The following is a 57,671-nucleotide window of genomic DNA, read 5'->3' as shown; positions in this document are numbered from 1 at the left end:
GAGCACGGAGACGCCGCCGGGCCCCGGGCGCTCGACGACGCACTGGTCAATCTCGTGCGCGGCATCGTCCACGAGCATCCCCGCGCCGCCGCACCGCAGTCGCGAGAGGCGTCGCTCGCCGTCCGCATCGAGGCGCTGATCGAGGCGCGACACACCGATCCGCGTCTGGATGTCGTGCAGCTCGCCCGCGAGCTCCACACGAGCAGGCGCCAGCTCTACCGGCAGGCGGGCGAGGGCGGGGTCGCGACGATGCTGGCCCAGCGACGCGTGGCCACGGCTCGCGAGCTGCTCGAGTCCCGGCCGGATCTCACCGTCGCCGACATCTCCGTGAGGTCGGGCTTCACGAGCCCCTCCCGACTGCGGGCGCAGTTCTTGCGCTGGACCGGTTCGACTCCGACAGAATATCGACGGAGGGGCACGACCTCCGTCGACGAATGAGGCGCCCGCGGTGCAGAAGGAACGACGAGTGGTGCCCGAGGACCCGTCGAGCGGGAGATCCTGGCGCTGCAGCGCCGGGGAGTCGGCAGTGCGGCCATCGCAGCCACGCACGGCGTCTCGCACAACACGATCCGCACGCAGATCCGGCCGCTGTACCGCAAGCTCGGCGTCACGAGCCGCGCAGAGGCCGTGGCGGTCGCCGAGCGTCTCTCCCTCCTCGACGACGCAGCGCTCTGAGCGTCAGCCGCGGAAGAACGCCAGACCGAGATCGGGCTGATCGACGAAGACGCCATCGACTCCGGCATCCCGGATGATGGACCACTCCGACTCGTAGTCGCCGAACGCGCCGGCGCCGCCCTTCGTGCGGAACTGCGCGACGAGGAACGCGTTCTCGGGGCGGCACGTCCACGTGAACACCCGCAGCCCGCGCGCGTGCGCGTCGGCGACGACCGGGCTCGGACCCGTCGCCCGGCCCAGCCGATCCGGCGAGAGGATCATGCGCTTGTCGACGCTGATGCCGTCGACCGCGCCGACGAGCGCATCCAGTCCGGCCGGCGCGGCGGTCTGCCGATAGGTCAGCGCCGCCTTCCCGTGCGCCGACAGCAGGTCGAACGGTCGACCCGCTGCTTCGAGCAGGTAGATGTACGTCGCGGGGATGCCCCTTGCCTTCAGACGCGCGAGCACGGTGGACTCGAAGGACTCGACGACGAGCGGCAGCTCGCCCCGGCTCCAGCCGGCGTCCGCCAGCTCCTCGGCCACGAGTGCCGAGATGTCGAACCCGAGTCCCGCGAAGTACGTCGCGTGCTTGATCTCGAGGACCACGCCGATCTCGCGGCCCTGTTCGAGCGACGCCCCGCGGATCAGGTCGAGGACGTCGCGCAGTCGCAGCACCGGCTGCTCGTCGTCGAACGATGCGCTCGTCGGGCGCAGCTGCGGCAGCCGCTCACGGCAGCGCAGCGTCGCCAGCTCGTCCCACGTGAAGTCCTCCGTGAACCATCCCGTGAGCTCCGCGCCGTCGATCGTCTTCGTCGTGCGACGATCCGCGAACTCCGGACGCGTGGAGACATCCGTCGTCGATCCGATCTCGTTCTCGTGGCGCACGACCAGCACGCCGTCGCGCGACACGACGACGTCGGGCTCGACCGCATCGACCCCCATCGCCACGGCGAGGTCGTACGACGACCGCGAATGCTCCGGCCGATACCCGGGCGCCCCGCGGTGACCGATCACGAGAGGACGAGGACGCGGCACGTGAGCCAGGCTACCCGGGGGCACGGAGACCGGATGCCGCGGCATCCGTTCAAAGAGGATCCACAGCGCCGGCATTCCTGCGTGGGCAGGGGGTCGGATAGCCTGTATTCCAGCAGCACAGCGCTGCTGACCCCTCGATTCAGGAGTGTGAGAGCACGTGGCCCTCAACAACCCCGCATTCAACAACCCGGCGTTCCAGGACCCGAAGGCCGTGAAGACCTACCCGGGCGGCCCGCAGGCGGCGAACCTCGGCGGCAACGCGCAGTTCGCCGCGGCCTCGCGCGCCGGCGTCGACGTCGCCGCGCAGGCGCAGATGGAGGGCGCGTTCGCCGCTCCGCCTGCGAACGCGATCGACACCGGTCGCATGACGGTCGAGGACACGGTCCTCAAGACCCTCGCGTTGTTCGCTGTTCTGATCGCTACGGCCGCCGTAGGCTGGCTGTGGTCGCTGGGCGGCTCGTTGACGATCACCGGCGACCCGAACCAGGCCGTGACGATGGCTCCCTGGATCATCGGCATGCTCGGCGGCTTCGTGCTGTCGATGGTTATCATCTTCACGTCGCGCAAGAAGGTCCGCCCCGCGCTGATCTTCGCCTACGCGGCGTTCGAGGGCCTGTTCGTCGGCGGCATCTCGGCGTTCTTCGAGGTGCGTTGGCCCGGCATCGTCATGCAGGCCACGCTCGCCACCCTCGCCGTCGTCGGCGTGACGCTGGCGCTGTTCGCGAGCGGCAAGATCCGCGCGTCGAAGAAGGCCACCAAGGTCTTCATGATCGCGCTCATCGGTTACGGGGTGTTCGCTCTCCTTAACCTCGTCCTCATGTGGACGGGAGTCCTTCCCGCGGATCAGACTTTCGGCCTTTACAGCGCATCGATCGGCATCGGCGGGTTCAGCATCCCGCTCGGCCTCATCATCGGCGTGCTCGTGGTCATCATGGCCGCGTACTCGCTCGTGCTCGACTTCGACTCGATCCAGCAGGGCGTCCGCAACGGCGCACCGCGCAAGTTCGCGTGGCTCGGAGCGTTCGGCATCATGGTGACGGTCGTCTGGCTGTACATCGAGATCCTCCGCATCATCGCGATCGTCCGCGGCAACAACTGACACCGGATGCCGCGGCATCCGCCGCCGCATCCTCCGCACGAAGGGCCGTCCCCCAGGGGCGGCCCTTCGTCGTCGTCGACCCTCCGTGTGAACACGAGGTCACGATGAGATGAACCTCATCCGCGACCGCCGGGAAAAGGTTGATCGGCCCGGATGCCGCGGATAGCGTCAAGAGCACCCCCGCGTGCGTCGACGTCGTCGCACGCGTTCCCCGAGTCGCCGCCTAAAAGGATGGTCACATGAATCACGCAGCTCCTGTCCGCCATCGACACACGGGGAGGATCGTCGCTGCATCCGCGACCATCGCCGCGCTGTCGGTCTTCGGACTCGTCGTCCCCGCCGCCCAGGCCGCGACGGTCGACCTCCAGATCCTGACGTTCAACGACTTCCACGGCCGCATCAACGCGTCCACGGCGTCGTTCGCGACGTCGGTCGAGAAGCTGCGCGCCACCGACGGCGCCAATGGAGCGAACACGCTCCTCGTGAGCACCGGTGACATCATCGGCGCCTCGGAGTTCGCCTCCTCGTCGGCCGACGACCAGCCGACGATCGATGTCTTCAACGCCCTCGAACTCGACGCCTCGGCGGTCGGCAACCACGAGTTCGACCAGGGCTACTCCGACCTCGTCGACGACGTCATCGCCGGCGGCGCGAACGCCCAGTGGGACTACCTGGGCGCGAACGTCTACCAGGCCGGCACCCAGACTCCGGCCCTCCCCGAGTACGCGACCTTCGAGCGCGCCGGCGTCACGATCGCGGTCGTGGGCGCCGTGACCCAGGAGACCCCCACCCTCGTCTCCCCCGGCGGCGTGGACACGCTGAGCTTCGGCGACCCCGTCGAAGCGGTCAACCGTGTCGCCGCCCAGCTCACCGACGGCGACGCCGCCAACGGCGAGGCCGACGTCATCCTCGCGGCCTACCACGAGGGCGCCCCGCGGTCGCAGTCCGCGGCGACCCTCGACCAGCAGATCGCCGACAGCGCGGTCTTCGCCGAGATGGTGAACGACACGTCGGCGGCCGTCGACGTCATCCTGAACGGGCACACGCACCAGGCCTACGCCTACGCCGCCCCCGTCCCCGGTGACGCGAGCCGGACCCGGGCCGTCGTCCAGACCGGCAGCTACGGCGCCAACATCGGGCAGATCTCCCTCGCCTACGACACCGAGACCGATGTGGCCACGATCGTCACGAACGCGGTCGTGCCCGCCACCACGCCGGTCGACACCGTGACCTACCCGCGCGTGGCTGCCGTCAAGACGATCGTCGATGCGGCCCTCGCAGCCGCCGCGGTCATCGGCAACCAGCCGGTCGGCACGCTGACGGCATCTGTCACCACGGCCTTCACCGACCCGGCGGGTCCTCCCGTCGCGCCCAACCGTGACGACCGGGGCAAGGAGTCCACGCTCGGCACCCTCGTCGCCGACGCGGTGCTGTCGTCACTGACGTCGCCCGAGCGGGGTGGCGCCGAGATCGCCTTCGTGAACCCCGGCGGACTGCGCAACGAGCTCCTCTACCCGGCCAACGCCCAGAACCCGGCGGACTCCGACGGGACGATCCTGTTCTCCGAGGCCAACGCGGTCCTGCCGTTCCTGAACAACCTGGCCACCGTCGACATGACGGGAGCGCAGGTCAAGACCCTGCTCGAGCAGCAGTGGCAGCGCGACGCGAACGGCAACGTGCCGTCGCGCTCGTACCTGGCGCTGGGCACCTCGACGGGCTTCAGCTACACGTTCGACGCGGCGCTGCCCGAGGGAAGCCGCATCACCTCGATGATGCTGAACGGAGCTCCGGTCGATCCGGCCGAGACGTACCGGGTGGGCACGTTCACGTTCCTCGCCGGAACGGGAACCCCCGCCAGCGCCGGCGGCGACAACTTCTGGGTGTTCCGCGAGGCGACGAACTTCCGCGACTCCGGTCTCATCGACCGCGACGCGTGGATCTCGTACCTCGGCGCGAACCAGCCCGTGAGCCCGAGCTTCGAGAAGCACTCGGTGTCGGTGAGCGGCCTGAACACCGCTCCCGTCGCAGGTGAGACCCAGACGCTGTCGGTCGGATCGTTCGACCTCAAGAGCGCCGGTTCGCCGGTCAACACGGCTCTCACGGCGTCCTTCGCCGCCACCGCCGATGGGGCGGGCGCCGTCGAGGTGGGCTCGGCCGCCATCACGGCCAACGCCGCCACGATCGACGTCACCTTCCCGCTGTCGGTCGCCGGCACGTCGGGCTACCTGCTGCTCACGGCGGCGCCGTCGGGCACGCAGGCCGTCATCCCCGTGACGGTCGCGGCTCCCGCGGCCACGGTCACGGCCACCGCCAAGACGGTCCAGTACGGCACCGCGCCGAAGGTCGTCGTGACGGTCGCCGCTGCGGGTCAGACGCCGACGGGTGCCGTCACGGTGACGGATGCGGCAGGCACGGCGCTCGGCACCGCGAACCTCGCGAACGGCACGGCCACGGTCTCGCTCGGCAAGACCGCCCTCCAGCCCGGGACGCACACCCTCACGGTGTCGTACGCGGGCTCGGCGACGGCGGGAGCGGCGAGCACGACCGTCGACGTCGTCGTCAACAAGGCCTCGTCGTCGACGCTCGGACTCTCGACGAGCATCGTCGTGTCGAAGGGCAAGACCTCGAAGGTCTTCGTCCTCACGACGGCGAACGGCGGCGTCCCCGTCGACGGACCGGTCACGATCTCGTCCGGCGGCAAGGTCATCGGAACGGGCGTCGTGAAGAACGGCACCGCGACGGTCTCCATCGCCCCGTTCACGAGCCGCGGGATCAAGATCCTGACGGTCTCGTACGGCGGATCGGCGACGGTCGCTCCGTCGAACGGCCCCGGGCTCGTGATCGTGCTCTGACGCGCACCCGCTCACGCGAATGCCGTCCCCGTCTCGGGGGCGGCATTCGCCGTTCCCGCGGCGCACACCCCTGGCCGCGGCATCCGCCGTCGCGTTAGCGTGGCCCGTATGAGCCCGAAATCAGCCGAGACGTTCCTGGAGATCGGAGGCCACGACGTGCGGGTGTCGAGCCCCGACCGCGTCGTGTTCGCCGACCCCGGGCTCACCAAGCTCGACCTGGTGAAGTACTACCTGGCCGTGGCCGATGGCGCCCTCCGGGGTGCGGGCGGACGGCCGATGGTGCTCAAGCGCTTCGTGAAGGGCATCGGCGCCGAACCCTTCTTCCAGAAGCGCGTGCCGGAGAACCACCCCGACTACATCGACACGGCGACGCTGCACTACGCCCGGGGAACCTCCGCCGAGGAGACCGTCCTCCGCGACGCCGCGGGCCTCGCGTGGGTGGTGAACCTCGGATGCCTCGACCTCAATCCGCATCCGGTGCGCGCCGACGACCTCGATCATCCGGATGAGCTCCGCGTCGATCTCGATCCGATGCCGGGCGTCGACTGGTCGCAGATCGTCGACGTGGCCTTCGTCGTGCGCGACGTGCTCGCCGACCACGGGCTGGTGGGCTGGCCCAAGACGAGCGGATCGCGCGGACTCCACATCCTCGTGCGCATCTCGCCGGAGTGGTCGTTCGCCGACGTCCGGCTCGCGGCGGAGACGCTCGCGCGCGAGGTCGAGAACCGCGCACCCGGTCTGGCGACCGCGCGGTGGTGGAAGGAGGAGCGCGGCGAGAGCGTCTTCGTCGACTTCAACCAGAACGCCAAAGACCGCACCGTCGCCTCGGCCTACTCGATCCGCTCGCTGCCGGATGCCCGGGTGTCGACTCCGCTCGCGTGGGACGAGGTGCGCTCACGGCGCCCGGAGGAGTTCACCGTGCTCACGGTGCCCGGGCGGTTCGCCGAGATCGGCGACCCGCACGAGGGCATCGACGACGCGGCGGGAGCGCTGGACGGCCTCCTCGCCCTGGCGACGGAGATGGGGCCCGCCGAGAAGCCGCCGCGCGCCGCCGACGGATCGGGGAGGCGGGTGTCGACGATGCCGCTCATCGAGATCGCCCGCACGAAGACCAAGCCCGAAGCCGAAGCCGCCCTCGTGCAGTGGCGCTCCGCGAATCCCGCGGCGGCGTCGCTCCTGCATCCCGCCGACGAGCTCATCGACGGCATGCGCGGATCGAGCTCGCTGTGGTACCGCGTGCGCGTCAACCTGCAGCACGTGCCGGAGCCCGACCGACCCCCTCAGGGCCCGCTGCTGGTCGACTACGACCCGTGGGCGGGCAAGGAGTGGCCGGGACGCTGATCCGCCCCGTGCATCCGCGTTCTTCAGACCTGTGCGGGCGCGTCGTCGAGAACATGCGCACCCTCAGATCGCCGATGAACTTCGCGCTCACATACGTTCCCGCCGAGCCCGCGCCACCCGTCGCGTCCATCTCCGGAATACGTGTGTGTGTGAGCGCGAAGTTCACTGGAGAATCGGGGGGGTTCGATCTCTCCGCGACACGCCCGGACTGGCTCGGCGCCCGTCACGTCCACGCGGAGCGCAGGTGTGAGCGCCAAGTTCAATGGAGAAAATCGGAGCGTCCCGTTCTTTCGCGACACGCCCGGACTGGCGCGGCACGCGGACGGCCTGGCGGTCAGCGCGCCACAGCTCCCGCGAGCGCGGCGGCAACGGCGTCGCCGAGCGCCCGCATCGACGCGTCGGCAGTCATCGCTGCGGCCGCCGCCTGCCCCTCGGCCGCCAGCCGGTCGCGCACGGGGCGGTCGCCGAGCACCTCGATGAGGGCCGCTGCCAGGGCGTCGACGTCGCCGTCGGAGACCAGCATCCCGCCGCCGAGAGCGAGGGTGTCGCGTGGACCGTACGGCATGTCGTACGACACGACCGGCACGCCGTGTCCGAGCGCCTCGAGCACGACGAGCGGCTGGCCCTCGTTCGTGCTCGCGAGAACGAATGCGTCGGCCTCCGCCCAGACGCGCGCGGGGTCGGCGACCTGTCCGGCGAACTCCACCGCGTCCGCGACGCCGAGCGATGCGGCCAGGGCCTCGAGCTCCGCGCGCTGACCTCCGTCGCCGCACACGAGCAGATGAGCGTCACGCACGGCGTCGCGCACGGCGGGAAGCGCGCGGATCGCGTGGTCGACCCGCTTGCGCGGGATGAGCGAGTTGAGCATCACGACGCGCCCCGGCACGGGGGTCGCGCTTCCGGAGGGCGCGGCCGCCGGGTGGGGCACGACGAAGGATCGGATGCCGTCGCCGAGGCGCCGTTCGACATCCCGCCGCTGGCTCGGAGTGAGCCACAGCACGGCGTCGAAGCGATCGGCGATGCCGAACCACCGCTTCCACGCGGCATCCATCGGCGAGTCCCACGCGAACGGCGCGACGACGTGGCACGCGTGGGTGGTGTGCACGATGCGGATGTCGGGCCCCAGCACGGGCGCGCCGGGGGCCACGAGCGTCTCCCCCACCTGACGCGCCTCGCACACGACCACGACCGGGCGATCCTCCTCCGCGGCGAGCGCATCGATCCAGGCGCGGTAGAGACCGCCGAACCCGGGCAGCCATCCGATCGGGCCGGAGGCATCCCAGATCCGCACCGGCGCATCGCTGAGGTGCCACGCGGGGTCGCCGCTCACGACCGGGATCTCGAGCACCGTGCGGCCCTCGGCATCCGTGATCGCCCGATACGGCCACTCCGTGTCGGGCACGGGGGTCGTGAGCGCGGCGGCACGCAGCCACGCGGCGTCCGTCCGGGCATCGTCGAAGAGGTTGCGCAGCCGGTCGGGGGCAGGGAGGGCGCCGCGGCGCACCCACTCGGCGCGGTCGGCGTCGTGGTCGGCCTGCTCGCCGGGATCGATCGTGAGCAGCAGGACGTCGGCGCCGGCCGCCGTCATGTCGAGCGCGCGGCGCAGCACCGAGATCGTGAATCCGCCGTCGCGATCGGGCACGAGCCGCGAGGCGAGCACGAGGTAGGCGGCGTCGGGAAGCACGCTCCCGCCTACTCCCACTCGATCGTCCCCGGAGGCTTGCTCGTGACGTCGAGCACGACGCGGTTGATGTCGCGCACCTCGTTGGTGATGCGGTTCGAGATGCGGGCGAGCGCGTCGTACGGCAGCCGCGTCCAATCGGCGGTCATCGCGTCTTCCGACGAGACCGGCCGCAGCACGATCGGATGCCCGTACGTGCGGCCGTCGCCCTGCACGCCGACCGAGCGCACGTCGGCGAGGAGCACCACCGGGCACTGCCAGATCTCGTCGTCGAGGCCGGCACGGGTCAGCTCTTCGCGCGCGATGGCGTCGGCGTCACGCAGAATCTCGAGACGGTCAGCGGTGACCTCGCCGACGATCCGGATGCCGAGGCCGGGGCCCGGAAACGGCTGGCGGCCGACGATCACCTCGGGGAGGCCGAGCTCGCGGCCGATCGCGCGGACCTCGTCCTTGAAGAGGGTGCGGAGGGGCTCGACGAGCTCGAACTGCAGGTCTTCGGGGAGGCCGCCGACGTTGTGGTGCGACTTGATGTTCGCGGTGCCGGTTCCGCCACCCGACTCGACCACGTCGGGGTAGAGCGTGCCCTGCACGAGGAACCGGATCGGCTCGCCGTCGGCGGCGGCCTCGGCGACGAGCGCCTTCTCGGCCGCCTCGAACGAGCGGATGAACTCGCGTCCGATGATCTTGCGCTTCTGCTCGGGGTCGCTGACGCCGGCGAGCGCGTTCAGGAACTGCTCGCGCGCATCGATCGTGACCAGACGCACGCCCGTCGAAGCGACGTAGTCCTGCTCGACCTGCTCGCGCTCGTTCTTGCGCAGCAGACCGTGGTCGACGAAGATGCACACGAGCTGGTCGCCCACGGCCTTGTGCACGATCGCCGCCGCGACGGCGGAGTCGACACCGCCGGAGAGACCGCAGATGACGCGACCTTCGCCGACCTGGGCGCGGATCTTCTCGACCTGCTCGGCGATGACGTTGCCGCTGTTCCAGTCGGCAGGCAGACCCGCGGCCTTGTGCAGGAAGTTCTCGATGACCTGCTGACCATGATCGGTGTGCTTGACCTCGGGGTGCCACTGCACGCCGTACATGCGCTTGTCGTCGCTGCCGAACGCGGCGACGGGCGTGGCCGCCGTCGAGGCGAGCACGTCGAAGCCCTCGGGAGCGCGGGCGACCTGGTCGCCGTGGCTCATCCACACGTTCTGCTCGGCGGGCTGGCCGCCCAGCAGCACGCCCCCGTCGTTCGCGACGACGGCATCCGTCGCCCCGTACTCGCGAAGGCCCGTGTTGGCGACCTCGCCGCCGAGGGCCTGCGCCATGACCTGGAATCCGTAGCAGATGCCGAGCGTCGGAACGCCGAGCTCGAACACCCCGGAGTCCAGCGCAGGAGCGCCCGGCTCGTACACCGACGACGGTCCGCCGGACAGGATGATGCCCACGGGGTTCTTCGCGGCGATGTCGGCGGCGGATGCCGTGTGCGGCACGATCTCGCTGTACACCCCCGCTTCGCGCACGCGTCGCGCGATGAGCTGCGCGTACTGCGCGCCGAAGTCGACGACCAGGACGGGTCGCTGTTCGGTCGAGGTCTGTTCGGTCACAGCAGGCCCTCCGGCGGGTTCTGGGTGGGGACGGTCTGGGTCAGCGAGGAGTGGGCGGCGAGCTCGTGCGTCTGCGACGCCCCGGATGCCTCGTCGGCCTCGCGCTGCGCGAGATAGGTCTTGATCTCCCGTGCGACACGCGCCTCCATGAAGAAGGACAGCAGCGGCACGATGCCGCCGAGGGCGAGGACGACGAAGCGCAGGAACGGCCACCGCATGAGGCTCCAGATGCGGAAGCACGAGAACAGGTAGACGACGTAGAACCAGCCGTGCGCGACAAGGATGAACAGCGACACGTTGAAGCCGTCGCCGACGGACGTCATCTCGCAGTCGTTCGTCATCGGCAGGAACAGCGACCACCACTCGCATCCGGGGCCGGCGATCACGGGGGCGAACCACACGAACCCGCCCGATCCGCCGACGAAGAGCTCGACGTGCAGCGGGGTGTACTTGAGGATCATCTCCGCCACGAGGAGCAGCAGACCCACACCGGTGATGACGGAGCAGATCTGGTAGAACCGGAGCGAGCCTCGGATCGCAGGGAAAGACGCGAGTCTCGGGGCGCGGGGCATGCCCCCAGTCTAGTCGCGGCGCCGGAGGCCGTTCCGGCCTGCCGCAGGGCTCAGGATGCCTCGGCCGCCGCGTCTTCGAGGTCTTCGACCTCGCGCTCCCAGGCATCCTTCGCCAGGCGGTACCAGAGGTAGAACGCGAAGCCGGCGAAGACGGCCCACTCGGCCGCGTAGAAGATGTTCAGCCAGTTCACGCCGGACGCGTCCTCCGGGGGACGCGCGGAGATCTCGGCGAGACCTCCCGAGGCGTCCTCGGAGACGAGGTACGGGCGGTAGACGGCGAGACCCTCGGTGTCGCTCCACTGGGCCAGGAGCGCGGCCGACGACATCCGCGTCATGGTGAACGGATCGGCGCCGCGCGGGGGAAGTGCCGGGCCCTCGTCGGAGATGATGCGGCCCACCACGTCGACGGCGGCACCGGATGCCTCCGCCTCGAGCGCCTCCGAGGCGGCTCGGGCTTCGTCGGCCGTGGCCGCCCAGCCGATCGCCACTGCGATCGACGTCGGCACCGTGGTCTCCTCGGTTCCCGAACCAGCCGAAGGATCGACGCGCAGCTGGCCCGTGACCCAATAGCCCTCGACCCCGTCGTTGAAGCGTCCGGCCACGGGGAGGAAGTCGCCCGGCACCCACGTCCCGGTCACCTCGACCCGCTGGCCGACGAACGGCTCGGGGAGGTAGCGTCCGGGCTCGACGACCTCGCCGAGCGGCTCGACCTGCTCGGTGGCGCCGGGCGGGAGGGGATCGGTGTCGATCGCGCGACCGAGCTGCCACTGCCCGAGCCACGCGAACACTCCGGCGACCACGAGGCAGAGCAGGAGGAGCGCGATCCACCGCGGACGCAGCATGACCTCGCGCAGCGTCGGCGGAAAGACCTCGACCGTGGCGTCAGGGTCGGGGCGCGTCGCGCTGCTGCTCTCGCTCAACGACCGGTCAACCGCCGTTGTACGGCGCGACGACGACCTCGACGCGCTGGAACTCCTTGAGGTCGGAGTATCCCGTCGTCGCCATCGACTTCTTGAGCGCGCCGATGAGGTTGGCGGTGCCGTCCGCGACCGGAGCGGGCCCGTAGAGCACCGATTCGAGGGTCGTCACGCGATCGACCTTCACTCGGCGGCCGCGGGGCAGCTTGGCGTGATGCGCCTCCGGCCCCCAGTGGAAGCCGAGTCCGGGAGCATCGGTCGCCCGTGCGAGCGCGACACCGAGCATGACGGCATCCGCCCCCATCGCGAGCGCCTTGACGATGTCGCCCGACGTTCCCACGCCGCCGTCGGCGATGACGTGCACGTAGCGCCCGCCCGACTCGTCGAGGTAGTCGCGGCGGGCACCGGCGACGTCGGCCACGGCGGTGGCCATGGGCGCGTGGATGCCGAGGGTCGCACGGGTGGTGGAGGCCGCTCCCCCGCCGAACCCGACGAGCACGCCCGCGGCGCCGGTGCGCATGAGGTGCAGCGCCGCCGTGTAGGTGGAGGCGCCGCCCACGATGACGGGGACGTCGAGGTCGTAGATGAACTTCTTGAGGTTCAGCGGCTGATCGGCCGACGACACGTGCTCCGCCGAGACCGTGGTGCCGCGGATGACGAAGAGGTCGACCCCGGCGGCGACGACGGTCTCGTACAGCTCCTGCGTGCGCTGCGGGGTGAGGGCGCCGGCGACGGTGACGCCGGCCTCGCGGATCTCCGCCAGACGGTCGCGCACGAGCTCGGGCCGGATGGGCTGAGAGTACAGCTCCTGCATGCGCTGGGTGGCCTCGACGTCGGCCAGCGACGCGATCTCGGCCAGAAGCGGAGCGGGGTCGTCGTACCGCGTCCACAGCCCTTCGAGGTCGAGCACGCCGAGTCCGCCGAGCTGTCCGAGCATGATCGCGGTCTGCGGGCTCATAACGGAGTCCATCGGAGCGCCGAGCACGGGGATCGCGAACGAGTAGGCGTCGATCGACCACGTCGTGGAGACGTCTTCGGGGTTGCGCGTGCGGCGCGACGGCACGACGGCGATGTCATCGAACGCGTAGGCCCGGCGGGCGCGCTTGGCGCGGCCGAGCTCGATCTCCATGCTCACATCCCCAGCCTACCCGCGGGGCACCGACGACAACGATGTGCACGGATGCGGAGCCCCGCCCGGACTCGCCGGAAACCGGCATCCGCCGCCGGCGCGCCGCGCATCGTCTCCGCACCCGTGCCCGCCCCGCGCCTCAGCGGCTGCGCACCACCCGGGTCTCGTCCCAGACGGCGTCGTCCGACTCGTAGACCGTGCCGTCGGCGCCGAACACGAGGAAGCGGTCGAACGAGCGCGCGAACCAGCGATCGTGGGTCACGGCGAGCACGGTGCCCTCGAACCGCGCGATCGCGTCTTCGAGCGCCTCCGCGGAGACCAGGTCGAGGTTGTCGGTCGGCTCGTCGAGCAGGAGCAGCGTCGCCCCCGACAGCTCGAGCAGCAGGATCTGGAACCGCGCCTGCTGACCCCCCGACAGACTGTCGAACACCTGCTCTGCCTGACGGATGAGTCCGTACCGGTCGAGGGCCGAGCTCGCGGCATCCCGCGGCATCCCGCTCCTCGCATCGTCACCGCGGTGCAGGATGTCGAGCAGCGTCCGGCCGGTGAACTCGGGGTGCGTGTGGGTCTGGGCGAACCATCCGGGCGTGACGCGGGCACCGAGGATCGCCCGCCCCTCGTGGGCGACGGGATCGAGCGCCGCTCCGACATCGGTGAGATGGCCCAGCGTCCCGTCGGGATCGGTGCCGCCACGGGCGAGGAGGCGCAGGAAGTGCGACTTCCCCGATCCGTTCGAGCCCAGCACCGCCACCCGGTCGCCGAACCAGACCTCGAGGTCGAACGGCTTCATGAGGCCCGTGAGCTCGAGACGCTCGGCGATCACGGCGCGCTTGCCCGTGCGGGCGCCCCTCAACCGCAGTCGCAGATTCTGCTCGGGCGGGCGCTCCTGCGGAGGCCCCGCCTCTTCGAAGCGCCGCAGCCGGGTCTGGGCCGCACGGTAGCGCGAGGCGAACTCGTCGCTGGATGTCGCCTTCACCTTCATGTCGGCGACCAGCCGCGTGATCTTCGCGTGCTCCTCGTCCCAGCGGCGCCGCAGCTCGTCGAGCCGCGCCATCCGGTTCTCGCGGGCGTCGCGATAGGTGGAGAAGCCTCCGCCGTGCACCCATGCCGTGCTGCCCGCGGGGCTCGCCTCCAGCGTCACGATGCGATCGGCCGCCCGCGCGAGCAGTTCGCGGTCGTGCGACACGAGCAGCACCGTCTTCGCGGTCTCGCGCAGGCGCTCCTCCAGCCACCGCTTCCCCGGCACGTCGAGGTAGTTGTCGGGCTCGTCGAGCAGCAGCACCTCGTCGGGACCGCGCAGCAGGGCCTCCAGCGCCAGCCTCTTCTGCTCGCCGCCGGAGAGCGTGGCCAGATCGCGGAAGCGGGCACGCGCATACGGGATGCCGAGGGCCGTCGTGGTGCAGGCATCCCACACGGTCTCGTGCTCGTACCCGCCTGCTTCGGCGTAGTCGGCGAGGGCCTGGGCGTAGGCGAGCTGCGTGTCGATGTCGTCGCGCTCGATGATGGCGAGCTCGGCCGCGTCGAGGGCGCGCGCTGCGGCCGACACCCGCGTCGGCGCGACGGCGACGAGCAGATCGTGCACGGTCTCACCGGACTCGCCGTGTCCGATGAACTGGTCCATGACGCCCAGGCCGCCGGCGATCACGACCGCTCCCTCGTGCGCGGGGAGCTCGCCCCGGATGACGCGCAGGAGCGTGGACTTGCCGGCGCCGTTGGCGCCGATCAGCGCGGTCGTCGAGCCGGCCGGGACGCGGAACGTCACGGCGTCGAGCAGCGGCGACCCGTCGGACAGCACGAAGGAGACGCTTCCGACATCGATGTGGCCCACGTTCCGACTCCGTCCGCCCGGCCGGACGGCGCAGAGCCGATCAGCCTATCGCGATCGACGCGCGCGCGACGACGTCGTCACGCAGCGGCGTATCTGCCCGACTTCACCGCGCGGGCACGGGCCTTCTCGGCCTCCTCCTCGCGGTTCTTCGGAGGCACGACCGCCACGAGGTCTTCGAGGAGGTGCTGGGTGATGTGCGTGATCTCGTGCACCGCGCGGTCGAACGCCTCCTGATTGGCCTTCGACGGCTTCGTCGTGCCCGCGATCTTGCGCACGTACTGGAGAGCGGCCGCGTGGACCTCCTCGGACGTCGCGGCCGGCTCGAAGTTGTGGAGAGTGTGGATGCTGCGGCACATGCCCCACAAGATACGCCCCGCGGCGGCGCCCGTCACCCCTCGCGTCAGTCGTTCTTTCCGCGGAAGAGGCGCGTGCCGACGGGGTCGAGCAGGAAGAGGGCGAAGGCGATCGAGCCGACGAAGGGCGCGAGGGCGACCACGGCCGCGGCGATCACGAGGGCGCTCAGCGCCGCACGACCGTAGGCCCGGGCATCGCCGTCGGTGAGGTCGGGCAGCATCGTCGCACGGTGGCGGACGGCCCACATCCACTGCAGGTAGCTGCACAGGATCGCTCCGAAGAACGCCAGGGGCATCAGCATCCGTCCCGCGAGCCAGCTCGAGTACTCGGTGGTGAGATTGGTCGCGAACGGGACGAGCACGATGAACAGCAGACGCACGCTGTTGAGCCACACGATCGTCGCGTCGACGCGGGCGACGTGCTCGAACTGCTGGACGTGGGTCATCCAGAGCAGGCACAGCAGCAGGAAGCTGAGCGCGAAATTGAAGAACAGTTCCCACATGCCCGCGAGCGCCGACCACATCTGCCCGTCGGAGGAGACCGTGCCGATGTTGTACGCCGTCAGATCGAGCACCAGGAGGGTGGCGGCGATCGCGAACACCCCGTCGGTGAACGCCTCGAGGCGGGTCGTGCTCTGCGTCGCCGCCGCGTGCCGCCGCTGTCGGATCATGCCGCCATCGTAGCGACGCCGATCACGGCCCTACCGCTTGTAGTTGGGCGCCTCGACGACGATCTGCACGTCGTGCGGGTGCGACTCCTTGAGACCCGCCGCCGTGATGCGCACGAAGCGACCCTTCTCCTTGAGCTCGTCGACCGTCCGGGCGCCGACGTAGAACATCGACTGGCGGAGCCCGCCGACGAGCTGGTAGGCGACGGCGGAGACGGGGCCGCGGTACGCGACCTGACCCTCGATGCCCTCGGGGATGAGCTTGTCGTCGCTGGGGACGTCGGCCTGGAAGTAGCGGTCCTTCGAGTACGACGTCTTCTTGCCCCGGGTCTGCAGCGCGCCGAGCGAGCCCATGCCCCGGTAGAGCTTGAACTGCTTGCCGCCCTGGAAGACGATCTCGCCCGGTGACTCGTCGGTGCCCGCGAGGAGCGAGCCGAGCATGACGGTGTCGGCGCCGGCGACGAGCGCCTTGGCGATGTCGCCCGAGTACTGCAGTCCACCGTCGGCGATCACCGGGATGCCGGCTTCGCGCGCCGCGAGGGATGCCTCGTAGATCGCGGTGACCTGGGGGACGCCGACGCCCGCGACGATGCGCGTGGTGCAGATGGATCCGGGTCCGACGCCGACCTTGACGGCATCCACACCCGCGTCGATGAGCGCCTGAGCGCCCTCGCGGGTGGCGACGTTGCCGCCGATGACGTCGATGTGGTCGAACGACGCGTCGGCCTTGAGGCGCTTCACGATGTCGATGACGCCCGCCGACTGGCCGTTCGCGGTGTCGACGACGAGCACGTCGACCCCGGCGTCGCGCAGCGCCTCGGCACGCTGCCACGCGTCGCCGAAGAATCCGATGGCGGCGCCGACGCGGAGTCGCCCGTGCTCGTCCTTCGTGGCGAGGGGGTACTTCTCGCTCTTGTCGAAGTCCTTGATTGTGATGAGGCCCGCGAGGCGTCCGTCGTCGTCGATGAGCGGGAGCTTCTCGACCCGGTGCTGCGCGAACAGCGCGATGACTTCGTTGGCGCCGATGCCGACCTGACCCGTGACGAGTCCGTCGGTGGTCATGACGTCCTTCACGAGCGTCGTCTGGCGCTCGAATCCCGAGACGAAGCGCATGTCGCGGTTCGTGATGATGCCCACCAGGCGATCGTCCTCGTCGACGACGGGCAGTCCCGAGATGCGGTACTGAGAGCACAGCGCGTCGACCTCTTCGATCGTCGCGTCGGGGGTGGTGGTGATGGGGTCGGTGATCATGCCCGACTCGCTGCGCTTCACGCGGTCGACCATCGAGGCCTGATCCTCGATGGAGAGGTTGCGGTGGATGATGCCCAGCCCGCCCTCTCGCGCGATCGCGATCGCGAGACGCGACTCGGTGACGGTGTCCATCGCGCTCGAGAGGAGCGGCGTCGCGACCGTGATGCGGCGCGTGACGCGGGACGAGGTGTCGGCCTCGCTCGGGATCACGTCGGTGTGTCCGGGGAGCAGCAGCACGTCGTCGTACGTGAGTCCGACGAAGCCGAAGGGATCGTGATTCGACATGAAGTCTCCTGTGCGCGGCGCGCGTTGTTTCTCGGGGGTGGACGACGACGGCCGACGCGGGGGCGTCGTACTCGATTCTAAGCGGCGCGCCCGGGATTTGATTCCCGCGGAAATCCGTTCGGACCGGGAATCCGGCGCGATGTAAGGGGCTTCTGCATCACGATTCTCTCTCGACCTGCTTGCGAAACAAGAACGACACATTACGCTCGTACCGTCTTTGCATCACGGCCGATGCGACCCGAGCTTTCGGTCCGCGTGCTGCCGGACTGGAGGTTCTGTGAGTCCTACGACTGTGACCACGCGATCGAAGCGGTGGCTCGTGCTGCTGGCCGGCACGCTCATGGCGTTCGCGCTCGTGCTCTTCGCATCGCCGATGGGCGCCCACGCGTCCGTCTCGGCGCCCGACACCCCGGGTGCCGATCAGGAAGCGACCGACTTCTACTTCGGTGGCGTCATCACGTTCGACGGCGAGCCCGTCCCCGACGTCGTCATGACGGTCGAGGGCAACGGCTTCGACGCCGAGACGGTGACGGATGCCGAAGGCAAGTGGCGTCTGTACGTGCCCGAGAAGGAGGAGTACACGCTCTCGGTGAACGAGGAGACGCTCCCCGACGGCGTCATCGTCGATCCCGCGCAGCTCCCCGAGGGCGTGCAGCCGGTGCAGGGAACGACGGCCTCGTTCGAGGTCGGGTTCGGCGCCACGGGCACGAAGATCCTCAACCTCTTCCTCGGCGAGGGCGAGCGGATCACGACCTCGTTCTGGGACCAGCTCCTCGAGCGCACGGTCAACGGCCTCAACTTCGGCCTGCTCCTCGCGCTGGCCGCGGTGGGCGTCTCGCTCATCTTCGGCACGACGGGGCTCACGAACTTCGCGCACGCCGAGATGCTCACCTTCGGCGCGATCGTCGCCCTCATCTTCGGCGTGAACTTCGCCCTGCCGATGTGGGTCGTCATCCCGATCGTGATCGTGTTCGGCGCGGCGCTCGGCTGGTCGCTCGACGCCGGCCTGTGGAAACCCCTGCGCCGTCGGGGCATCGGCCTCGTTCAGGCGATGATCGTCAGCATCGGCCTCTCGCTCGCGCTGCGCTACGTCTTCCAGTTCTTCCTCGGCGGGTCGACGTACCAGCTGCCGGGCGCAGGCGCGGCGCGCGACATCCGTCTCGGACCCATCTCGGTGTCGTGGATCGACCTCCTCTCGATGGGCATCTCGATCGTCCTCCTGCTGGCTGTCGCCTACTGGCTGCTGCGCACCCGCATCGGAAAGGCCACGCGCGCGATCTCGGACAACCCGAGCCTGGCCGCGGCATCCGGCATCGGCGTGGACCGCGTCATCCGGATCGTGTGGATCCTGTCGGCCATGCTGGCCGCCGTCGCCGGCGTGCTGTGGGCGTACTTCCGCCCCGGCGTGAAGTGGGACATGGGTGTCCAGGTGCTCCTGCTGATCTTCGCCGCCGTGACCCTCGGTGGTCTCGGAACGGCGTTCGGAGCCCTCATCGGCGCCCTCATCGTCGGCATCCTCGTGGAGATCTCCACGCTCTGGATTCCGCCGGACATGAAGTACGTGGGCGCGCTGGCCGTCCTCATCATCATCCTCCTCGTGAGACCGCAAGGCCTCCTGGGTCGAAAAGAGAGGTTGGGCTAGGCCATGGATTGGGGACAGATTCTCAACAACACGGCCTACTGGCTGTTCAGCCCCGAGACGATCGCGTACGCCCTCGCGGCGACCGGTCTCGCGGTGCACTTCGGCTACGCCGGACTCCTGAACTTCGGCATGGCGGGCTTCATGGCCCTCGGCGCGTACGGGTACGCGATCTCGATCCTGAGCTTCGGGCTCCCGTGGTGGGTCGGCATCATCGTCGGCTGCCTGGCATCCGTGGTGTTCGCCATCATCCTCGGCATCCCGACGCTGCGACTGAGGGCGGACTATCTCGCCATCGTGACGATCGCCGCCGCGGAGATCGTCCGACTCATGCTCACGACGCAGCTGTTCGACGAGTACACGAACTCGGCCGACGGCCTCGGCAACTACCACGCCGGATTCCGCGCCGCGAACCCGTTCCCGCCCGGGAACTACGGATTCGGCCCCTGGACGTGGACCGCCGATCAGCTCTGGGTGCGCGTGTTCGGCATCATCCTGCTGGGCATCGCGGTCTACCTCGTGTGGGCGCTCATGCGCAGCCCCTGGGGACGCGTCCTCAAGGGCATCCGCGAAGACGAGGACGCCGTGCGCTCGCTCGGCAAGAACGTCTTCGCCTACAAGATGCAGGCGCTCATCATCGGTGGCATCTTCGGCGCCCTGGGCGGCGTGGTCTTCGCGCTCCCGTCCGCCGTGGTCCCGGCCACGTACACGACCAGCCTGACGTTCTTCATCTGGACGATCCTGCTGCTCGGCGGCGCCGCGACGGTCTTCGGCCCCGTGGTGGGCTCGGTCATCTTCTGGGTGATCATGGGCTTCCTCGGCAACGTCCTCCCGGCCCTGGCGAACTCGGGCATCCTGCCCCTGTCGTCGGTGCAGGCGGGAACGCTCCGGTTCATCCTCGTCGGCGTGGCGCTCATGCTCATCGTGATCTTCCGCCCACAGGGCATCTTCGGCAACAAGAGGGAGCTGACCTTTGTCAAGTAACCCGACAGACCACACGCCGGACGACAGCACGCCCCGCGAACCCCTCACCGCGACGGGCAGCATCCGCCGCCCGAAGACGCAGGGGCTCGCGAAGGGCGGGAACGTCCCCGGGGTCGAGAAGGTCGACCCGATCCTGATCGCAGACAAGGTGACGCGGCGCTTCGGCGGACTCACCGCCGTCGACGTCGAGCACCTCGAGATCCCGCGCAACGCCATCACGGCGCTGATCGGACCGAACGGCGCCGGCAAGACGACGCTGTTCAACCTGCTGTGCGGCTTCGACAAGCCGAACACCGGCACCTGGTCGTACGACGGGAAGTCGCTGAGCGGCATCCCGTCGTTCAAGGTCGCCCGGATGGGCCAGGTGCGCACGTTCCAGCTCACCAAGGCACTCTCGCTGCTCACGGTGCTCGAGAACATGAAGCTCGGCGCGACGGGCCAGAAGGGCGAAGGGCTCCTCGCGAGCATCATCCCGGCCATCTGGCGCAAGCAGGACGACGCGATCGAGGAGAAGGCGATGGAGCTGCTCGCGCGCTTCAAGCTCGACGCCAAGTCCGAAGACTATGCAGCGTCGCTCTCCGGTGGGCAGCGCAAGCTCCTCGAGATGGCGCGCGCGCTCATGAGCGACCCGCAGCTGGTCATGCTCGACGAGCCCATGGCCGGCGTCAACCCGGCCCTCACCGAGTCGCTGCTCGACCACATCCTGGACCTCAAGGACCTGGGCATGACCGTGCTCTTCGTCGAGCACGACATGCACATGGTGCGTCACATCGCCGACTGGGTCGTCGTCATGGCCGAAGGCCGCGTCGTGGCCGAGGGCCCGCCCGAATCGGTCATGCAGGACAAGGCCGTCATCGACGCCTACCTCGGCAGCCACCAGGACGTCGACCTCGGCGTCGTGACCGGCCGCGTGGCGGGCGAGCTCGACACGTCGGCGATGGAGCTCCTCGAGGAGATCCGCGAAGACGAAGCAGCGTCGATCGCCGACGCCGAGGAGGAGAACAAGTGAGCGACGCCTCAGCAGCATCGGGCACGACCGGCGCATCCGCCCTGGCCGAGGGAAAGACCGACCGCGTCGTCGTGGAGGTCACCGACCTCTTCGCCGGCTACCTGCCGGGAATCAACATCATCACCGGGGCCAACCTCATCGCGCGCAAGGGCGAGCTGATCGGCATCATCGGACCGAACGGCGCCGGCAAGTCGACGCTGCTCAAGTCGATCTTCGGCATGGTGAAGGTGCGCTCCGGCGAGATCACCGTCAACGGCGAGAGCGTCGTCGGGCTCAAGTCCGACAAGCTCGTGCGCCGCGGCGTCGGCTTCGTGCCGCAGACCAACAACGTGTTCCCCTCGCTCACGATCGAGGAGAACCTCCAGATGGGCCTCTACCAGGCTCCGAAGACGTACAACGAGCGTCTGGAGTTCGTGACGGGCATCTTCGCCGAGCTGGGCAAGCGCCTCAAGCAGCGCGCGGGCTCACTGTCGGGCGGTGAGCGGCAGATGGTCGCGATGTCGCGGGCGCTCATGATGGACCCGGCGGTGCTGCTCCTCGACGAGCCCTCCGCGGGCCTCTCCCCCGTGCGCCAGGACGACGCGTTCATCCGCGTCTCCGACATCAACAAGGCCGGCGTCACGACGATCATGGTGGAGCAGAACGCCCGACGCTGCCTGCAGATCTGCGACCGCGGGTACGTGCTCGACCAGGGCCGCGACGCCTACGAGGGCACCGGCCGCGAGCTGCTTAACGACCCCAAGGTGATCGGACTCTACCTGGGCACGCTCGGCACCGACTGACCGCTGGACGGACGTGAGAGGAGCGGATGCCTGACGGCATCCGCTCCTCTCGTATCTCAACGGATACGACCGACGGATCCCGCCCGCACGATCTCGGCAATGCTGCGTCGTGAGAGCGCTGCGACATCGCGATCACGGAGGGCGCGGACGAGGTCTCCCCGGGCCGCCCATCCGGCCGGGTCCCACACCTCCGCCCACGGCGGCAGGTCGGCACGCTCCTCGAACGGAGTCGCACCCTCGAGCTCGCGGTGCAGTCGCGCCGCGCAGGCGCTCATCTCCTCCTCCATGCCCGGGTCCCACTCGACCTCGAGCCCGACGGGGAAGAAGAAGCCCACGGCCTCGTGCCGACGCTCGCGCGCGTCGGCGAGTGTGAGGTCGAGGCGGATGCCGATGCAGCCGTCCGCGCCGCGGGTCGTCACCTCCCACTCCAGATCGTCGCTCCGCTCCACCCCGAGCAGCACCTCCGGCACCGTTCGCGTGCGTTCGGGGAGCTCCAACACTGTGATCGGTCCCGGCACCGACGTGAACGGGGCCACAAGCGGCCAGGGCTCCCTCCACCGCGGCTCGAGCAGACCTCTCTCGGAGATCGACCGCGAGCCGAGGTCGCCGATGCGCACCTGGGCCGAGACGACGCGCAGCGGGCCGACCACGTTGCGGCTGACCACGTGGGCACGCCACACCTCGCGCCAGGGCCGCACGGTGTACCCGAACTCTCGCGGAGCGTCGTCCTGACAGGAGCGGTCCTTGCGGAAGGAACCCCGCTCGAGGGGAAGGTCGGGATCGACCTCGCGGGAGACCTGTTCGACACGGAGCGCGACGGTCTCGCGGAGATCGTTCCAGCGGCCGATCGAACGACCGACGAGGCCGAACACCGTGACGGCGTCCGCGTCGACATCGACATCGTCCAGTCGAGCCAGCCCGCGCGGATCGGAGGCTGCGGCCGTCGCCTGCTCGCCGCTCACGGCTCCGCCGACCTTCGACGCGATGACCTTCGGAGCGACGATGCCGACGATCCCCTCGACCAGGACGGTCGAGAGCGCGCCGACGAGGAACCCCCAGCCGACACCGCCGAACGGCAGGCTCAGGATGCCCAGGACCGCGCCGACGATGCCTTCACCTGTCGTGTCGTCCCTGGTCACGACGGGGTCGTCGACATGGGCCACGAGGTCGCGGGCACCGGCGGCGACCTGCAGCCGGGCGGGCACATCGATCGTGGCGTCCACTCCTCCGGGAGGGACCCGGACCCGCACCTTCAGCACGACGACGAGGCGCCCCTCCTCGCCGCGCAGAACGACCCGCGTGACGGTGGCGGTGCCGTCCGGCCACATCGGCACATCGAGGGCGAACTCCGCGGCACCTCCTCCGCAGGGCGGTGGAGTGGATGCCGCGACGAGCGGGATGCCCGGGGCGGTGTCGAGATGGGCCATGGCGGCGACGCGGGCGGCCGCGGCGGCCGCCTCGGCGTATGCCTCGTCGGGAGGGGAGACTTCCAGGGCGGCGGTGTAGGTCTCCCAGTACACGGCCCTCTCGGCGGGGCTGAGGGGATGGGTGCCGTCCAGGATCTCACGCTTCTTCGTCGGCGCGACCTGTGCCGCCGCGGCCGCCCGCGCGAGGTGCTCGCGGACTGCAGGACACAGCGCGCGGCGCTGGAGCGCGGCGATCGAGATCGACAGAGACACCGGCGCCGCGGGCACCGCCGACATCCCCGTCGCTGACGAGGTGGGGTACACGAAGGCGCGCTGTCGGGAGTCGATGTCGGACCTTCCGTCCTTCCTCGCGGGGTCGGAGGAGGTCGGGCCGGCGCGGTAGTTCCCGAAGCACGCCAGAGTGCCGGGGCTGATCCAGCGCAGGATCGGCCAGGCGGCGAGCGTGTCGAACTCCGTGCTGTCGACCGTGGTGCGCACGCGCAGCGACGCCAGAGCGATCGGCTGCGGCGCCGGCACCACCGTGCCCAGGGCGAACTCGATCGCGGTGGAGATGGCGGACTCGATCGCCGATGCCCCGTCGAGCCCGAGCGCCTGTGCGATGGCGGGGCGAGACGAGCCGAAGGCGAACCCGACGGATGCCGCGCCGGTGTCGACGAACAACCCGACGGCGAACTGCGGGGGGAAGGTCTCGCCGCCGGCCTCCCTCTCGGCTTTGTCGATCGGCCAGTAGCCGACATCGTTCAATCCGGGGAGATACCCGAAACGAAGAGGCACGATCACCTCGCCGGACCCATCGAGCGCACCGAGGGCATCGAGGGCGGGCATCCCCGCGAGGAACACCTCCGAGAGAGTCACGAAGATGCGCGCGATGTCCGCATCGCCGATCTGCGGCGCCAGCGTCGCCTCGAGGGCGCCGCTCACCACCACGGGATCGGGCCAGTCGACGAGCTGCTGGGTCAGCCGGAACGGACCCCCGAAGAGATATGCGGTCTCACCCGGTGCGGGTGCGAGGGTGACGGACGCAGCATCCGACACCACCTCCCGGGAGAGCTGGATGACGACGTCGAAGCCCGCCATGTCGACCATGGCCGCATCATAGGACCGGGCTCGGGCACGCGAAAGGGCCCCGGATCGCTCCGGGGCCCTTCGCTGCGTGCGGCTGGATCAGCCGATGCGGGTGTTGAGGTTGTCAGCACCGAACTGGAAGATGCCGATGGTGGCCTCCGTCGGGTCGCCGTTCTCGTCGAGACCGATCGGGCCCGAGTATCCGTCGTAGTCGGCCATGCCGCCACCGAGGATGATGTCGGCGCACGCCTCGAAGGAGTCGCACTTCTCGCCCTCGGCCGAGACCTGCTGGAGGTTCGCGGCGATGTCGGCCGAGTCCGTCGAGTTCGCCGTGAGAGCGGCGAGCGCGAGCAGGATGACGGCGTCGTAGGACTCGTTGGCGTACGAGAAGTCGGTCAGGTCGGTGTTGCCCTCGCCGACCCACCACTCGTTCAGACGGTCCTGGAAGCCCGTGTCGGCCTCGAGGGGGCCGGCGGGCGTGGTGCCCTTGGCGCCTTCCATGCTCGAACCGGCGGGCCACTTCTCGTCGGCGCCGAAGTTCTTGAGGTTGCCGTCGACCAGGTACAGCTGCGACGCGGGGTAGCCCGCGGCGAGCAGCGCCGGACCGATCGTGTAGATCTCGTCGAACGTGATGAGGACGATGGCGTCGGGGTTCGAGGCCGTGATCGCGCTGATCTGAGCGTCGAACGAGGTGTCGCCCGTGTTGTAGGACTGCTCCTCGACGACCGTTCCGCCGGCGGCGCTGAAGGTCTCCTGGAAGACCTCGTTCAGGCCGGTGCCGTAGGAGTCGTTGAGGTACAGGACCGCGACGTTCTCGTGTCCGTCTTCGGCGACCAGGTTTCCGAGGACCTCGCCCTGGAGCGTGTCGGACGGAGCGGTGCGGAAGTAGAGGCCGTTGTCGTCCCACGACGTGAAGTCGAGCGAGGTGTTGGCCGGGGAGAACGTGATGATGCCGGCAGCGACGGCGTCATCGAGGAAGAGCTTGGTGACACCCGACGACGCGGCGCCGATGGCGGCCGAGACACCCTCGGAGATGAGGGTCTGGATCGTCGTGGCGTACGCCTTGTTGTCGGTGTCGCCCGAGTCGCCCCAGACGATGTCTTCGATGGTGAGGCCGGTGGTCTCGGAGTACGCGTTGACGTCGGCGGCGGCGAGGCCGACACCGGCCTCTTCGGGCGGTCCGAGGAACGACAGGTTTCCGGTCTGCGGCAGGATCGTGCCGATCTTGAGGCTGAGTTCGCCGCGCTCCTCCGAGGGGGGCGCGGACGTCTCGGCGGCTCCGCCGCCGCCGGCGCAGCCGGCGAGGACGATGGCGCTTGCGCCGGCGATCGCGAGACCGCTGAGGATGCGGGCTCCGCGCGAGCGAGTGATGACGCTCATGTTGCTCCTTGTTGTGAATGAACACGGGCGGGCTTCGGGGCCGACCCAGTGCGTACAAACCTAACTGCGGCAAAGTCTCGCGTGTATTGCGTTTCGTTAACGACATGTAACGCGACCGAATCGTTACAACGCGCGCGGATGCCCGCCTTGGCGACATCTGGAATACCCCACGTGGGTATATCGTTGAGACGGGTACCCCCGAGGGGTATCCACCGACGAGAAGGACACAGGATGACGACGAACGAGTTCCAGGTCACCGGCATGAGCTGCGGCCACTGCGAGGCATCGGTGCGCACCGAGGTCGCGAAGATCGCGGGCGTCGAGCACATCGACGTCAGCGCCCAGACGGGCCGGCTCGTCGTGAGCTCGTCCGCTCCTCTTCTCGACGCCGACATCGTGGCCGCCGTCGACGAGGCGGGCTACGAAGCCGTCCGCATCTGATGGACGCCGTGCACTCGGACTCCGCGCGCACCGACGACCGCGTCGAGCTCGAGATCGGCGGCATGACCTGCGCGTCCTGCGCCATGCGCATCGAGAAGAAGCTGAACAGGATCGACGGGGTCACGGCATCCGTCAACTACGCCACCGAGAAGGCGCGGGCTACGGTGCCCGCGGGGCTCGACCCCGCCGTCCTCATCGCCGAGGTCGAGAAGACCGGCTACACCGCGGCCCTCCCCGCACCCCCTGCCGTCCACGGACACGACCACGGCGACCCCGACCTGGACTCGCTGCGCGCACGGCTCATCGCGGCCGTCGTGCTCGCCGTGCCGGTCATCGTGCTCACGATGGTGCCGGCGTGGCAGTTCCCGGGCTGGCAGTGGGTCTCGCTCGCGCTCGCGACGCCGGTGGTGACGTGGTCGGCCTGGCCGTTCCATCGCGCCGCCTGGCTCAACCTGCGACACGGTGCCGCGACGATGGACACGCTGATCTCCCTCGGCGTCTCGGCGGCGTACCTCTGGTCGCTCTACGCCCTCTTCTTCGGGCACGCGGGCATGATCGGCATGACCCACGGCTTCGAGTGGACGGTGCAGCCGGGCGACGGCGCCGACGCCGTCTATCTCGAAGTGGCCGCCGGCGTCACGATGTTCGTGCTGGCGGGCCGCTACTTCGAGGTGCGGTCCAAGCGCCGCGCAGGCGATGCGCTGCGCGCGCTCCTCGACCTCGGAGCGAAGGACGTCGCCGTGCTGCACGGCGGCGTCGAGGTGCGCACGCCGATCGCGCAGCTGCGCTCGGGCGACGAGTTCGTCGTGCGGCCCGGCGAGAAGATCGCGACCGACGGTGTGGTGGTCTCGGGCACCTCCGCGGTCGATGCCTCGATGGTGACGGGCGAGTCCGTGCCCGTCGAAGTCGCTCCGGGCGACGCGGTCGTCGGCGCGACGGTCAACGCGGGCGGGCGGCTCGTCGTGCGCGCCACCCGGGTGGGCGCCGACACGCAGCTCGCGCAGATGGCGCGACTGGTCGAGGAGGCCCAGAGCGGCAAGGCGGAGGTCCAGCGCCTCGCCGACCGCATCTCCGGCGTCTTCGTGCCGATCGTGCTCGGCATCGCCGTGGTGACCCTGGTCGCGTGGCTGATGCTGGGCGGCGGCTACGAAGCCGCGTTCACGGCCGCCGTCGCGGTGCTCATCATCGCGTGCCCGTGCGCGCTGGGGCTCGCCACCCCCACGGCGCTGCTGGTGGGCACGGGCCGCGGGGCGCAGCTGGGCATCCTGATCCGCGGTCCCGAAGTTCTCGAGTCCACGCGCACGGTCGACACGATCGTGCTCGACAAGACCGGCACGGTCACCAGCGGACGCATGTCGCTGGTCGACGTCGTCGTCACGCCCGGAACCGAGCGCGCCGAGCTGCTGCGCTTCGCCGGTGCGCTCGAGGACGCCTCCGAGCATCCGATCGCCCAGGCCATCGCGCGGGATGCGACGGCCGAGGTCGGCACGCTGCCCTCCGTGGAGTCGTTCCGCAACGCCGAAGGGAAGGGCGTCTCCGGCGTCGTCGACGGGCACGCGGTGCTGGCCGGCCGCGAATCCCTCCTGGCCGACTGGTCGCTCCCCGTGCCCGACGTGCTCGTCGCCGCGCTCGAGTCCGCGCGCGCGACCGGGCGCACCGCCGTGCTCGTGGCGTGGGACGGCGAGGCGCGTGGGATGCTCGCCGTCGCCGATCGCCTCAAGCCCACGAGCCGCGCGGCGATCGCGCAGCTGCGCGCCCTCGGTCTCGCGCCCGTGCTCCTGACCGGAGACCACGGGGCCGTCGCGGGTGCGGTGGCCGCCGAGGTGGGCATCGACCGCGTGATCGCCGGCGTGCTCCCCCACGAGAAGGTCGAGGTCATCCGCGCTCTGCAGGCCGAAGGCCGTGTGGTGGCGATGGTGGGCGACGGCGTCAACGACGCCGCCGCCCTCGCGCAGGCCGACCTGGGGCTCGCGATGGGAACGGGCACGGATGCCGCGATCGAGGCATCCGACATCACCCTCGTGCGCGGCGATCTGCGCAGCGCCGCCGACGCGGTGCGGCTCTCCCGCCGCACCCTCGGCACGATCAAGACCAACCTGTTCTGGGCGTTCGCGTACAACGTGGCGGCGATCCCGCTGGCGGCGCTCGGCCTGCTCAACCCCATGATCGCGGGAGCCGCCATGGCGTTCTCCAGCGTGTTCGTCGTGGGCAACAGTCTGCGGCTGCGCCGCTTCCGCCCCCTGAAGGAGACCTCATGACCGTCGCCTCGACGCACAGTCACCACGGCTACATCACCGACAAGGAGAAGTACCTGCTGCGCCTGAAGCGCATCGAGGGTCAGGCGCGGGGCGTCCACAAGATGGTGGACGACGAGAAGTACTGCATCGACATCCTGACCCAGATCAGCGCCCTCACGAGCGCTCTGGAGGCCGTCGCCGTCGGGCTGCTCGAAGACCACCTGCGGCACTGCGTCGTCGACGCCGCGCGCCTGAGCGACGATGCGGCGGAGGAGAAGATCCGCGAGGCGACGCAGGCGATCGCCCGACTCGTGCGCTGAGCGCGACGGGTTCGGCGTGGAGCCCGGCCCTCAGACGATCTCCGCGACGTCGGACGCCCCCGCACGCGCCGCCCGGGTGCGTCGCACGTGCCGCAGCGAATCGACGGTCAGGACGATGAGCGCGACCCACACCAGCCCGAAGCCGATCCAGCGCTCCACCGGCATCGGCTCGTCGTTGATCCAGACGCCGATGATGAACTGCAGGATCGGCGCGACGAACTGGAGGATGCCGATGAGCGTCAGGGTCGTGCGGCGTGCACCGGCGGCGAAGAAGAGGAGCGGCGTGGCGGTCGCGACGCCGGCGAGCAGCAGCAGCACGGTGTGCCCGGTGCTCAGCTGACCCATCGTGATGCCCGTCGTCATTCCGACGAGGACGAGCTGCAGGACGGCGACCGGGGCCAGCCAGAGCGATTCGAGCGTGAGGCCGCTGATCGCATCGACCGAGGGGCCGATCTGCTTCTTGACCAGACCGTAGAAGCCGAACGTGAAGGCCAGGGTGAGCGCGATCCAGGGGAACGCGCCGTAGCCCACGACGATCACGACGACCGCCGCGGCGGCGATGCAGAGGGCGACCCACTGCGTGACGCGCAGTCGTTCGCGCAGGACGAGCACGCCGAGCAGGACCGTGACGATCGGGTTGATGAAGTAGCCCAGGCTCGACTCCACGATGTGCCCCGACAGGGTCGCGTAGAGGAAGACCTGCCAGTTCACGTAGATCAGCGCGCCCGCGAGCACCGTCCACAGCACGAGGCGTCGTCGACGCAGGATCGCGACGAGCTTGGGCCACGTGCGCGTGACGGTCAGCAGGATCGCGCAGAACGCCAGGGACAGCAGGATCCGCCAGGCGACGACCTCCCAGGCCGTGGTGGGCGCGAGCAGCAGGAAGTACAGCGGCAGGAAGCCCCAGAGCAGGTAGGCGATGAACGCGTACACGCCGCCGAGGCGATGCTCGCGGGCGGATTCGGCGGGTGTCACCACTCAAGACTAGGACGGTCGTGACGAATGCCGGCGCACGGCGCCCGCGCCGGGGCGTGGGGCGCGTGTCGGCGGACATGCGGAAGGGCCCGGATGCCGAAGCATCCGGGCCCTTCTCGAAGCGGTTCCGACTAGCGGACCACGACCGCGAGGACGTCGCGAGCCGACAGGACGAGGAACTCCTCGCCGCCGAACTTGACCTCGGTTCCGCCGTACTTGCTGTAGATGACGCGGTCACCGACGGCGACGTCGAGCGGGATGCGGTTGCCGTTGTCGTCGATGCGACCGGGGCCGACAGCGAAGACCTCGCCCTCCTGGGGCTTCTCCTTCGCGGTGTCGGGGATGACCAGACCGCTGGACGTGGTCTGCTCGGCCTCGACCTGCTTGATGACGATGCGGTCCTCGAGCGGCTTGATGGAAACCGACACGGGTCTACCTCTGCTTTCGTTGAACTGAAAACTCATTAGCACTCGGATGGTGCGAGTGCTGATCCAGTCTAAGCGGCGGGCTGGCACTCGTGCAACGTGAGTGCCAATCGACGTCATCGGCAATCCGAACGGCCCCGCGCTCCGAATCGCCTTCAAGACCCGGAGATGATGACCCCCCGGCCATCGATCCGGATGCGACTCCCTGGGGTGAGACAGCAGATGACAACGTCGTACTTCCTCGCCGTCGATGTCGGCACCAGCCGCACCGCCGCCGCGACCGCCCGAATCTCTTCCGACGGCACGATCACCGCCTCCCCCTTCGCACTCGGCAGGCAGAGCGACAGCACGCCGAGCGTCGTGTTCATCTCCGACGGCGAGCTGCTGTTCGGCGACGCGGCCGCGCGCCGCGGCGTGGCGCAGCCCGAGCGTCTCGTGCGCGAGTTCAAGCGCCGCATCGGCGACGTGATCCCGATCCTCGCGGGCGGACGCCGCTTCTCGCCGGAGCAGCTCTACGCGCTGCTGGTGAGCTGGGTCATCGACACGGTCACCGAGGTCAAGGGACGCCGCCCGAAGGGCGTGAGCGTCACCGTGCCCGTCACGTGGGGCGAGCATCGGACGGGGCTGGTGGTCGCAGCCCTCGCCCGGGCAGGCTGGCGCGACATCCGTCTCGTGAGCGAGCCGGAGGCCGCCGCCCGGCACTACGAGGCCGAAGAGCCGCTCGCCCAGGGCGAGCTGCTCGCCGTGTACGACCTCGGAGGCGGCACGTTCGACACGGTGCTCCTGCGCAAGAGCGGTGACGCGGTGGATGTGGTGGGCGATCCCGTCGGCATGGACGCGTTCGGCGGATCGGACTTCGACGACCGCGTCCTGCGCCACGCCGTCGAGGCTGCGGGCCTGTCCATCGACGACCTCTCGTCCGACCCTGACGCCCGGGTGGGACTGGCGACGCTGCGCCGCGAGGCGGTGGAGGCGAAGGAATCGCTCTCGTTCGACGCCGAGACCGTCATCCCCGTGCTCATCGGCGAACGCCGCACCACCGTGCGACTCACCCGCGGAGAGTTCGAGTCGATGATCGAGGACGGCATCGAGCGGACCGTCGAGGTCGTGGCCGAGGTGTTCCGCTCCGCGGGCGTCGATGCCGCCGACGTTCGCTCGATCCTTCTCACCGGCGGATCGTCGCGTATCCCGCGCATCGCGCAGCTGCTCTCGGAGCGGTTCGACCGGCCCGTCGCCGTCGACGCCGACCCCAAGGCGATCATCGCCCTCGGCGCGGCGCGGATCGTCGCGCAGGACCGCCGCACTCCCGCCCTGGTCGAGGAGGCGACCGCCGACGAGAGCGCACCGGATGCCGCGCCGGCCTTCGTGCGGAGCGACCCCACCCGCCGCCGGTTCGGCCGCGGTGCCGCGATCGCAGCGGTCGGCGCCGGCGCCCTCGTGCTCGCGGGCGGCATCGCGTTCTCCGCCTTCTCACCCCTCGGCGGCGCCCCGCTGGGCGAGGACACCCCCTCCCCCGCGCAGAGCACGAGCGCGACGCCGACACCCGCACCGGACTCCGCGCCGTCCGGATCCGGCACCGGCATCCGGCCGAGCGCGTCGACCGCGACCGCCGACCCCCTGCTGACGCCCGCACCTCCCGGCGTCGTGACCGACCTGTTCCCGCTGCAGCCCCCGCAGCCCGAGACCACGGAGTCCGGCCGCTGAGGCGGCCGGGAAGCGCCCATGCCCATCGAGAAGACGACCACGCCCTCCCTGCGCGTGGCCGAGACGCCCATCCTGTGGCAGGGCCTCGCCCGCGCGCACGTCGAGGCGATGGCCACCGGGGCCGCCCCCCGTCGGGCGCACGTCACGGGCCCTGCCGGATCGGGCAAGTCCCGTCTGCTGCGTCACCTCGCTCGCACCCTCGTCGAAGCGGGCGCGAGCGTGGCCTGGCACCGCGGCCAGCACGACATCGCGGCACTCGCACGCACCGACGTGCTCCTCGTCGACGACGCGCACACGCTCGACGGGCGGCAGATCTCCGCGATCGCGGACCGCGCCGCCGACCACGACGCTGCGCTGATCCTCGCCACCCGCCCCTGGCCGCACAGCGACATCCTGCAGGAGACGGTGGATCAGCTCGAGCGCAGCCAGCCGGCGGTCGTGCTCGGGCACGTCGCGCACAGCGATCTGCGCGCCCATCTCGACTCGCTCGGTCTGTCCGTGTCGCCCGACTGCATCGACGGCATCCTGAGCGCCACCGGCGGAGCCGCCTGGCTCGTGTCCGAGTCGCTGGCCGTCCACGATCCGTCGCTCTGCGCGCACGATCGCGGCCACGACGCCCTGCACGAGTCCCTCCGCGACGTCATCGCGCACCGACTCCGGGCCCTCGATCCCGCCGTCCGCGGGATCGTGGAGGAGGCGAGCCTCACCGCCGACGGACGACCTGCCTCCGGCGACCGCTCCTCGCTCGTGCTCTCCGCGTACGCGGAGGGGATGCTGCTGCCCAACGGCCGGCCGGTGCCCGTCGTGCGGGCCGCCGTCCAGGCCGTCGTGCCGGTCGATCGGCTCATCGACCACTACGACAGCACGGTGCAGGATGCCGGGAGTCTTCCGCTCGTGCTGGATGGGGTGCGCGATCCGCGGCTCGCCGACGCGCTGCTCCGTCACGCCGACTCCCTCCTCGCCGACGACCCCCGCCGGGCCGAGCAGCTGTACCTGGGCGCCCAGGATGCCGGCGCCGACACCACGGTCGTCGCGATCCGGCGCGCGCAGATCGAGTGGACCCTGGGCAACGTCGACGCGGCGAGCGCCCATCTCGACGCCGTCGCCGTCGAGGCCGACCACCCCGCTCACGATGCCGCCGCCGACACCGGCGCGGCGATCTGGTCGGCGCGCGGACTCTCCACGATGAGCGACCTCGTGTATCGGACCTTCCCGCCGTCGGACTCCGTGTCGGCCGTGCGATCCTCGATCGCGGCGCTCGCGGTGGCGGATGCCGATCGCCTGGCCGTCGCCGTCGCCGCACCGCCCGGGCGCACGATGCCCTCCACCCTGACCGTCGCGATGGAGCTGTTGGACCGCGGCATGCGGGAGAGCCTCGCCGGCTCGGCGGAGGGCTCGCTGAACGACCTCGTGCGCGCCGCGGAGATGTACTCCGCGTCGGGGACGAGCGACCCGACCCCTGAGCTCCCCGCCGTGCTGGCCGCCCTCGCCGCGCTGCATCTGGGCGAGGCCGAGGTCGCCCACTCGGTGCTCGACCGCGCCGTCTCCGAAGGCCACGGCGGCGCGTGGGCGCAGGACCGCCTCGTGCTGTGGCGGGCGTGGGTGGCGCTGCAGCTCGAGCACCCGCAGGAGGTCGAGACCGCGATCGAGGCGATCGCACCGCGGGCGCGCGCTCTCCATCCCCGCGAACGGCTGCTCTTCGACGCCGTCTCGATCGCGATCGCCCGCCGCTACCAGGACGCCCCCGCGCTCGCGGTGGCGTGGAGAGGGGCCCGCGAGAGCCTGCTGCGGGCCCGCTTCGACCTGTTCGGCCTGCTCCCTCTCGGCGAGTTCGTCGTGACGGCGGCCCGCGTCGGCGAATCGGACCGCATGAAGCCGCACTTCGCGCAGGCGCTCGAATCGATCGAGCGCCTCGGATCTCCGCCCCTGTGGTCGGCGCACGTGCACTGGACCGGCATCCAGCAGGCGATCCTCCTGGGTCGCCCGCAAGACCTGACCCCTCATGCCCGCGCCCTCGTCGAGGCCGCACCCCACAACCGTCTCGCGGCCACGATGGCGCAGGCAGGACGCGTCTGGACCTCCGTGCTCACCGGCACCGTCGACGCCGATGCCGTCGAGTCCGCCGCGCTCGGCCTCGGCACGGTGGGACTCGCCTGGGACGGCGCGCGCCTGGCCGGGCACGGAGCCGGGCACACGAGCGATCGGAAGATCGCCTCCCGCCTCCTCGCGACGGCCCGCCGCCTGCACCCGCACGAGGACCTCCGGCCGGCGGCCGTGGAGACGGAGACCGCACCCGCGTCCCGTCCGCGCTCGCACGACGATCTCAGCCCCCGCGAGATGGACGTCGCCGCCCTCGTGGTGCAGGGGAAGACCTACGCCGAGATCGGCGCGGCGATCTTCATCTCGCCGCGCACGGCCGAGCACCACATCGCCCGCATCCGCCGCCGCCTGGGCGCCACCACCCGGTCCGACCTCATCGCGAAGCTGCGGGTCGCCCTCGACGAGGCGGCCGAGCCGTCCGCGCAGGAGCGCGACGGCGCGAGGGCCTCGGCATGAGCGTCGCAGCCGGCATCCGGCGCCGGAAAGGGGAAAACCCCCTACCGAATCCGTCCGCTCTTCGGGGGATCCCCCGACGCGCGACCGCACGACCGTCCGTACCGTCAGAGCAAGACACGAGAAGAATGAGGAGACGAGCATGAGCCTTACGCTCGCAACAGTCGCCGATGCATTGATCGAGTTCATCCTGAGCCTCCTGCGAGACCCGGAGGTCGCCGCAGAGTTCGACGAGGATCCCGACCAGGCGCTCGCGGCGCGCGGCCTCCAGAACGCCTCACCGTCGGACGTCGCGTCCGTGGCCCCCATCATCATCGAGCGCACGCAGGTCGTGCAGGTGGCCGCTCCGCGCCAGACCGTCGTCGAGCACCACAACCCCGTGGTCCGCGAGATCAAGCAGGTCGTGACGCACAACCAGTGGGTGGACGACCGCGACACCATCGTCGACCAGTCGGTCAACCAGAACATCTGGGCCGAAGGCGATGTCACGCAGACGTTCGACAACGAGGCGATCGTGGCCTCCGGCGACGATGCCGTCGCCGCGGGCGGCGACGCCACGGTCGAGAAGACCACCGACCTGTCGACCATCATCGAGGCCGGCGAAGACGTCAACATCGGCAACGACACCGACGTGCAGGTCGTCGAGGACTCGTTCAACGAGGACTCCGACCAGTCCAGCACCGTCGAGTCACCCGTCGTCATCGAGATCATCGACTCGCTCGACGACTCCTCCACCGATGTGCAGGTCGAGGACTCGTTCGACGAGCAGACGACGCAGGCGTCGTCGACCGACACCGCCGTCGAGACGCAGATCGTCGAGACCACGCCCGACGACGCACCGGTCGTCGACGCCGCGCCCCAGGACGCCCAGGCCGCCGACGCCCAGACCCTGCCCGACGAGGCATCGGCAGAGCAGCCGGTCGCAGACGCCTACGAGTCGGCCGTCGAGTACATCGAGACCGCGATCGAGGAGGACGCCGGCCTCGACTTCGCCGCCGACGACACCCTCACCGGCACGGAGGGCGAGACCGATGAGAACTTCTGACCGGCCCTCGGCCGACGTCGGATCCGCCGGGGCCGTGGAGACCGCGAACGCCGCGGCCTCCACGGCGACGGCCGTCGCGGAACGGGAGAAGGATGCCGCCAAGGCATCCGCACCCGACCGCCCGGCGCTGACCGGCAAGGCCAGCGCGCCGGTGATCGTGAAGCTCCCGCCGCCCTTCGTGGTGCGGCTCAGCCAGCTCGCCTGGGTCACGAGCCTCCTGGCGGGCGCCGCAGCCGTCGTCTACATGTTCGTGATCCGCCAGGCGCAGCTCCCCGAGATCGCAGACCTCGTCCGCGCCGTCGACGGCACGCGGGCCGAGGCCACCTACACGACGGCATCCGACATCATCTTCTGGGCCATGTTCACACCGGCCGTCGCGATCCTGCTGGTGCAGGTCGCGCTCCTCGTGTCGTTCGCCAACCGTCGTCCGAACGTGCGCTGGTGGCTGTTCGCCTCGGTGCTGTTCCAGGGCGGCGTCTTCCTGATGATCCGCCAGCTCCTCGCGTTCGGGGAGCGCGGTGCGCCGCTGGAGCAGATCCTGCTCGTCCAGCTCGGACTCGCCGTGGTCGGCCTGCTGCTCAGCGTGCTACCGCCCGCCCTCCGCTGGACCGCCCGCAAGCACGACATCCGCGGCGGCGGGCCCGTGGCTCCGGCCGCCGACTCCCAGCTCTGACGCGATCCCCTCGATGCTGCGGATCACGACGCGGCACACGTCGGTGCGGGCGCGATCCGAGAGCGGGGATTCGGCGAGCGCCCGCCAGTGGGTGAGGAGCGCATCGACGCGCTCGTCGACCTCGGCGGTCCCGGCGGCATCCGGCAGTCCCAGGCGCACGAGCCCGGCAGCACCCGAGCCGCCGATCAGCCGTTCGGCCGCGAGGGCGTCGGCGGCCGGCAGGCCGGGCTCGGCCGTGCGCAGCTGAGCGAGGAGCGCGAGCTCGCGCAGGTCGTGGCTGTTCGCCGTGACGCGCTCGAGACCGGCGATGAGAGGGGCGGTGCCCGGCCGGGGCTTCTCGTCGAGCAGCATCGTGAGGCCCTGCAGCACGGTGCGCGCCTTCAGCGCTGCCGCGCGCGAGCGGAACTGGTCGGCGACGAACTGCTGCACGTCGATGAGCCCGCTCTGGGCGACCATGCGCTCCGAGAGCTCCGACGACGTCCGGGCGCCGCCGCGCACGAGGGCAGCCGCCAGACGCACGCCGAAGATGCCGAAGCGCGCCAGCAGCGCCCGGCGCTGCGCGACGGACAGAGCGGTCTTCTTCGACGGGCGGGTGAAGCGGTCCACCGAGATCAGCATGCGGTCGCGGGTGCCCCGATCGAGGGAGGCGAGCCCGGCGAACGCGGCGAACTCGTCTTCGCGGAGCGTGCGGGCCCCCTCCGCGAGGAGCCCGGCGACGGGGATGCATCCCAGAGCGAGCGAGCGCAGCTCGCCGTCCTGCCGGTAGCGGTCGGCGATGCGCGCGGCCGAGAGGAGCGAGTCGATCCGGCCGGAGCCGATCTCGTCGGCACGAGAGAGCAGGGCGACGGCGTTGACCGTCTGCGATCCTCCGGCCGCCGTGTCGCGGAAGGCCTCGAGGAAGCGCACGTCCGAGCCGTGGATGTGGCGCAGCAGGTACAGGATCGCGTCGGCCTCCGAGGGCGCCGTCGACGGAGTGAGGAACCGGGTCGTGCGATCGGAGACCTCCTGCGACAGCGATGCGATGCCGGGGGTGTCGATGAGGATCGTCGAACGCAGACTCTCCGAGGGCCACTCGACGTCGATACGGGCGACCTCGTCGGCGGTGTACCCGCCGAGGTCGAGCACGAGCGCTCCGCGCGACCGCGTCACGGGTAGGCGCACTTCGCCCCCGCCCACGAGGTGCGCGGTGATCCGCGCGGTGCGGGCGTAGCGGTACCACGTCACGATGCGGGTGCACTCGCCGGCATCCGTGGGCGCGATCTGCTCGCCGATGAGGGCGTTCAGCACCGTCGACTTGCCGGCCTTGACCATCCCCGCGACCGCGAGGCGCAGCGGCTCGTGCAGCCGACGGGCGTAGCGATCGAGCTGCTCGAGCGCCGCGGCGTCCGTCGCATAGAGCTCCCGCGCCTCGTCGACCAGGTCGGCGATGTCGCCGACCGCGTCGCCGCTCATCGCGCGTCCTCGCCGTCGATCGCCGCGAGGGCGGGGATCTCGGCGCGGAGCGCCTCGATCCGCGCCAGCTGGGAGCGCAGCTCGCCGATGCGGCCGTTGCGGTCGGACTCGTACGTCGCGGCGGCCTGCTTGGCGGCCAGCACGGATTCGGACAGCGAGCGGTGCAGCTGGTCGGCGACGCCGCCGAAGTGATCGCGAGCGGTGCGCTGCACCAGGCGCAGACGGTCCTTGAGCTGCTTGCCGACCTGGAAGACGACGTCCTCGATGTGGCGGCGGGCGAGGTTCTTCGCCTCCGCCTGCCGGCGTGACAGGCGTGCCGTCATGTCTTCGCGATACGCGCGTCGGCCCACGAGCACGCCCACGAGGAGCGACAGCGGGTTGATGAGCGTGAGACCGACCAGGCTCGTGGCGAGACCCGCCATGAGCACGCCGCCGTACGAACCGCGCACGCCGATGTAGATCTTCTCGGCCGCGCCCAGGCGGCCCTCGTCCATCCCCTGGAGGTCCTCGACAGGGTCGAGCACACCGTCGGTGCCGCCCACGTCGATGAACGGGATGGTCGACTCGCCCTCGGCGAACTCGTCGGCCACCTGCTCCGACAGCCACCGCGAGCGCTCGTTCGTCCACACGAAGGTCTCCGACACCGCTGCGGCGATGCGCTGGTCGAGCCACTCGGCGATCTGGTCCCAGATCGGGCCGGGATCGCCCTCGTCGATCGAGATCTCCGCCTCGCGCTGCACTTTGCGCAGGCGATCGCGGAGGTCGTGCTCGGTGTCGGCGATCAGGTCGGCGATGCCGTCGCTGAGAGTCACCTGCCACCGCGACGACCGGCCGCGGAAATCGTCGGCGCGCGACTTGGCGTCTTCGAGCCTCGCGATCATCTGCGGAGTGTCTTCGGGATGCTGAAGGGCGTTGAGCTCGGTCTTCACGGCCATGCCCAGCTGGTCGACGACCGATCCGAGGTCGTGCACGGCGGATCGCTGGTGCACGATCTCCGCCTTGCCGAGCACGTCGCGGCGCAGGTGGGCGACGAGGGCGGGGAATCCGGACTCCTCGTTGAGCCTGCGGTCCTGCTCCTGGGCGGCGAGCATGCGCAGATCGCTGGAGACGGCGAAGATCGGGATCTTCCCGACGTCGCCGAGGTGCGATCGGTCGATCTCGTGAATGTCGCGCCAGTCCGGGTAGATGTCGGTCTTCGACAGCACCGCGGCCACGTTCGGCGACACGCGCAGCGCATGGCGGAGGAACTGCACTTCGGGCTCGGTGTACTCCTGCGAGGCATCCGACACCAGCAGCACGGCGTGCGCCGTCGCCAGTGCCGCCAGCGTGCTCACCGACCGCGTGGACTCGATGCCGCCCACCCCGGGCGAATCGACGAGCCGCAGGCCGCCGCGCAGCAGCTCGCGCGGCAGCATGACCTCGGCCCCGACGATGTCGCGCACGTTGTCGGGGTTGCCGCGCTCCGAGACGAAGTCGGCCAGATCGTCGAGGGGGATCGGCATCCGCTCGATCGCGTCGCCCTCGCGCTCCCCGCGCAGCAGCGCGAATGCCGCCGGCTCCTCCGCGAACGACACCGACGTCGGCACGCTCGTGGCGATGTCGTCGTCGACGGGGCAGGCGGGCGCGTTCACGAGGGCGTTGACGAGCTTGCTCTTGCCCTGCTTGAACTGTCCGACGACGATGACGCGCACGTACGGATCGCGCAGGCGCGCCTGCGTCTGGCCCAGCCGGTCGACGAGGTCGGCCCGCCCGAGCGCGCGGGAGGTCGCGGCGACGCGGTCCACGAGTTCGGCGAGCTGCGCGCCCGTCCTCTCGACGACGGTCGTGGAGGTGTCGTCCCCAGCGGTGCCGGTGACACCCTTCTCGAGGACGCGGGCGACTTCAGCCATTTCGGACTCCTTCGTGGTGCGAACCGCTGCCGGCACGGTGAAGGCGGCGACTCCGGGGAAACCCCCGGGGTCACCGCCTGCACAGGTGGTTCGGTGCCGATGGCCCGATCGGATGGGATCAGGAACCGTCGAACGCCATGTCGGTCATCGGGGCGTCGACGATCGCGACGTCCTCGCTGCCCCAGATGACGTCGGCGTCGATGTCCCACGTGCTCTCCGACTGCGAGGTGAGCTCGTCGTTGAACGAGTTCTCGGCCGTGTAGCTCGCCGACTCGTCGTTGTACGAGTCCGACACGTCGAGGTGCGTCGAGCTGTCGGTCCACGACGAGGCGTCGGTCTCCTCGTTGTACGAGTCCACGATGTTGGTGGTGCGCGTCTCGTTGCCGACGTTCACGTCGCCCTGGGCGGTGAAGTTCGTCGAACGGTCCGTCACCTGCGACAGGTTGAGGTCGCCGCCGGCCGCCATGGCTCCGTTGCCCGATGCCACGACCGCCGAGCTGCCGCCTTCGTATCCGCCCCAGCCGTCGACGTTCGCGTTGAAGGACTGGTCGACGATCGTGTTCTGGTTGTTGACCCAGACGTCGCCGCCGCCTCCGCCGCCCCCGCCGAGCGTGAGGTTGCCGAAGCCGGTGTTGTACTCCCGCGCACCGACGTCGATCGAGTGGTCGTCGACCGACTCGTCGAGGTGCGAGTTGTACGAGCCCTCGATCCAGCTGCTCGAGTTGTCGTTGCCCGAGTCGTTCGTGGAGTTGTCGCTGTGGTCGTCGACGGAGTTGTCGGACCAGTCGTTGTACGAGCCGTCGATGCCCGTCGAGCTGTCGTGCGAGTCCACGTTGCCGACGTTGTCGAGGCCGGCGGTGACGTTGCCGCTGTCGTTGACGGAGGCGTCGGTGTTGCCCACGTCGTCGAGGTCGACGGCGAGGGTGGAGTTGTTGGTGGTGGTGGTCGTGTTCATCGACTCACGGACGCGCGTGTTGAACGAGTCGTCGAAGTCGTTCTCGGTGTATTCGGGCATGGCCGTCGCTTTCTGGCTGGATGTCTGGATCGGAGGAGGTGCCCGGCCGCCGCGCGTCGTCGCAGCGACGGCCGGGCAGGTGGGTCAGCCCGCGAAGTCGGCGATCGCCGCGTCGTGGCTGTCGACGATGGAGTCGAGGTCGAGGTTCATCTCGGAGCTCTCCCACAGGTCGGTGGTCTCGTTGAACGAGTCCGTCGCCGTGTACGACTCGGAGTTGTCGTTCCACGAGTCCTGGACGGACGTGTGGGTCGAGCTGTCCTCCCAGCTGGAGGAGTCGGTCCACTCGTTGTACGAGCCGACGACGTTCGTCGTCACGGTCTCGTTGTTGAGGTTGACGTCGCCCTCGGCCGACGAGATGTTCGTCGAGTAGTCCACATGCGTGGACAGGTTGACGTCGTTGCCCGCCGCGATCGAGTCGTCGCCCGAGGCGACGATCGCGCTGCTGCCGCCCCAGCCGCCCGCACCGCCGGCCGCGTTGAAGGACTGGTCGATGATGGTGTTCTGGTTGTTGACCATCGTGTCGCCGCCGCCGGCCGCGCCCGCGGCACCGCCGCCGAGCGACACGTCGCCGAAGCCGGTGTTGTAGGAGCGCATGCCCACGTTGACCGAGTGGTCGTCGACCGAGGCATCCGTCCACGAGTTGTAGGAGTCCGTGGTCGACTCGGTCGAGTTGTCGTTGCCCGAGTCGTTGACCGAGTTGTCGCTGTGGTCGTCGACGGAGTTGTCGGAGTAGTCGTTCCACGAGTCGGTGATGTCGGTCGTGGTGTCGTTCGAGTCCTGGTTGAACGAGTCGGCGATCCCCAGGTCGAGGTTGCCGCTGTCGTTGGTCGACTCGTCGGTGTTGAAGGAGCCGTCGGCCGCGTAGCCGAGGTTCGTCGTCGTCGTGGTGGTCTCGGAGTTGCCCGAGCCCCAGACGCCGGTGTTGAACGACTCGTTGTAGTCGTCGATCTCGATGTTGTCCATGAGCGCTTCCCGATCCCGGGGATGGTCCCCGACGTTGAGTGATGTGACTTCACGCTAGAAGCGGGCTCGGAGCGGCGCATCGGGGACGACTCCGCAGGATCGGAGGGGGCGTGCGGGGTTCTCGGTGCGCCTCCCCCCGGGGACTAGGGGGTTCCCCCGCACGGGGTCGGGGGCGCCGTTAGGCTGACGTGGTGACACCTTCGGAGCTCGCCGCACTCCTCACTCCGGAGGCCCTGCGCCTGCTCGACGCCCTTCCGCCGCTGGAGTCGGCGGGCGACGTCGCCCGTGCCGTGTCGCGGCTGCGGGCCGACGGTCGCTCCCCGGACCTCGTGACGGCGGTCGTGGGCCAGGCGCGTCTGCGCCACCGCGCGCGCGACAAGTTCGGACCGTTCGCCGAACGGATGCTGTTCACCCGCGCGGGACTGGAGCAGGCGACGCGGATGGAGATCGCCGCCCGGCACGCCGCGCGCTTCCGCGAGGCCGGAGTCTCCTCCGTCGCCGACCTCGGCTGCGGCATCGGCGGAGACGCGCTCGGTTTCGCCGGTCTCGGTCTGCGCGTTCAGGCGGTGGATGCCGACGAGGTGACGGCCGCGATCGCCGCCTACAACCTCGCGCCCTTCGGCGATGCGGTGAGCGTGCGGACCGCGACGGCGGAGGACACGGATGTCTCCGGCGTCGACGCCGTCTGGCTCGACCCCGCACGGCGGACGGCCGGACACGGCGAGACCGCGCGCACCGGGCACGCCGAGTGGTCGCCGCCGCTGGAGTGGGTGTTCGCCCTCGCCGCACGTCGTCCGGTCGGGATCAAGCTCGGACCGGGTCTGGACCGCGATCTGCTGCCCGACGACGTCGAGGCGCAGTGGGTGAGCGCCGACGGCTCGACGATCGAGCTCGTGGTGTGGTCGGGCGTGCTCGCCCGCGCGGACGTGCGCCGCGCAGCCCTGGTCGTCCGTGGGGGTGCGTCGTGGGAGCTGACGGCGGCGACGGATGCCGAGGACGCCCCGGTGCGCGAGCTCGGCGCCTACCTGCACGAGCCCGACGGCGCGGTCATCCGGGCCCGCCTCATCGGCGACGTCGCCCGCGCCCTCGAGGCCGGCATGCTCGACGAGCGCATCGCGTATCTGACGTCGGATTCCGCGCTCACGAGCCCGTTCGTGCAGTCCTTCCGCGTGCGCGAGGTCGTGCCGTCCGACGTGAAGGCGCTCTCGAAGCTGCTTCGCGCCCGCGGGATCGGGCGGCTCGAGATCAAGAAGCGAGGGGTGGATGTCGACCCCGCGGTGCTGCGCACGAAGCTCAAGCTCCGCGGCGACGAGGAGGCGACGCTGCTCCTGACCCGGGTCGGGAACAAGCGGCTCGCGGTGCTCGCCGACCGCGTCGGCTGAGCAGAGGGCGCCTCAGCCGAACAGGCTCGCGCGCGACGCCGCGTAGAGCAGCCAGCCGATGCTGTAGACGATCGACAGCACCCCGAGCACGAGCGCCCACACCGCCATCCCACGGCTCTCGAGCGGGCGTCGCAGGGCGAGGATGGCCGAGACGACGCCCACGATGCCGATCGGGAATCCCCAGCCGACGAAGAGCGACACGAGCACCCCGGCGATCGAGAACACGAGCGCCCACGAGGCCAGCCCGCGCCGGGGCGGAGCGGGCGGCGGCACGAGCCACTGCGCCGCGATCTCGGGGTCGTAGGCGCCGCTGGGCTCCTCTGGCGCGGACTGCACCGTGATGTCGAGCGGCGCGGTGGGCAGGCGCGTGAAGCCTCCACGGTGCACGCCGGGCAGGGCGGGCTCCAGGGCGATCTCCGGCACGGTCGGCGACGCGGACGTAGGCGGCGCGGACGCAGGCGGTGCGGACGCAGGCGGTGCGGACGCAGGCGGTGCGGACGCAGGCGTCCCCGGCGACGGCGGACGCGCATCGCGCCGGAGCGGCTCGGTGGGCGGCAGCGGCTCGCTCATGCGCCGGCCGCCTCTCTCTCGGCCACCTGGATCTCCGTCACGGGAAGCGTCGAGTCCGCGCCGAAGCCCAGCGTCGACGGCCGCCGGCCCGACATGATGAGCTCGGAGGCGAGGGCGGCGATCATGGCGCCGTTGTCGGTGCACAGCGAGAGCGGCGGGATGCGCACCTCCACACCGGCCGCGGCGGCCCGCTCGATCGCGACGTCGCGCAGCCGGCGGTTGGCGATGACGCCGCCGCCGAGGAGGAGCCGGGGCACCCCGTACTGCGCGCACGCGTCGAGCGCCTTCGTGACGAGCACGTCGACGACCGCCTCGCGGAACGACGCCGCCACGTCGGCGATCGGGATGTCGGCGCCCGCGGCCTGCTGCTGCTCCACCCAGCGCGCGACGGCGGTCTTGAGCCCCGAGAACGAGAAGTCGTAGCGGTGCGCGGCCATGTCGGACGCGCGCGACAGCCCGCGCGGGAAGCGGATCGCGTGCGGGTCGCCGGTCGCCGCCGCCCGGTCGATCTGCGGACCCCCCGGGTAGGGGAGGCCGAGGAGTCGCGCGACCTTGTCGAACGCCTCGCCGGCCGCGTCGTCCATCGTCTCGCCGAGCATCTCGACATCCGTCGTCAGATCGCGCACGAGAAGCAGCGACGTGTGCCCGCCGCTCACCAGGAGGGCGACCGTCGGGTACTCCAGCGCCGGCGCCTCCGGGTCGAGGATGTCGGCGGCGATGTGGCCGACGAGGTGATTGACGGCGTACAGGGGGGCATCCAGCGACACCGCGAGCGCCTTCGCCGCGCCCACGCCGACCATGAGCGCCCCGGCCAGACCCGGACCCGACGTCACGGCGACGGCGTCGAGATCGGCGAGCGTCACGCCGGCCTCGGCCAGTGCGGCGGCGATCGAGGGCTGCAGGGCTTCGAGGTGCGCCCGCGCGGCGACCTCGGGCACGACTCCGCCGTACCGGGCGTGCTCGTCCATGCTGCTGGCGATCGTGTTGCTCAGGAGCGTGCGGCCGCGGACGATGCCGATGCCGGTCTCGTCGCAGCTCGTCTCGATGCCGAGCACGAGGGGTTCGCGGGCGCTCACGTGCACGCTCCGGCATCATCCGGCGCGGGCGTGCGCGCCGCCGCCCACGCGGCCAGGTCGAGCTTCATCACGATCGCGTCGACGTCGTCGGGCTGGTAGTACCGCGGGCGGCGACCCACCTCGACGAACCCCTCGGACGCGTACAGCTTCTCCGCCACCGGATTGTCGGCGCGCACTTCGAGGAAGACGTCGCTCGCGCGGCGGGCGGATGCCTCGCTCAGCAGGGCTTCGAGCAGGACACGCCCTCTCCCCCGCCCGCGCGCCGCTTCGGCGACGGCGATCGTCTGGATGTCGGCGTCCTTGGCGCCTGCGGGCGCGCGCAGCCCCGCGTAGCCGACGAGGCGACCGGCCTCCTCGTCGATCACATAGCGGGAGTGGCGTGACGCGAGCTCTTCGCGCATCATCGCCTCCGACCACGCGTCGTTCACGAACGAGGCGCGCTCGAGCGCCATGATCGCCTCGAGATCGTCGGGGGTGGCGGTGCGCAGCGTCACGGTGTCACCCGCTTGGGACCCGCCGGCATCGTCACGTCGGGCGAGCGGAGGTAGAGCGCGTCGTGCGGACCGACCTCGCGCCCCGCGGCGACCGCACGGGCCGCGGCGACGCCGATCATCGACGCCGGGATCGCGAGCGCGTCGCGTCGTTCGGCACCGAGCGCGGCGAGGCGTGCGTCGAGGTCGTCGCGCGGGATGAGCGCGGGCTGGGTGACGCGCACCGGCAGGCCGTCGTCGTCGAGCCCTTCGTACACGGTGTAGGCGAACTCGCGACGACGCGCATCCGTCACGACGGCAAAGCGCGGCACGTCGGCGAAGGGATCGGCGAGCAGGATGCCGAGCGCGAACGCATCGTGGCTCACGACGGGGACGACCGGGATGCCGCGGCCGAGGGCGAACGCGCGCGCGGCGGCGATGCCGACCCGGAGACCCGTGAACGGACCCGGCCCCATGCCGATCGCGACGCGGGCGATCACCACCGGCTCCGGCGCGCTCGTCGTGCCGACGGGCCCGAGCGATGCCTCGCCGAGGGCGGCCACGAGCAGATCGCCGATGACCTCCGCGTGACCGAGCGCGTTCGCGCTGGCGAGGTCGGCGCGCACGACGCCGTCCTCTTCGACGACCGCGACGGCGGTGCCGACGGAGGTGTCGAGGGCGAGGATCACGTCATCCAGGGTATCCGGCGGCCGGAAGGCGCGGCGTCGGCGCTACGGCCGGCGCGTCACCGTCGCGAGCCGCGGTGCGTCGGCGTCGAGCTCGCGGGCCGCCGGTCCGCTGCCGCCGCAGGCGGTGTCGAGCCCGGTGCCGCCCCACTCCCGGTCGAGCTCGATCTCCCACCACGTGTCGGCCACGGCGGCCGCGAAAGGCGCGCCCCACTCGGCCACGACGACGGATCGGGCGAAGTCGATGTCGAGATCGTCGAGCTCGCCCGACGTCCCCAGCCGGTAGGCGTCCACGTGCACGAGCGGCGCGCCGCCGTGCAGCGACGGATGCGTGCGGGCGATCACGAACGTCGGGCTCTGCACACGCCCCCGGACGTCGAGGCTCTCCGCGATCCCGCGGGTGAGCGTCGTCTTGCCCGCGCCGAGCGAGCCGGTCAGGACGAGGAGGTCGCCGGGGCGCAGCATCCCGCCGACGCGCCGCCCGAACTCCTCCATGTCGGCGGGCGAATCGATCACGTGCCGACCGACCAGGTCGTCCAGGCCTGTCATCCCGACACCTGCCGCCGCGGCACGCGGGGCCCGATGCGGGTGACGATCTCGTAGTCGATCGTGCCCGCGGCATCCGCCCAGTCCTCCGCGCCCGGCACGCCGAGCGTCGGGTCGCCGAAGAGCACCGCCTCGTCGCCCACCGCGACGGGGTGGTCGCCGACGTCCACCACGAACTGGTCCATCGCGATCCGACCGGCGACGGCGAACGGCTTGCCTCCGACGGCGACGGGCCCGCGGCCCGATGCGCTGCGCGGCACTCCGTCGGCGTAGCCGAGCGGGATGAGCGCCAGCGTCGTCTCGCGCTCCGTGCGGTAGTCGTAGCCGTAGGAGACGCCGTGTCCGGCCGGGACGCGTCGCACGGCCGCCACCGGCGCCCGCAGGGTCATGGCCGGGCGCAGTCCCAGGTCGGCCGAAGACCGGTCGTCGAACGGGGAGAGGCCGTAGATCGAGATGCCGAGGCGCACGCAGCCCATCCGCGACTCGGGCAGGTCGAGCGCCGCGTGCGATGCCGCGATGTGCCGCAGCGGCGGTGCGATGCCGAGCGCGGCGGCGGCGGCGATGCCGTCGTGGAAGACCCGCAGCGCCGCCCGGTCGTCGTCGGCCGACGCGTTGGACAGGTGACTGAACAGGCCGACGATGCGGAGCTTTCCGATGCGCTCCAGTCGCGCCGCCTCGGCGAACACGACGCGGTAGTCCTCCGGGGCGATGCCGTTGCGCCCGAGACCCGTCTCGAGCTTGAGGTGCACGCCCACCGGACGGTCGACGGATGCCGCGGCCGCCGCGCGCAGCAGCTGGTCGAAGCTCGAGATCCCGAGCTCGACGCCCACCGACGCGGCCTCGGCGAACGACGCTCCCGGTGCGTGGAGCCAGGCCACGACGGGGGCCGTGATGCCCGCGCGACGGAGCGCGAGCGCCTCCTGCACGTCGGCGACGCCGATGCGGGTGGCCCCTCCGGCCAGGGCGGCGACGGCGGAGCGCACGGCACCGTGCCCGTAGCCGTCGGCCTTCACGACGGCGATGACCTCGGATTCGGTCAGGCGACGCAGGTGTCGCACGTTCTCGGTGATCGCCGCGACGTCGATGACGGCCTCGCGCAGCACGCCGTCGGGCACCCGGCTCACGGTGTCGCCTCCGCGATGACGTAGGCGGTCGCCAGCCCCGCGTCGTGCGACATCGACAGGTGCAGCGACGTGATGCCCTTGTCCGCGACCGCGTCGGCCGTCGACCCCGTGAGCGTGAACCACGGACGCCCGGATGCCTCGGGGGTGATCTCGATCTCGGTCCAGTGCACGCCGTCCGATCCGCCGAGCGCCTTGATGAGCGCCTCCTTCGCGGCGTAGCGGGCGGCGAGCGACCGCGGCGCGAGGGTGCGCTCGGCGGGCGAGAAGAGACGCTCGAGCAGTCGCGGGGTGCGCTCGATCGTGCGCTCGAAGCGCGGGATGTCGACGAGGTCGACGCCGATCCCGACGATCATGTGTCCTCCCGGATGGCCGGACCCCGCCCGGGGCCGCGGCATCCGTCACCCTATCGCGGCGACGCGCTCACTCGACCGTGACGGACTTGGCGAGGTTGCGCGGCTGGTCGACGTCGAGGCCCTTCGCCGTCGCGAGGCCCATCGCGAAGATGTGCAGCGGCACGACGGTGAGCAGCGCCTGGAAGATCGGGCCGGCGATGGGGACGTGCAGCACTTCGTCGGAGATGGGGAGCACGGCGGCGTCTCCCTCCTCCGCCACCGCGATGACGCGCGCGCCGCGGGCGTGGATCTCGCGGATGTTGGAGATGACCTTCGAGTGCAGCAGTGCCGCCTCGCGCGGGGAGGGCACGATCACGAAGACGGGCTGGCCGGGCTCGATGAGCGCGATCGGGCCGTGCTTGAGCTCGCCCGCGGCGAAGCCCTCCGCGTGGATGTACGAGATCTCCTTGAGCTTGAGCGCACCCTCGAGCGCGATGGGGTAGCCCACGTGGCGGCCGAGGAACAGCACGGAGCGCGTGTCGGCCATCCAGTGCGCGAACTGCTCGATGCGCTCCTGCTCGGTGTCGAGGATGTGCTGGATCTTGGCGGGGATCGCCTCGAGCTCGCGGAGGCTGTCGGCGATCTCGTTCGCCGGGAGCGTTCCGCGAACGGCGGCGATGTGCAGGGCCAGCAGGTACTGCGCGGTGATCTGCGCGACGAACGCCTTGGTCGACGCGACGGCGACCTCGGGACCGGCGTGGGTGTAGACGATCGCGTCGGACTCGCGCGGGATCGTGGCGCCCTGCGTGTTGCAGATCGACAGCGTGCGGGCGCCCTTCTCGCGGGCGTACTTCACCGCCATGAGCGTGTCCATCGTCTCGCCCGACTGCGAGATCGACACCACGAGCGTGTTCGGCCCGATCACGGGGTCGCGGTAGTGGAACTCGTGCGCGAGCTCGACGTCGACGGGGATGCGCGCCCACTGCTCGAGGGCGTACTTGCCGACCATGCCGGCGTACGCCGCCGTACCGGCGGCGATGACGATGATGCGCGTGATGTCGCGGAAGAGGTCGTCGAGGCCGTCGAGCTCGGGGATCGCCACGGCGCCGTCGCGGATGCGACCGCGGATCGTGTTCGCGACGGCCTCGGGCTCTTCCGAGACCTCCTTGGCCATGAAGCTCGACCATCCGCCCTTCTCGGCGGCGGCGGCATCCCACGTCACCTCGAACGGCTCCACCTCGACCGGGTCGCCGTCGAAGTCGGTGACCGTGACGGCCGCCGGCGTGATCGCGACGATCTGGTCCTGGCCGATGGCGAGGGCGTTGCGCGTGTGCTCGACGAAGGCCGCGACATCCGAGCCCAGGAAGTTCTCCCCTTCGCCCAGACCGATCACGAGCGGCGAGTTGCGGCGGGCGCCGACGACCAGCCCGGGGTGGTCCTCGTGCAGCGCGAGCAGGGTGAACGCGCCTTCGAGGCGGCTCACCGTGGTGCGGAAGGCGCCCTCGAGATCGCCGCCGTTCGCGCGGTACTCGTGCCCGAGGAGCACCGCCGCCACCTCGGTGTCGGTCTCGCTGAGGAACGTGTAGCCGTCGCTGAGAAGGCCGGCCTTAAGGTCGGCGTAGTTCTCGACGATGCCGTTGTGGATGACGGCGAGCTTGTCGTCGTCGGCCAGGTGCGGGTGCGCGTTGGCGTCGGTCGGGCCGCCGTGCGTCGCCCAGCGGGTGTGACCGATACCGGTCGTGCCGTCGGGCATCGGATGGGCCTGGAGGTCGTCGCGCAGGACGGCGAGCTTGCCGGCGCGCTTGCGGAGCTCGAGATCTCCGTCGGCGTCGATCACGGCGATGCCGGCGGAGTCGTAGCCGCGGTACTCGAGCCGGGCGAGTCCGGCGAGGAGGATGGCCTGGCTGTCGCGAGGACCCACGTATCCGACGATTCCACACATGCCGTCAATGGTAGGCGTCGGGTTATGCGAGGAGTCCGAACGAATGTCGGGCGGTCAGAGCTTGCGCAGCAGCACCCGCTCGACCGCGTGGTTCGCGGCCTTCTGGAGGACGAGCGTCGCCCGGTGCCGGGTCGGCAGCACGTTCTCCTCGAGGTTGGGGAGGTTGATCGACTCCCACACTCCCCGCGCGAACGCGACCGACTCCTCGTCGCTCATGTGCGCGAAGTTGTTGAAGAACGAGTTCGGATTCGAGAACGCGCCGCGCTTGAGGGCGAGGAAGCGCTCGAGGAACCACTCCGTGATGTGGCTCGACTCCGCGTCGACGTAGATCGAGAAGTCGAACAGGTCGCTGACGGCGACCTCGTTGGGCGACGGCGGCGGCTGGAGCACGTTGAGACCCTCGACGATCACGACGTCGGGGCGTCGCACGGTCACGTGCGCGTCGGGGACGATGTCGTAGCGCAGATGCGAGTAGAACGGCGCACGGGCCTCGGGCGCCCCGCTCTTCACATCGGTGAGGAACCGCACGAGGGCCCGCCGGTCGTACGACTCGGGGAATCCCTTGCGCTGCATGAGCCCGCGCCGCTCGAGTTCGGCGTTGGAGTAGAGGAAGCCGTCGGTCGTGACGAGTTCGACCCGCGGCGTCCCCGGCCACCGGCTCATGAGCTCGCGCAGCAGGCGGGCGATCGTCGACTTGCCGACGGCGACCGATCCCGCGACGCCGACGACGAAGGGCGTCGTGGTGTCGGGCTCCTGGAGGAACGCGCTCGTCTCGACGCCGAGGCTCTTGTTGGCCTGTGCGTACAGCGACAGCAGACGACTCAGCGGCAGATAGACCTCGCGCACTTCGGCGAGGTCGAGGCGATCGCCGAGTCCGCGGATCTGCACGACCTCGGTCTCGGACAGGGGCGCCGGGATGCCGGCAGCCAGGCGAGCCCACTCCCCCCGGTCGATCTCGCGATACAGCTGCGGGTCGAGAGGGGTGCGGGCGTCATCGGCGGGCACGTCGTGGGACATCGCGCCCATCGTAGCGGGCGCGCACCGCGAGGTCCGCACGGGAACGGTCCCCGCGCCGATACGCTGAGCCCGTGCGCCTCGGAGTCCTCGACATCGGTTCGAACACCGTCCACCTCCTCGTCGCGGAGGCCCGGCCCGGTGGTCGGCCGCAGGCGGCGACGAGCAAGCGCACCACGCTGCGTCTCATGCGCTACCTCGAGCCGGACGGCGCGATCTCCGAGGAGGGCGTCCGCGCCCTCGAATCCGCCGTCGCGGAGGCCCGCAGGGTCGCCGACGCCGAGAGCGTCGACGAACTGCTCGCGACCGCCACCTCCGCGGTGCGCGAAGCGCGGAACGGCGCCGAAGTCATCGCGCGCATCGAAGCGGCGCTCGGCCAGGAGCTGCAGGTGCTGGGCGGCGAGTCGGAGGCGCGGTTCACGTTCCTCGCCGTGCGCCGGTGGTTCGGATGGTCGGCCGGGCAGATCCTCCTCTTCGACATCGGCGGCGGCTCGCTCGAGCTCGCGATCGGCTCCGACGAGCTTCCGGATGCCGCGGCATCCGTGCCCCTCGGCGCCGGACGGACGACGGTGGAGTTCCTGCACGACGATCCGCCGGGCGAGGAGGCGGTGGAGCGCCTGCGCGCCCACGCCCGCGCGGTGATCGCGCCGGTGGCCGAGCGGTTCGCCGCCGAGCCGCGCCCCGATCACGTCGTCGGGTCGTCGAAGGCCATTCGATCGCTCGCCAAGCTGGCCGGCTACCCCATGCCCGGCTGGTCGGGCATCGAGCGCATGGTGCTGCCGCGCGCTGCTCTCGGGTCGTGGATCCCGCGGCTCGCGCGCATCCCGGCATCCGCCCGTCAGGAGCTTCCGGGCATCACACCCGACCGCACGTTCCAGATCGTCGCGGGCGCCGTCGTCCTGCACGCAGCCATGACGGAGCTGAAGGTCGACGAGCTCGAAGTGAGCCCGTGGGCGCTGCGGGAGGGCGTGCTGCTGCGCTACATCGAGTCGCTGAGCTGGGGCTGATCCCGGGCGAGGCCCGGGGGCGCTTCCCTCAGGAGAGCGCGAGCCGCTCCCGCACGACGGCCGACAGCTCGCCGGCGATGCGATGCGCGGCCTCCTCGTCGGAGGCCTCGACCATCACCCGCACGAGCTGCTCGGTGCCGCTGGGGCGCAGCAGCACCCGCCCGGAATCGCCGAGCTCGGCCGACGCGGCCTCGACCGCGGCGGCGACACCGTCGTCGGTGGCCGCGCGCGAGCGGTCGACGCCCTTGACGTTGATGAGCACCTGCGGATAGACGGTCATGATCGAGGCGAGCTCGGCCAGCGTCTTGCCCTGCCGCGCCATCTCGGCGACGATGTGCAGGCCCGTGAGCAGGCCGTCGCCGGTCGTCGCGTACTCGCTCATGATGACGTGGCCGGACTGCTCGCCGCCGAGCGAGAAGCCGCCCTCGTTCATGCGCTCCAGCACGTAGCGATCGCCCACCCCGGTCGTCTCGACATGGATGCCGTGGGCGGCCATGGCGCGATGCAGTCCGAGGTTGCTCATGACCGTCGTGACGAGCGTGTCGTCCTTGAGGTGCCCGCGCTCCTTCATCGCGACGGCCAGGATCGCCATGATCTTGTCGCCGTCGACGATCTCGCCCTGAGCATCGACCGCGAGGCAGCGGTCGGCGTCGCCGTCGTGCGCGATGCCGACGTCGGCTCCGTGCGCGAGCACGGCCGCAGCCAGCTGGTCGAGGTGCGTCGAGCCGACGCCGTCGTTGATGTTGAGTCCGTCAGGATCGGCGCCGATCACCGTGACGCGCGCGCCGGCGTCGCGGAACGTCTCGGGCGAGACTCCGGATGCCGCGCCGTGCGCGCAGTCCAGCACGACGTGGATGCCGTCGAGGCTGTGCGGCAGCGAGCCGAGCAGGTGGATGACGTAGCGGTCCTCCGCATCGGCGAAGACGCGGATGCGACCCACCGAGGGACCGGTGGGCTGGAGCTTGGGCCCGGCCATCGCGGTCTCGATGCGCTGCTCGACCTCGTCGGGGAGCTTGACACCGCCGCGGGCGAAGATCTTGATGCCGTTGTCGGGCGCGGGGTTGTGCGACGCCGAGACCATGACACCGAAATCGGCGTCGCGATCGGCGATCAGGAACGCCGCGGCCGGCGTCGGAAGGACTCCGGCGTCGAGCACGTCGACGCCGGACGACGCGAGGCCGGCCGACACGGCGGCCGAGAGGAACTCACCCGAGATACGCGGATCGCGCGCGACGACGGCCGTGAGCCGCTTGCCGGCGGCTCGACGAGCCTCGGCCGTACGGCCCTGGCCCAGGACGACGGCGGTCGCCTGGGCCAGGGTGAGAGCGAGGTCGGCGGTGAGGGGGCCGTTGGCCAGCCCCCGCACGCCGTCCGTGCCGAACAGCGGCATCGGGTTCGACTCGCTCTTTAGCGCTTCGAGTACTGAGGCGCCTTGCGGGCCTTCTTGAGACCGGCCTTCTTGCGCTCCTTGATGCGAGCATCGCGCGAGAGGAATCCGGCCTTCTTGAGCGTCGGGCGGTTGTTCTCCTCGTCGATCTGATTGAGGGAACGCGCGATGCCCAGACGCAGCGCACCGGCCTGACCCGAAGGGCCACCACCCGAGATGCGCGCGATGACGTCGTACGCGTCGGTCAGGTTGAGGACCGTGAAGGGGTCGGTGACCAGCTGCTGGTGCAGCTTGTTCGGGAAGTAGTCCTCGAACGTGCGGCCGTTGATGGTGATGACGCCGGTGCCGGGGACGAGGCGCACGCGGGCGATCGCCTCCTTGCGGCGGCCGACGGCTGCGCCGGGGACCGAGAGGACGGGGCGCTCCACAGCGACCGCTTCCTGGTCGACCGGGGTCTCCGTCGAGTAGGTTTCGGGGGTTTCGTTGGTGTCTTCGATGTTCGCCACGAGAGTGTGTCCTTAGTCTGAGCGGCGCTTACTGGGCGACCTGGTCGAAGGTGTACGTCTTGGGCTGCTGCGCCGCGTGCGGGTGCTCCGCACCGCGGTACACCTTGAGCTTGGAGAGCTGCTGACGGCCGATGCTGTTCTTGGGCAGCATGCCGCGGACGGCCTTCTCGACCGCGCGCTCCGGGTTCTTCGAGAGGAGCTCGTCGTACGTGACGGACTTGAGTCCGCCCGGGTAGCCGGAGTGGCGGTACGCCTTCTTCTGCTCGAGCTTCTGACCCGTCAGGGCGACCTTGTCGGCGTTGATGATGACGACGAAGTCACCGGTGTCGATGTGGTTCGCGAAGGTCGGCTTGTGCTTGCCGCGGAGGAGCGTCGCCGCGTGCGAGGCCAGGCGTCCGAGGACCACGTCGGTGGCGTCGATGATGAGCCACTCGCGGGTGACTTCACCGGCCTTGGGGGTGTATGTGCGCGTCACAGTAGTGCTGCTTTCTTGTTCGAACGGAGGTGTTCGTGAATCCCGCTCCGGGGTGGTTCTCGCGCCGAGGGCGGGGAACACGCCAGTGGAGGGCTCACGTTCGCGGTGCACGGCCAGCAGGGCGCACGCACCAAAGAGCGAGTCTACGGCATCCGGATGCCGCGGCCAAACCGAGGTCTCGCGCGGGATCGGCGCGGCGGTGCGTCAGGCGGCGCCGACCGTGGCATCCTTCGCCACCTGAGCCGTCACGAGGATCGGCAGGTGGTCGCTGAGGCCCTGCGGGAGCGTGCGGACCTTGTCGATCTCGAAGCCCACGGACGTCGCGAAGTCGTAGTGGCCGCGGAAGAAGCGGTAGCGGGTGTAGGTGCGCGCGTCGCTGAGCGACAGCTCGTAGCCCTGCTCGCGCACCTTCTGCCCCAGGTTCTCCTTGAACACGGGGTAGTTGTAGTCGCCGACCATGATGATCGGGATGCCGGTGCCGAGGTCCTGCAGCTCGGTCAGCGCCGCCTTGATCTGGTGCCGGCGCAGCGAATTGAGAGCCGTGAGCGGCGCCGCGTGGAACGAGGCGACGATGAGGTCGGTGCCGTGGTCGATGTCGTGCAGCCGCACGCCGAGCAGCCGCTCCTCCGCGGGCTTGAGCACCCGGTCGTGGAGCGACTTCTTGAGGGCGAGCGAGCGGACCTCGAGCGCACGGTACGTGTTCTCGCGGTAGTACACGGCCAGCCCGAGTCGGTTGCGCTGCGTCGCGTCGGCGAGCCGGAGCCCCGAGATGGTGTCGGGGATGTCGGTCGTATCGCACTCCTGCAGGCACAGCACGTCGGCGCTGTGCCGCTCGACGAGTCCCGCGAGCTCGGTCGCGGCACGGTGTTTGCGCAGGTTGTACGAGATGAGCCTCATGTCACAGCAAGCCTAGGGCGATCGTGTTTCGTGCGGGTGACCTCTCGGCACACGCGGAGCAAATGCCTACGCACTTCTCAATCGGCCTCGCGCCGAGCGCGTGTCTGATCGGCGCGGGCGGCGAGCAGATCGTCGGCGGGATACCCCACCTCGGTGAGGGTGAGCCCGCGCGCCGCGAGCACCGTCACCTCGGGAACGCGCCGACCCGCGTCGCGGATCGCTGCGACGTCGTCGACGCCGAGGCGCCCTCCGCCCACCGCGGCGCACGCGCCGACGAGCGCGCGCACCATGCTGTGGCAGAACGCGTCGGCCCGGACGTGGGCGACGAGGATGCCGCCGGCATCCCGATGCCAGTCGAAGTCCAGGAGCGTCCGGATCGTCGTGGCCTCGTCGCGCGGCTTGCAGTAGGCGGCGAAGTCGTGGAGGCCGATGAGCGAGCGTGCCGCGGCATCCATCCGCTCGACGTCGAGCGAACCCCGCACCGTCGTGGTTCGCAGCCGCTCGAGGGGGTCGTACCCGGAGACGCCGTCGGCGAGGCGGTACTCGTACCGCCTCCAGACCGCCGAGAACCGCGCGTCGAACCCCTCCGGCGCGCGCGCGGTCGAGCGCACCGTGACATCGGCGTAGGCGCCGAGCACACCGCGCACGCGGGCGGCGAGGCGCGCGACGGGGTCGGCCTCTCCCCCGCGTCCGCTGCTCTCGAGCAGTCGCTCAGCCTGAGCGTCGTCGAGGTCGAGGTGGGCGACCTGGCCCGAGGCGTGCACGCCCGCATCCGTGCGTCCGGCGACCACGAGCCTCGGATCGCCCCCGAGGACCCGGGCAAGGGCATCCTCGAGCGACCCCTGCGCCGTGCGCAGCCCCGGCTGGCGCGCCCATCCGCGGAAATGCGTGCCGTCGTAGGCGATGTCGAAGCGGATGCGCACGGCCCCAGCCTATGCGCGGCCCGGCCTCCGCCTCAGCCGAAGACGCGTCGACCGGGCGACAGCGTCTCGCCGACCGCCGCGAGGGCCGTCCGGGCCAGACGCACGCGATTCTCGCTCTCCCGCACGATCTCGCGGGCCAGCACCGGATGCTCGCGGACGATGTCGTCGAGCACGCGCACGGGCAGGGAGACGACCTCGAGCTCGGTGAGCGCGGTCGCGCGTGAGATCGTCGAGGAGCGCGTCAGCGCCGTGAGGCCCACCGCATCGTCGCGCGCGAGCTCGGCGACCTGCACGAACCCCGAATCGGTCGGGATGCCCAGGAGCACGCGGCCCGCGAGGATGAACCGGGTGCAGGTGGGCACCGTTCCGGGGCGCAGGATCACTTCGCCGGCGCAGTAGCGCTCGAGCCTGGCCGACACCGCGAGCGCTTCCGCCTCCTCGGGGCGCAGGCTCAGTGCCGGGGCGATCTGGCGCAGGGCGTCCTGCATCCGACTCGCGGTGTTCCAGTCATCCGTCGTGTCGCCGTCGAGGTGGAGACCGGCGCGGCGCGCGGCGTACCAGACCCTCGTCGTGAAGGCGTCGATGACGGCACCTCGATCGCCCGGGGACTGCAGCGGGATCCTGATCCGGAAGACCGACCCGCCGACGCTCGTGACCGACGGGTCGCGGTCGACTGAGACGAAGGGGATGTCGCGGGCTACGTCGGCCAGCAGCGCGCGCACGGCGAGCGGCGCGTCGTCGCTCGCGAACGCGAAGTCGGCCTCCGCGGCGAACGGCTCGGGGGTGCGGGTGAGGTTCGTGAAGGAGCTGTCGGCCAGCGCCGAGGTGGGCATGACGACGATCCCGTTGCCGGTGTCGAGGTGCACGGCGCGCCAGTTGACCTCGACGATCTGCCCGCGCACACCGCCGGTCTCGATCCAGTCGCCGAGCTCGAACGGGGCCTCGAAGATGAGGAACAGCCCCGACACGATCGACCCGACGGCGTTCTGGAGTGCGAGGCCGACGACGATGGAGGTGACGCCGAGAGCGGCGAAGATGCCCGCGACGTCCGCGCCCCACACCCACGCGAGCAGCATCGCGATGCCGACGATGATGAAGACGAAGCGGATGAGGTCGCTGAAGATCGTCGGAAAGCGGTCGCGCCACGAGCCCTTCTCGGCTCGGTGGAAGACCAGGTGATTGATCGCGTTGATCGTGACGACGATGACGAGGAGCCCGAACACCGTCCAGATCACCCGCGGCCACGTGCCTTCGCCCTCCCAGGCCCCGGGCTGGCTGATGAGCACGAGGACGGCCGCGACGGGCACGAGGTAGTTCCGCACCATCTGTACGATCGGCGCGGCACGACTCCCCCGGCGCACGAGCGAGTTGCCGAGCTCGGTGAGCCCGATGAGGGCGAACGGGAGCCCGACCGAGACGATGACGGCCGGCCAGAACCATGGCTGGGAGACGATGTCGGCCATCGCTCAACCCTCGGCGACGGGCACGGGGGTCTCGATGCGCCACACGCGCTGCGTGCCGCTCTGCGTCGCGACCTCCCCGGCCGGCGTGATCCGGATCGTGTCGGGGATGCGGTCGGCCACGCGCTGCGTCACGTAGATGCCCGGATCGGAGGAGTCGCCCTGCACCCGGAACGCCAGGTTCACGGCATCCCCCCACATGTCGTACACGACGCGCGCCCGGCCGATGAGTCCGCTCGTCACCTGGCCCGCATCCAGCCCCGCGCGCAGTCCGAGCGTCACACCCTGCTGCGTGGAGTACCGCTCGAGGATCGTGTCGAGCTCCATCGCGAACTCGACCGCACGACGGGCGTTGTCCACGCGCGGCGTGCCGAGGCCGCAGCTGGCGAGGTAGCTCTGCCGGGTCGTCCGCACCCGTTCGACGCCGTGGCGCTCGGCGGCGTCGTCGAAGGTGCGGATGAGGTCGTTCAGCTTCGCGAGCGCCTCCTCCGACGACAGCGTCGCCGCGAGCTCCTCGAAGCCCACGATGTCGGCGAAGATCACCGTCACGTCGTCGCCCGCCTGCGTGATCGCCTCGTCGCCGTGCCGATAGCGATCGGCCATCCCCTCCGGCATGAACGACAGGATGAGCTGCTC

The 57,671-nt window shown here is 70.6% G+C and carries 52 protein-coding genes (2 of these 52 cut by a window edge); 18 read left to right on the top strand and 34 right to left on the bottom strand.

Annotated elements, in window-relative coordinates; genetic code table 11:
• Both B0B14_RS14225 and B0B14_RS16970 read left to right on the top strand, forming a co-directional pair.
• Window positions 1-438, top strand: partial view of an AraC family transcriptional regulator gene (locus tag B0B14_RS14225; RefSeq protein ID WP_179085339.1) — the 3' portion only. Its footprint begins 318 nt before the window's first position; the window shows 438 of its 756 coding nt (coding positions 319-756); its start codon lies beyond the left edge, outside the window; its stop codon occupies window positions 436-438.
• Between the two features lie 57 nt (window positions 439-495).
• Window positions 496-675, top strand: coding sequence for a LuxR C-terminal-related transcriptional regulator (locus B0B14_RS16970; protein WP_076683601.1), 180 nt, complete (start codon window positions 496-498; stop codon window positions 673-675).
• Between the two features lie 3 nt (window positions 676-678).
• Here B0B14_RS16970 and B0B14_RS14215 read toward each other — a convergent pair whose 3' ends face one another.
• Complete coding sequence (locus B0B14_RS14215) at window positions 679-1,689, bottom strand: glycerophosphodiester phosphodiesterase family protein (protein ID WP_076683599.1); 1,011 nt, start codon at window positions 1,687-1,689, stop codon at window positions 679-681.
• A 157-nt stretch (window positions 1,690-1,846) separates the two neighbouring features.
• Between B0B14_RS14215 and B0B14_RS14210 the strand changes: the two genes are divergently transcribed.
• From B0B14_RS14210 to B0B14_RS14200, 3 genes are all read left to right on the top strand, one after another.
• The gene (locus B0B14_RS14210) at window positions 1,847-2,788 is read left to right on the top strand and encodes a Bax inhibitor-1/YccA family protein (RefSeq protein ID WP_076683048.1); all 942 of its coding nucleotides are present in this window, start codon (window positions 1,847-1,849) and stop codon (window positions 2,786-2,788) included.
• A 239-nt stretch (window positions 2,789-3,027) separates the two neighbouring features.
• Complete coding sequence (locus B0B14_RS14205) at window positions 3,028-5,640, top strand: 5'-nucleotidase C-terminal domain-containing protein (protein WP_076683046.1); 2,613 nt, start codon at window positions 3,028-3,030, stop codon at window positions 5,638-5,640.
• A 108-nt stretch (window positions 5,641-5,748) separates the two neighbouring features.
• Window positions 5,749-6,981, top strand: a complete 1,233-nt coding sequence (locus B0B14_RS14200) for a DNA polymerase domain-containing protein (protein WP_076683044.1) — start codon at window positions 5,749-5,751, stop codon at window positions 6,979-6,981.
• A 334-nt stretch (window positions 6,982-7,315) separates the two neighbouring features.
• Here B0B14_RS14200 and B0B14_RS14195 read toward each other — a convergent pair whose 3' ends face one another.
• From B0B14_RS14195 to guaB, 9 genes are all read right to left on the bottom strand, one after another.
• Window positions 7,316-8,665 carry a glycosyltransferase family 4 protein gene (locus tag B0B14_RS14195; protein ID WP_076683042.1) on the bottom strand — a complete coding sequence of 450 codons (1,350 nt, stop codon included), beginning with the start codon at window positions 8,663-8,665 and terminating at the stop codon, window positions 7,316-7,318.
• Window positions 8,666-8,673: 8 nt separating this feature from the next.
• A complete protein-coding gene (gene guaA, locus B0B14_RS14190) occupies window positions 8,674-10,257 on the bottom strand; it encodes a glutamine-hydrolyzing GMP synthase (RefSeq protein WP_076683040.1) in 1,584 nt (527 codons plus the stop codon).
• Window positions 10,254-10,829, bottom strand: coding sequence for a DUF3817 domain-containing protein (locus B0B14_RS14185; protein ID WP_076683038.1), 576 nt, complete (start codon window positions 10,827-10,829; stop codon window positions 10,254-10,256). The genes guaA and B0B14_RS14185 overlap by 4 nt, the downstream gene beginning before the upstream one ends.
• Before the next feature lie 50 nt (window positions 10,830-10,879).
• Window positions 10,880-11,671, bottom strand: coding sequence for an SURF1 family cytochrome oxidase biogenesis protein (locus B0B14_RS14180; RefSeq protein ID WP_083710658.1), 792 nt, complete (start codon window positions 11,669-11,671; stop codon window positions 10,880-10,882).
• Window positions 11,672-11,756: 85 nt separating this feature from the next.
• On the bottom strand, window positions 11,757-12,875 hold the full coding sequence (locus B0B14_RS14175) for a GuaB3 family IMP dehydrogenase-related protein (protein ID WP_076683034.1): 1,119 nt from the start codon (window positions 12,873-12,875) through the stop codon (window positions 11,757-11,759).
• Between the two features lie 139 nt (window positions 12,876-13,014).
• Window positions 13,015-14,703 carry an ABC-F family ATP-binding cassette domain-containing protein gene (locus B0B14_RS14170; protein WP_076683032.1) on the bottom strand — a complete coding sequence of 563 codons (1,689 nt, stop codon included), beginning with the start codon at window positions 14,701-14,703 and terminating at the stop codon, window positions 13,015-13,017.
• A gap of 77 nt (window positions 14,704-14,780) precedes the next feature.
• Window positions 14,781-15,059: a DUF2277 domain-containing protein gene (locus B0B14_RS14165; RefSeq protein WP_076683597.1), complete on the bottom strand. Its 279-nt coding sequence runs from the start codon at window positions 15,057-15,059 to the stop codon at window positions 14,781-14,783.
• 44 nt (window positions 15,060-15,103) lie between these two features.
• Window positions 15,104-15,727, bottom strand: a complete 624-nt coding sequence (locus tag B0B14_RS14160) for a TMEM175 family protein (protein ID WP_076683030.1) — start codon at window positions 15,725-15,727, stop codon at window positions 15,104-15,106.
• 30 nt (window positions 15,728-15,757) lie between these two features.
• Window positions 15,758-17,260, bottom strand: coding sequence for an IMP dehydrogenase (guaB, locus tag B0B14_RS14155; protein WP_076683028.1), 1,503 nt, complete (start codon window positions 17,258-17,260; stop codon window positions 15,758-15,760).
• Window positions 17,261-17,600: 340 nt separating this feature from the next.
• On the opposite strand from guaB, the gene B0B14_RS14150 reads away from it, so the two are divergent.
• The 4 genes from B0B14_RS14150 to B0B14_RS14135 all read left to right on the top strand — a co-directional run bounded on the left by B0B14_RS14150 (window position 17,601) and on the right by B0B14_RS14135 (window position 21,674).
• The gene (locus tag B0B14_RS14150) at window positions 17,601-18,902 is read left to right on the top strand and encodes an ABC transporter permease subunit (RefSeq protein ID WP_076683595.1); all 1,302 of its coding nucleotides are present in this window, start codon (window positions 17,601-17,603) and stop codon (window positions 18,900-18,902) included.
• A gap of 3 nt (window positions 18,903-18,905) precedes the next feature.
• Window positions 18,906-19,883, top strand: a complete 978-nt coding sequence (locus B0B14_RS14145; protein ID WP_076683026.1) for a branched-chain amino acid ABC transporter permease — start codon at window positions 18,906-18,908, stop codon at window positions 19,881-19,883.
• A 61-nt stretch (window positions 19,884-19,944) separates the two neighbouring features.
• On the top strand, window positions 19,945-20,892 hold the full coding sequence (locus B0B14_RS14140) for an ABC transporter ATP-binding protein (RefSeq protein WP_076683593.1): 948 nt from the start codon (window positions 19,945-19,947) through the stop codon (window positions 20,890-20,892).
• A gap of 41 nt (window positions 20,893-20,933) precedes the next feature.
• Window positions 20,934-21,674: an ABC transporter ATP-binding protein gene (locus B0B14_RS14135; protein WP_076683591.1), complete on the top strand. Its 741-nt coding sequence runs from the start codon at window positions 20,934-20,936 to the stop codon at window positions 21,672-21,674.
• A gap of 56 nt (window positions 21,675-21,730) precedes the next feature.
• On the opposite strand, the gene B0B14_RS14130 is transcribed toward B0B14_RS14135, so the two are convergent.
• Both B0B14_RS14130 and B0B14_RS14125 read right to left on the bottom strand, forming a co-directional pair.
• On the bottom strand, window positions 21,731-24,187 hold the full coding sequence (locus B0B14_RS14130) for a hypothetical protein (RefSeq protein WP_076683024.1): 2,457 nt from the start codon (window positions 24,185-24,187) through the stop codon (window positions 21,731-21,733).
• Window positions 24,188-24,265: 78 nt separating this feature from the next.
• Window positions 24,266-25,546, bottom strand: a complete 1,281-nt coding sequence (locus tag B0B14_RS14125; protein ID WP_076683022.1) for an ABC transporter substrate-binding protein — start codon at window positions 25,544-25,546, stop codon at window positions 24,266-24,268.
• Between the two features lie 231 nt (window positions 25,547-25,777).
• Here B0B14_RS14125 and B0B14_RS14120 point away from each other — a divergent pair, with 231 nt between their 5' ends.
• The 3 genes from B0B14_RS14120 (at window position 25,778) to B0B14_RS14110 (ending at window position 28,544) form a co-directional block, all read left to right on the top strand.
• Window positions 25,778-25,987, top strand: coding sequence for a heavy-metal-associated domain-containing protein (locus B0B14_RS14120; RefSeq protein ID WP_076683020.1), 210 nt, complete (start codon window positions 25,778-25,780; stop codon window positions 25,985-25,987).
• A gap of 62 nt (window positions 25,988-26,049) precedes the next feature.
• The gene (locus B0B14_RS14115) at window positions 26,050-28,245 is read left to right on the top strand and encodes a heavy metal translocating P-type ATPase (RefSeq protein WP_256714420.1); all 2,196 of its coding nucleotides are present in this window, start codon (window positions 26,050-26,052) and stop codon (window positions 28,243-28,245) included.
• Window positions 28,242-28,544 carry a metal-sensitive transcriptional regulator gene (locus B0B14_RS14110; RefSeq protein WP_076683016.1) on the top strand — a complete coding sequence of 101 codons (303 nt, stop codon included), beginning with the start codon at window positions 28,242-28,244 and terminating at the stop codon, window positions 28,542-28,544. The genes B0B14_RS14115 and B0B14_RS14110 overlap by 4 nt, the downstream gene beginning before the upstream one ends.
• 30 nt (window positions 28,545-28,574) lie before the next feature.
• Here the strand turns inward: B0B14_RS14110 and rarD are convergent, their stop codons facing one another.
• A complete protein-coding gene (gene rarD / locus B0B14_RS14105) occupies window positions 28,575-29,519 on the bottom strand; it encodes an EamA family transporter RarD (protein WP_076683014.1) in 945 nt (314 codons plus the stop codon).
• A 131-nt stretch (window positions 29,520-29,650) separates the two neighbouring features.
• Entirely contained in the window at window positions 29,651-29,947 is a 297-nt protein-coding gene (gene groES, locus B0B14_RS14100) for a co-chaperone GroES (protein WP_076683011.1), read from the bottom strand.
• A gap of 207 nt (window positions 29,948-30,154) precedes the next feature.
• Between groES and B0B14_RS14095 the strand changes: the two genes are divergently transcribed.
• The 4 genes from B0B14_RS14095 to B0B14_RS14080 all read left to right on the top strand — a co-directional run bounded on the left by B0B14_RS14095 (window position 30,155) and on the right by B0B14_RS14080 (window position 35,919).
• Window positions 30,155-31,648, top strand: a complete 1,494-nt coding sequence (locus B0B14_RS14095) for an Hsp70 family protein (RefSeq protein ID WP_179085337.1) — start codon at window positions 30,155-30,157, stop codon at window positions 31,646-31,648.
• 18 nt (window positions 31,649-31,666) lie between these two features.
• Window positions 31,667-34,204 carry a helix-turn-helix transcriptional regulator gene (locus B0B14_RS14090; RefSeq protein ID WP_076683007.1) on the top strand — a complete coding sequence of 846 codons (2,538 nt, stop codon included), beginning with the start codon at window positions 31,667-31,669 and terminating at the stop codon, window positions 34,202-34,204.
• Between the two features lie 139 nt (window positions 34,205-34,343).
• Window positions 34,344-35,246 (top strand): IniB N-terminal domain-containing protein, encoded by a 903-nt coding sequence (locus B0B14_RS14085; protein ID WP_143733734.1) that lies wholly within the window; start codon window positions 34,344-34,346, stop codon window positions 35,244-35,246.
• Window positions 35,233-35,919 (top strand): hypothetical protein, encoded by a 687-nt coding sequence (locus B0B14_RS14080; RefSeq protein ID WP_143733733.1) that lies wholly within the window; start codon window positions 35,233-35,235, stop codon window positions 35,917-35,919. The genes B0B14_RS14085 and B0B14_RS14080 overlap by 14 nt, the downstream gene beginning before the upstream one ends.
• Here the strand turns inward: B0B14_RS14080 and B0B14_RS14075 are convergent.
• From B0B14_RS14075 to B0B14_RS14060, 4 genes are all read right to left on the bottom strand, one after another.
• Window positions 35,833-37,371: a dynamin family protein gene (locus B0B14_RS14075; protein WP_076683001.1), complete on the bottom strand. Its 1,539-nt coding sequence runs from the start codon at window positions 37,369-37,371 to the stop codon at window positions 35,833-35,835. The two genes, B0B14_RS14080 and B0B14_RS14075, sit on opposite strands and share 87 nt — an antisense overlap.
• Window positions 37,368-39,260, bottom strand: coding sequence for a dynamin family protein (locus B0B14_RS14070; protein ID WP_083710626.1), 1,893 nt, complete (start codon window positions 39,258-39,260; stop codon window positions 37,368-37,370). The genes B0B14_RS14075 and B0B14_RS14070 overlap by 4 nt, the downstream gene beginning before the upstream one ends.
• A gap of 118 nt (window positions 39,261-39,378) precedes the next feature.
• The gene (locus B0B14_RS14065; protein WP_076682999.1) at window positions 39,379-40,275 is read right to left on the bottom strand and encodes a hypothetical protein; all 897 of its coding nucleotides are present in this window, start codon (window positions 40,273-40,275) and stop codon (window positions 39,379-39,381) included.
• A gap of 84 nt (window positions 40,276-40,359) precedes the next feature.
• On the bottom strand, window positions 40,360-41,238 hold the full coding sequence (locus B0B14_RS14060; protein WP_076682997.1) for a hypothetical protein: 879 nt from the start codon (window positions 41,236-41,238) through the stop codon (window positions 40,360-40,362).
• 191 nt (window positions 41,239-41,429) lie between these two features.
• Here B0B14_RS14060 and B0B14_RS14055 point away from each other — a divergent pair, with 191 nt between their 5' ends.
• A complete protein-coding gene (locus tag B0B14_RS14055; RefSeq protein WP_076682995.1) occupies window positions 41,430-42,620 on the top strand; it encodes a THUMP-like domain-containing protein in 1,191 nt (396 codons plus the stop codon).
• A 12-nt stretch (window positions 42,621-42,632) separates the two neighbouring features.
• On the opposite strand, the gene B0B14_RS14050 is transcribed toward B0B14_RS14055, so the two are convergent.
• The 9 genes from B0B14_RS14050 to coaA all read right to left on the bottom strand — a co-directional run bounded on the left by B0B14_RS14050 (window position 42,633) and on the right by coaA (window position 50,383).
• Window positions 42,633-43,043: a DUF4190 domain-containing protein gene (locus tag B0B14_RS14050; RefSeq protein WP_083710625.1), complete on the bottom strand. Its 411-nt coding sequence runs from the start codon at window positions 43,041-43,043 to the stop codon at window positions 42,633-42,635.
• Window positions 43,044-43,186: 143 nt separating this feature from the next.
• A complete protein-coding gene (gene tsaD, locus B0B14_RS14045) occupies window positions 43,187-44,266 on the bottom strand; it encodes a tRNA (adenosine(37)-N6)-threonylcarbamoyltransferase complex transferase subunit TsaD (RefSeq protein WP_076683587.1) in 1,080 nt (359 codons plus the stop codon).
• Window positions 44,263-44,760 (bottom strand): ribosomal protein S18-alanine N-acetyltransferase, encoded by a 498-nt coding sequence (rimI, locus tag B0B14_RS14040; RefSeq protein WP_076682991.1) that lies wholly within the window; start codon window positions 44,758-44,760, stop codon window positions 44,263-44,265. Before rimI ends, tsaD begins: the two co-directional genes overlap by 4 nt.
• Window positions 44,757-45,425 carry a tRNA (adenosine(37)-N6)-threonylcarbamoyltransferase complex dimerization subunit type 1 TsaB gene (gene tsaB, locus B0B14_RS14035; protein WP_076682989.1) on the bottom strand — a complete coding sequence of 223 codons (669 nt, stop codon included), beginning with the start codon at window positions 45,423-45,425 and terminating at the stop codon, window positions 44,757-44,759. The genes rimI and tsaB overlap by 4 nt, the downstream gene beginning before the upstream one ends.
• A gap of 42 nt (window positions 45,426-45,467) precedes the next feature.
• Window positions 45,468-45,971, bottom strand: a complete 504-nt coding sequence (gene tsaE, locus B0B14_RS14030) for a tRNA (adenosine(37)-N6)-threonylcarbamoyltransferase complex ATPase subunit type 1 TsaE (protein WP_076682987.1) — start codon at window positions 45,969-45,971, stop codon at window positions 45,468-45,470.
• Window positions 45,968-47,092, bottom strand: a complete 1,125-nt coding sequence (gene alr, locus B0B14_RS14025; RefSeq protein WP_179085336.1) for an alanine racemase — start codon at window positions 47,090-47,092, stop codon at window positions 45,968-45,970. The genes tsaE and alr overlap by 4 nt, the downstream gene beginning before the upstream one ends.
• Entirely contained in the window at window positions 47,089-47,445 is a 357-nt protein-coding gene (locus tag B0B14_RS14020; protein WP_076682985.1) for a holo-ACP synthase, read from the bottom strand. Before B0B14_RS14020 ends, alr begins: the two co-directional genes overlap by 4 nt.
• 67 nt (window positions 47,446-47,512) lie before the next feature.
• On the bottom strand, window positions 47,513-49,366 hold the full coding sequence (gene glmS / locus B0B14_RS14015) for a glutamine--fructose-6-phosphate transaminase (isomerizing) (RefSeq protein ID WP_076682983.1): 1,854 nt from the start codon (window positions 49,364-49,366) through the stop codon (window positions 47,513-47,515).
• 54 nt (window positions 49,367-49,420) lie between these two features.
• Window positions 49,421-50,383, bottom strand: a complete 963-nt coding sequence (gene coaA / locus B0B14_RS14010) for a type I pantothenate kinase (protein ID WP_076682981.1) — start codon at window positions 50,381-50,383, stop codon at window positions 49,421-49,423.
• A 71-nt stretch (window positions 50,384-50,454) separates the two neighbouring features.
• Between coaA and B0B14_RS14005 the strand changes: the two genes are divergently transcribed.
• Entirely contained in the window at window positions 50,455-51,387 is a 933-nt protein-coding gene (locus B0B14_RS14005) for a Ppx/GppA phosphatase family protein (RefSeq protein WP_076682979.1), read from the top strand.
• A gap of 28 nt (window positions 51,388-51,415) precedes the next feature.
• Here B0B14_RS14005 and glmM read toward each other — a convergent pair whose 3' ends face one another.
• The 7 genes from glmM to B0B14_RS13970 all read right to left on the bottom strand — a co-directional run.
• Window positions 51,416-52,777 carry a phosphoglucosamine mutase gene (glmM, locus tag B0B14_RS14000; RefSeq protein WP_076682977.1) on the bottom strand — a complete coding sequence of 454 codons (1,362 nt, stop codon included), beginning with the start codon at window positions 52,775-52,777 and terminating at the stop codon, window positions 51,416-51,418.
• Between the two features lie 17 nt (window positions 52,778-52,794).
• Entirely contained in the window at window positions 52,795-53,280 is a 486-nt protein-coding gene (gene rpsI / locus B0B14_RS13995) for a 30S ribosomal protein S9 (RefSeq protein WP_076682975.1), read from the bottom strand.
• Window positions 53,281-53,308: 28 nt separating this feature from the next.
• Entirely contained in the window at window positions 53,309-53,755 is a 447-nt protein-coding gene (rplM, locus tag B0B14_RS13990) for a 50S ribosomal protein L13 (protein ID WP_076682973.1), read from the bottom strand.
• Between the two features lie 204 nt (window positions 53,756-53,959).
• A complete protein-coding gene (locus B0B14_RS13985; protein WP_076682971.1) occupies window positions 53,960-54,652 on the bottom strand; it encodes an endonuclease/exonuclease/phosphatase family protein in 693 nt (230 codons plus the stop codon).
• A gap of 77 nt (window positions 54,653-54,729) precedes the next feature.
• The gene (gene truA, locus B0B14_RS13980; protein ID WP_076682969.1) at window positions 54,730-55,575 is read right to left on the bottom strand and encodes a tRNA pseudouridine(38-40) synthase TruA; all 846 of its coding nucleotides are present in this window, start codon (window positions 55,573-55,575) and stop codon (window positions 54,730-54,732) included.
• Between the two features lie 32 nt (window positions 55,576-55,607).
• Window positions 55,608-57,038 carry a mechanosensitive ion channel domain-containing protein gene (locus B0B14_RS13975; RefSeq protein ID WP_076682967.1) on the bottom strand — a complete coding sequence of 477 codons (1,431 nt, stop codon included), beginning with the start codon at window positions 57,036-57,038 and terminating at the stop codon, window positions 55,608-55,610.
• A 3-nt stretch (window positions 57,039-57,041) separates the two neighbouring features.
• On the bottom strand, window positions 57,042-57,671 hold the end of the coding sequence (locus B0B14_RS13970) for an adenylate/guanylate cyclase domain-containing protein (protein WP_179085335.1). The gene runs 1,545 nt beyond the window's last position; 630 of the gene's 2,175 nt are visible here — the last part of the coding sequence; its start codon lies off the right edge, out of view; the stop codon is at window positions 57,042-57,044.

This window comes from Microbacterium sp. RU33B, assembly GCF_900155915.1.
Classification (GTDB): domain Bacteria; phylum Actinomycetota; class Actinomycetes; order Actinomycetales; family Microbacteriaceae; genus Microbacterium.
Note: the sequence above shows the minus strand (reverse complement) of the source record. Positions and strands in the feature narration are given on the sequence as shown.

Bases quoted from the DNA above. Each gene is read 5' to 3' on its own strand.
- B0B14_RS14205 (WP_076683046.1), top strand. From the start codon at position 3,028: ATGAATCACGCAGCTCCTGTCCGCCATCGACACACGGGGAGGATCGTC.
- B0B14_RS14200 (WP_076683044.1), top strand. From the start codon at position 5,749: ATGAGCCCGAAATCAGCCGAGACGTTCCTGGAGATCGGAGGCCACGAC.
- B0B14_RS14185 (WP_076683038.1), bottom strand. From the start codon at position 10,829: ATGCCCCGCGCCCCGAGACTCGCGTCTTTCCCTGCGATCCGAGGCTCG.
- B0B14_RS14180 (WP_083710658.1), bottom strand. From the start codon at position 11,671: ATGCTGCGTCCGCGGTGGATCGCGCTCCTCCTGCTCTGCCTCGTGGTC.
- B0B14_RS14175 (WP_076683034.1), bottom strand. From the start codon at position 12,875: ATGGAGATCGAGCTCGGCCGCGCCAAGCGCGCCCGCCGGGCCTACGCG.
- B0B14_RS14165 (WP_076683597.1), bottom strand. From the start codon at position 15,059: ATGTGCCGCAGCATCCACACTCTCCACAACTTCGAGCCGGCCGCGACG.
- B0B14_RS14160 (WP_076683030.1), bottom strand. From the start codon at position 15,727: ATGATCCGACAGCGGCGGCACGCGGCGGCGACGCAGAGCACGACCCGC.
- guaB (WP_076683028.1), bottom strand. From the start codon at position 17,260: ATGTCGAATCACGATCCCTTCGGCTTCGTCGGACTCACGTACGACGAC.
- B0B14_RS14150 (WP_076683595.1), top strand. From the start codon at position 17,601: ATGGCGTTCGCGCTCGTGCTCTTCGCATCGCCGATGGGCGCCCACGCG.
- B0B14_RS14145 (WP_076683026.1), top strand. From the start codon at position 18,906: ATGGATTGGGGACAGATTCTCAACAACACGGCCTACTGGCTGTTCAGC.
- B0B14_RS14130 (WP_076683024.1), bottom strand. From the start codon at position 24,187: ATGGTCGACATGGCGGGCTTCGACGTCGTCATCCAGCTCTCCCGGGAG.
- B0B14_RS14125 (WP_076683022.1), bottom strand. From the start codon at position 25,546: ATGAGCGTCATCACTCGCTCGCGCGGAGCCCGCATCCTCAGCGGTCTC.
- B0B14_RS14120 (WP_076683020.1), top strand. From the start codon at position 25,778: ATGACGACGAACGAGTTCCAGGTCACCGGCATGAGCTGCGGCCACTGC.
- B0B14_RS14115 (WP_256714420.1), top strand. From the start codon at position 26,050: ATGACCTGCGCGTCCTGCGCCATGCGCATCGAGAAGAAGCTGAACAGG.
- B0B14_RS14110 (WP_076683016.1), top strand. From the start codon at position 28,242: ATGACCGTCGCCTCGACGCACAGTCACCACGGCTACATCACCGACAAG.
- B0B14_RS14090 (WP_076683007.1), top strand. From the start codon at position 31,667: ATGCCCATCGAGAAGACGACCACGCCCTCCCTGCGCGTGGCCGAGACG.
- B0B14_RS14085 (WP_143733734.1), top strand. From the start codon at position 34,344: ATGAGCCTTACGCTCGCAACAGTCGCCGATGCATTGATCGAGTTCATC.
- B0B14_RS14080 (WP_143733733.1), top strand. From the start codon at position 35,233: ATGAGAACTTCTGACCGGCCCTCGGCCGACGTCGGATCCGCCGGGGCC.
- B0B14_RS14075 (WP_076683001.1), bottom strand. From the start codon at position 37,371: ATGAGCGGCGACGCGGTCGGCGACATCGCCGACCTGGTCGACGAGGCG.
- B0B14_RS14070 (WP_083710626.1), bottom strand. From the start codon at position 39,260: ATGGCTGAAGTCGCCCGCGTCCTCGAGAAGGGTGTCACCGGCACCGCT.
- B0B14_RS14065 (WP_076682999.1), bottom strand. From the start codon at position 40,275: ATGCCCGAATACACCGAGAACGACTTCGACGACTCGTTCAACACGCGC.
- B0B14_RS14060 (WP_076682997.1), bottom strand. From the start codon at position 41,238: ATGGACAACATCGAGATCGACGACTACAACGAGTCGTTCAACACCGGC.
- tsaE (WP_076682987.1), bottom strand. From the start codon at position 45,971: ATGACAGGCCTGGACGACCTGGTCGGTCGGCACGTGATCGATTCGCCC.
- B0B14_RS14020 (WP_076682985.1), bottom strand. From the start codon at position 47,445: ATGATCGTCGGGATCGGCGTCGACCTCGTCGACATCCCGCGCTTCGAG.
- glmS (WP_076682983.1), bottom strand. From the start codon at position 49,366: ATGTGTGGAATCGTCGGATACGTGGGTCCTCGCGACAGCCAGGCCATC.
- coaA (WP_076682981.1), bottom strand. From the start codon at position 50,383: ATGTCCCACGACGTGCCCGCCGATGACGCCCGCACCCCTCTCGACCCG.
- glmM (WP_076682977.1), bottom strand. From the start codon at position 52,777: ATGCCGCTGTTCGGCACGGACGGCGTGCGGGGGCTGGCCAACGGCCCC.
- B0B14_RS13985 (WP_076682971.1), bottom strand. From the start codon at position 54,652: ATGAGGCTCATCTCGTACAACCTGCGCAAACACCGTGCCGCGACCGAG.
- B0B14_RS13975 (WP_076682967.1), bottom strand. From the start codon at position 57,038: ATGGCCGACATCGTCTCCCAGCCATGGTTCTGGCCGGCCGTCATCGTC.